Below are 56,152 nucleotides of genomic sequence, written 5' to 3' on the forward strand. Positions count from 1 at the left end.
TCGAACAGCAGCCTGGCCCTGAGGGTTCCAGTGGGGCTCCGGACGCGGTGGCCGCCGATGAGTCCGAGCTGATGGGCAACTACGCCCTGCTGGAGCTGACCGCGCGCGGTCGGCCCGTGGAGATCCCTCAGGACCTGAACGTCACCGTGGTCACCGAGGTCAAGGACACCAGCTTCATCGACGTGACTGGCCTGTGCACCCGCGTGGACATCACCGCCGAGGACTGGTCCACCTGGCCCACCGAGGCGGTCCTCTACACCCAGGAGGCCGAGCAGATCCCGGCCATCGGCTGCGCAGAGGATCTGGACGAGGCCGTCACGGCGGTGCGGAGCGTACTGACCGGGACGGTCACGGCCCAGCTCGCCGAGGACGGCACCACCATCACCCTCACCCAGGGCGAGCATCAGGCGGTGCTGGAACGGCGCTGACAGTGCTCCGGCCCAGTCCAGAACGGGGGGCCGGACCACTGTCCGCGGCGGAGCCCGTCTGCTTCAGTCGCGCTCGCCGCTGCGTGCGGCCAGCACGTCCTGCAGTGCGGCGCGCAGCTCGCGGGCCTTGACCGCTCGGACCTCTGGATCCACGGGATGGCGCAGCTGGCGGTAGAGCATGTCGTCCGGCTACCTCGGGAAGATGTGCAGGTGGTAGTGCCACACGTGCTGGTTGCCCGCCGGCTCGTTGTGCTGGCGGGTGGAGACGCCCTCGGGCGCCCAGGCAGCCTTCATCGCCACGGCCACGTGACGGGCCATCAGCGCGATCTTCTGCAGCACGGCGTCCGGCAGGTCGTAGAGCGTCTCATAGTGCCGGGCGGGGGAGATCATCGCGTGGCCCTCATGCGGCCCGAAGCCGTCGCAGGCCATGAAGACGATCACGTCCTCGTCCTGGTGGACCAGATCCGTCAGCTCACACCGGTTCCCGGGATCGGACACATCACCCTCCACCAGCCCGCAGAACGGGCACACATAGCCCTCGGGAGCGTGGGAGGGGAAGCTGGGGAAGGATGCTGACCCGTGGGGCACCTCAGCGGCCCTTCCGGCGTCCGGGAGCGCCGCCGTCGGGAATCTGGCCTGCCGGGTCCTCGTCCTCGCCGAAGGTCCACTCCAGCAGGTCCAGGGTGAACTCGCTGAAGGTGCCTCCCTCGTTGGTCCACTCACCCTCGTCCGCGTCCGCACCGGTGGAACGGCGCCAGACCAGGGGGTCGGGCAGGGAGGCGTCCGAGACGGGCAGTCCCCAGACGGTGGACTCCTTCGCGTCCTCCAGGAACATCAGGTAGCCGTCCCGGATCTCCAGCTCGTCCGCGTCCCAGAAGAAGTGCTCGTTCTCCAGCAGCTCCGGACAGCTGCCCAGGGCCAGGTGGAACTCGTACAGCGAGAGCGGAACCGGTGCGGTGCCGCCGTTCTCCTGTGCGGCGGGGGACTGGGCGAGCAGGGCGTCCAGCTCGTCGGCCGGGACGCCTTCTGCTGCGGTCCACGGGGTGTCCAGGTAGAGCGGGACCAGGTTCTGGAAGGACTCGAGGAACACGCGGGTGGGCTCAGCGGCGCCGGACCGGCGGGAGGTGCGAGGGGACATGCCCTCAGTCTAGGGAACTGACGTCCAGCGACCGTCCCCGGCTCTGCCGCTCCTGGGCCAGGGCCAGCCACAGGTGGACGCGGCCGGCGGTGACCGTGGGGTCGAACCCGGAGAGCTCGGCCACCTGCTGCAGCCGGTACCGCACCGTGTTGCGGTGGATCCCCAGCTGCCGGGCGACCTCCCCGGCCTGGCCATCCGACTCCAGGTAGACCGTGAGCGTGCGGATCAGGTCGGTGTGGTGGCGCCGGTCCGAGTCCTTTAGCGGATCCAGTGCCTCAGCTGCCAGGTCGGCCAGCGGGACATCCTGCGCGGACATCAGCAGCGAGGCCATGGTCAGCCGGCGTGACTGGGTGAACCCGGTGCCGTCATGCAGGGCCTCCAGGGCCTCGTAGTAGCTCCAGCGCAGCCCCTCCGGGCGGGGGTAGGAGGCACCGGCACCCGCACGGGCCCTGATGCCCGCCCGTTCCAGGTGATCCATCAGCAGCTCGCCGTCCCGTCCGCTCACCCCCTGAGAGGGGACCACCGCGATCAGCCGGTCCTCCACCAGGGCCGTGGCCGCACCGTGCAGCTGGACCGGCAGAGGCAGTGAGGCGAGCAGCCGGGCGGACGAGCTGCTCTGGGACTCCACCGCCACCACCACATGCCGCGCCGCCGCGTCCACGCCCAGGGCCGCCAGGCGCACAGCGGCCTCCTGGCCGTGCAGGCTGCCGTCCACCACGTCCTGCAGCACCTCGCCGGCCAGCCGGCGCGAGGCCTCCACCGTGCGGGCGTCGCTGCTCAGCCGCACGGCCAGCAGGTTCTGTGCCGAGGCGGCCAACTGGGTCAGCGGGTCATGGTCGGCCGCCTCGGGCTGGCCCTCCGCCTGCGTCCCGGGTGCATCCGGGGTCCACAGGTGGAGCCGGCAGCGGTCCGGCAGCCCGGTGGCCACAGGAACGGTCAACGTCCGTCCGCCCTCCAGCTCGACCACCAGGCCCGAGCCGCGATCCTCCACCGGAGGGACACCCTTGGCCGCAGCCCGGTGGACCACGGTCCCGTAGCGCTCCAGAGCCGCCCGGCCGCCCACCAGTCCGGCCAGGGTGTGCACGAACCCGGACACGCCCCGCCCGGAGAGCAGCGACTCGGCCAGCCGCTGATGGTGGTCCATCAGCTCGGTCAGCCGGGCCACGTGGTCGGTGACCTGCCGGTCTGCCACCAAGTGGCTCAGCGCGATGAACGGGGTCTCCAGGGGCACCTCCACCAGCGGCAGACCCAGCGCATCCGCGCACTGCACGACGGCGGCCGGCACCTTGCGATGCCCCAGTCCGGTCCCGTAGCCCAAGGCGGTGGCGCCGGCCTGGGCCACGGCGGTGGTGAAGTCACGCTGCTGGGCCGCGGAGCGCTGACGGACCCCGGTGGTCAGGACCAGCTCGCCGCCGGAGAGGAAGCGCCCGGGATCCAGCACCTCGGTGACCGCCACCCAGCGCACCACGGCTGCGGTGTCCGCCGGGACGGCGCCGACCTGACGCAGGTCCAGGCCGGGTGCGTGCATCAGGTCCGAGAGCGTGGTGGGCATGGTCGAATCCTACTCACCACGTGGTGTGCAGGCGCACCGTCTGTGAGGTGTGACGGTGTGCAGCTGCCCCTGACGGAGGGTGCCTGCGGGGACTACGCTCGGCATCAGTATGGACCGCTGTGCCCGCCGCAGCCGACACCGATGGAAGGATCCCCATGACCGTCAAGGACATGCAGTACCGCCTGGAGCAGAAGCGCCACGTCAAGACCGACATCCCCGGCCCCCGCTCCGCCGAGCTGGCCGCCCGCCGCTCCAAGGTCGTGGCCTCCGGCGTGGCCTCCTCCAACCCGTTCTTCGTGCAGGACGCGGACGGCGGTGTGCTGCTGGATGTGGACGGCAACTCCTTCATCGATCTGGGCACCGGCATCGCGGTGACCTCTGTCGGCGCGTCCGCACCGGCCGTCGTCGGGGCCGTGAAGGAGCAGGTGGAGCACTTCACCCACACCTGCTTCATGGTCTCCCCGTACGAGGGCTATGTGGAGGTCTGCGAGGCGCTGGCCGAGCTGGCCCCCGGTGACTTCGAGAAGAAGGCCGCCCTGTTCAACTCCGGCTCCGAGGCCGTGGAGAACGCGATCAAGATCGCTCGCATCGCCACCGGCCGCACCGCTGTGGTCGCCTTCGACCACGCCTACCACGGCCGCACCAACCTGACCATGGCGCTGACCGCCAAGGCCGCACCGTACAAGTCCGCCAACGGCAAGAGCTTCGGCCCGTTCGCCCCCGAGGTGTACCGGATGCCGCTGAGCTACCCGTTCCGCGAGGAGAACCCGAACATCACCGGCAAGGAGGCCGCCGAGCGCGCCATCCTGCAGATGGAGAAGCAGATCGGCGGGGAGTCGATCGCCGCCATGATCATTGAGCCGATCCAGGGCGAGGGCGGGTTCATCGTCCCAGCTGAGGGCTTCCTGCCGCGCCTGGCCGAGTACGCCCGTGAGAAGGGCATCGTGTTCATCGCCGACGAGGTCCAGGCCGGGTTCTGCCGCACCGGCGCCTGGTTCGCCTCCGAGCACGAGGGGATCGAGCCGGACCTGATCACCGTGGCCAAGGGGATCGCCGGCGGCATGCCGCTCTCCGGTGTGGTCGGCCGCGCCGAGCTGCTGGACGCCGTGCACGGCGGCGGTCTGGGAGGCACCTACGGCGGCAACCCGGTGGCCTGCGCCGCCGCACTGGGTGCGATCGAGACCATGCGCGAGCACGACCTCAACGGTGCCGCCCGCCGGATCGAGGAGCTGGTCCTGCCGCGCCTGGAGAAGCTGGCCCAGGAGACCGGCATCATCGGCGACGTGCGCGGCCGCGGCGCCATGCTGGCCATGGAGTTCGTGCAGAAGGGCTCGGCGGACTCGGTCAAGACCCCGGACGCCGACGTGGTGAAGAAGATCGCCGCAGACTGCCTGGCCGAGGGTGTCATCATCCTGACCACCGGCACCTATGGCAACGTCATCCGCCTGCTGCCCCCGCTGGTCATCTCCGAGGAGCTGCTGCTGGACGGCCTGGAGGTCCTGGAGGCAGCTGTGCGCAAGCACGCCTGACCGACAGCGCCACCCCCTCAAGCACAAAGTGACCGTACCCCCACCACAGTGACGGGGTACGGTCACTTTGTGCTTGAGGGGGGATCAGCTCTGCTGGCGACCCTTGGGGCGGGTGTGGCGGGTGTGGTGCAGGGTGTCCGCCGTGAGGATCACCAGGGCGATCCAGATCAGGATGAACCCGGTCCAGCGGCCCGCGGACATGTGCTCGTGGAAGACCAGCAGCCCCACCAGGAACTGCATCACCGGGGCCATGTACTGCATCAGTCCCAGCACGCTCAGCGGCAGACGCCCCGCTGCTGTGCCGAACAGGATCAGCGGCACCGCCGTCACCACGCCGGACGCGGCCAGGATCCAGAAGTGACCGGCCCCGTGGTCCAGGAGGGTCAGCATCCCGGCGGAGGAGAGCCAGACCATCCCGACGACGAAGACCGGGATCAGCACCACCGTCTCGGCGCCCAGGGAGGCCACCGGGTGCACGGTGGGACCGAGTCGGTTCTTCACCAGTCCGTAGACGCCGAACGTCACCGCCAGGGCCAGGGCGATCCACGGCACCTGACCGTGCCCCACCGCCAGCACGATCACGGCGACCGCGCTGAGGCCCACGGCGATCCACTGGGCCCGGCGCAGCCGCTCGCCCAGGAGCAGCACGCCCAGCAGGACCGAGACCAGCGGATTGATGAAGTACCCCAGTGCCGCCTCGAGGGTCTGCCCTGAGGTCACCGCGTAGGTGTAGACCGCCCAATTGGTCGCCACCAGGACCGCCGCCAGGGCGGTGATCCCCAGGCGCCGGGGGGAGATGAGCAGCCGGGCCAGGTCGGCGAATCGGCGCAGCACCGCCAGCAGCACCAGGCACACCACCAGGGTGAATCCGATCCGCACCACCACGATCTCCGCGGCCGGCGCCGGGGCGGTGACGGCGATGTACAGCGGCAGCAGCCCCCACCAGAGGTAGGCGGAGAGCCCGTAGGCCAGCCCCGAGCCGGTGACTGGCCGGGCACTCACCGGGAGGATCCTGCAGAAGCCGCCTGGCCGTCGTCGGGCCCTGCGGAGGCGCCTGCCTCGCCCTCGGGCTGCCAGAAGGTCTGGACCGTCATCAGGGGACGGCCGGTCATTAGCAGCTGGCCACGGCCCGGAGGCAGCTTCTTGGCGCGGACCCCGTTGATCAGGCTGCCCTCGCCGCGGTCGCCCGAGAGGATCAGGGAGGTGGTGCCGTTGTCCCGCAGGGTGGAGAAGAACGACTCGTACATCCCGCGTGAGGCGCCGCGCACCCGGCGGGTCAGGAAGAAGTGCATGTTCAGGTCCGCCGCCATGGGCACGAATGGCACCAGCGGGGCCAGCGGGGACTGTCCGCCGCCCACGGTCAAGATGTCATAGTCGTCGATCAGGGCGATCATCCGGGCCTTCCGCTGCGGGGTGTCGTTCTCCCCGGTGGGGTCCTGGCGCTTCTTGATCTCGGTCAGCACGGCGTTGGTCAGCTGTGCGCCGATCGCCGAGTTCGTGGCATAGCCGCCCAGGTAGTCCTCCGGAACGGCGTCGCCCAGCACGCGGCGGGGATCCCAGACCACGAAGAACAGCTCGTCGTCCGTGTGGGTGTCCGTGAACCGGCGCACCACATGGCGCAGCAGATTGGACTTGCCGGTCTCCTCGTCGCCCATGACGATGATGTTCCGGTCCTTGTTCTCCAGGTCCAGCCACTCCGGCTCCAGGTCCAGCTCGCGCAGACCGATGGGGAACAGGCCGTGCTGGGCCGGCGTGGGCACGGTGGAGGCCTCCACGATGCCCGGCAGCACCCGGACCTTCATGGCCGCGCCCTGGGTGAACCGGTCCACCTGGGCCACCAGGTCCTTCAGCCCGTCCGTGACCGTCTCCGGATCGTCCTGGCCGTCGATGCGCGGCAGGGCGATGTGGCCCTGGAGCTTCTGCGGGGACAGGGCCCGGCCCGGGGCCTCCGGGTTCACGTTCTCGGCCAGCTTTCGGTCCACCTGGGAGTCGCCCGGCTCGGTCAGATGCAACTCGATCCGGTGGGTGAAGAAGGACTGGTGGGTGACCCGGACCTCGTTGTTGCGGTTCACCGAGGTGACCACGTGGATCCCGTAGCCGCCGCCGCGGCTGATCAGCGTGACCATCTTGCTGGTGAGGTCCTCGAACTCCTCGGCGATCTGGCCGTAGCCGTCGATCACCAGGAAGATGTCCGCACTGGGCAGCTCCGGCAGGCGTCCCTCGGCGTGCATCCGGCGCATGGTGGGCAGGGAGTCGATGGCGTGCTTCTCGAAGATCCGCTCGCGGTGAGCGAGCATGCCCATCACCTCGTCCACCGTGCGAGTGATGACCTCGCGGTTGGTGCGGATGGCCACGCCGCCCACATGCGGCAGGTCCCCCAGGGGCAGCAGGTTCGCTCCGAGCAGGTCGATGCAGTACACGCCCACCTGCTGCGGGGAATGGGTCAGCGCCAGGGAGGCGACGATGGTGCGCAGCGTGGTGGACTTGCCCGACTGGGGCCCGCCGTGGACGATCAGGTTGCCCGAACCGGAGGCGAAGTCGATCTCCCACAGTCCCTGCCACTGCTTGGCCGGGTCGTCCAGGATGCCCACAGGGACGCGCAGACGGCCTCCCTCCGGCAGGCGCAGGCCGGTCTCGGTCCGCTGGGGCTCGCCGACCGTGGCGTCCAGGGTGGTGGTCGCGGGCAGCGGGGGCAGCCAGATCGGCTTGACCGAGCGGGGGAAGGTGCGCAGGGTGTCCATCATGGTGGACATCACCGTGGGCCCGGTGGTGCGCCGGGCCGGTCCGTCCTTCTTCGTCTCGGACGTCTCGCCCGGGCCACGCTCGAACGGGTCGTCCAGCACCAGGGCGTAGTCCGGGGCCTCCAGCACCGGGGGGATCTCCTCCTCCGGGTCCCGGCGCTGCTCCTCCTCGAACTGCTCGTCCTCCAGAGGCCCGGAGACGTAGCCGGACTTGAACCGGGAGTAGACCGTGGTGTCCACCTTCAGGTAGCCGTAGCCCGGCAGCGGGGGCAGGTGGAAGGCGTCCGGGGTGTCCAGCACGGTGCGGGACTCGGACTCGGAGAGGGTGCGCAGGCCCAGCCGGTAGGACAGGTAGGTCTCCAGGCCGCGCAGCTTGCCGGACTCGATCCGCTGGGAGCTCAGCAGCAGGTGCACGCCGATCGAGCGGCCGATGCGCCCGATGGACAGGAACAGGTCGATGAAGTCCGGCCGAGCGGTGAGCAGCTCACCGAACTCGTCGATGATCACCACCAGGTGCGGCAGCGGCTCGATCTCGTTGCCCTGGGCCAGCTGCTCATCCCGGTGGATCTGGTAGTCGGTGATGTTGGCGATGTTCCCGGCGGCCTTGAGCACCTCCTGGCGGCGCAGGATCTCCCCGTTGAGGGAGGCGTACACGCGCTCGATCAGGGTGAGGTCGTCCGAGAGGTTGGTGATGATGCCGGTGACCTGCGGGGCGCCTTCGAACGGTGCGAAGGTCGCGCCGCCCTTGAAGTCCACCAGGACCATGGCCAGCTGGTCCGGGGAGTGGGTGGCGAGCAGACCGAACACCAGCGAGCGCAGCATCTCGGACTTGCCCGAGCCCGTGGCGCCCACGCACAGTCCGTGGGGGCCCATGCCCAGCTGGGCGGCCTCCTTCAGGTCCAGCAGCACGGGCTTGCCCTTGTCATCCGGGCCGAGTGGGACGCGCAGGAAGTCCGCGTGGGGGCGGGGCTTCCAGAGCCGCTCCACATCGGCGCGGTCCAGGCGCTGGGAGAGCCCGAGCATCTGCAGGAAGGACAGGGCGGCGGCGTTCTCCGCGGCCGAGTGCTCCAGGGAGTCCAGGGAGAGCCTCAGCGGCGCCAGCTCCTGGGTCAGGCCGGTGGCGGTGGAGGAGTCGAACTCGTCCAGCCCGCCTTCGGTGCGCACGGGGTGGCCCTGGTCCTGGGTGCGGTCCTCGAGCAGGAAGCCCACCCGTCCGTCCTCCCGGGGGTGGGGGGTCTCGGAGATGCGGTAGGAGACCTCGGAGGGCTCGTGCAGCCGGTCGGCGCACAGGTGGACCAGGGTGATGCCGCGGGCCTGCAGGCTGAAGTGCGAGTCGCCCATGGTCAGGTCCTGCACCGGTGTGCCGTAGCCGTCCACCACCACGATCAGGCGGGAGAGCAGCGGGGATCCCTTCGTCACCTCGTGCCCGTACCGGGTGGTCTCACCGGCCACCTTGGAGCGGTACTGCAGGTCCTCGTCCAGCAGCTCCAGCAGCGCGCCGGTGTCCGGGGCGATCAGCTTCACCGCACCGGTGACATGCTGGGTGGAGGTGTCGTCCAGGTGGGGCAGCAGCTCCATCCAGTCCCAGTCCTCGCGGGACTCACGAGGGGCCACCAGGGCCAGGCGCACATCCTCGGGCGACTGCAGCGCGGCGGCTCCGGCCACCAGGGCACGGGCCACCCGCAGACCGAACTCGCGCGAGCCCACCACGGAGATGTTGCCCGCCGAGTCCAGCGGAACGGTCAGCGGCATGTCCGGGGCGGTCTCGAAGCGCTGCTTCAGGGCCTCGGCCTCGCGCAGCATGAACTCGTCCTGGACCTGGCTGGCCACCTCGGTCAGGGAGACGCTGATCTCCCGGGTGGGGCGGCGGCCAGAGCCGATCCGGGTGTGCAGGAAGTCCTCGTGGTAGCGGCGGCGCTCCCACAGCCGAGCCGGGTCCCGCACGATGTCGAACAGGGCGGCCGGCGGGGGACTGGAGGCCCGTGCCGCCAGCTGGGCCGCGGACTCCTCGTCCCGCAGCGTGCGGTGGGTGCGCTCCAGGTAGCGGTTGTAGGTGTCCCGCAGGGTCTTGCGCCGCCGCGTGGCCTTGCCGCGCTGCGAGGCGAACATGATCAGGGCGGCGATCAGCGAGACGATCATCGCGATGGCCCCGACCGCTGCGAACGGGCTCTGCCGGAACGTCATCATCACCATCATGGAGCCGCCCGCGGCCACCATCGGCAGGATCTGCATGATGTTCCCGCCGCCGCTCTCCTCGGCCGAGGGGTCCACCGGCTGGGGGCCCTGGATGGAGAAGGGACGGTAGAGCCGGGCCGGGGCAGAGGTCCGTGCCGGCCGGTGGATCACCTTCTGGGTCACTGTGCACGGCCTTCCCGACGACGTCCCGCGGCTTCGGCGGCCCCGGCACCTCCGCGCTGACGGTTGGCTTCGGCCAGGATCCCGGAGGCCAGCTCCGCGGTGGCGCGGCGGTTCTCCGGGCGGATCAGCGGCAGACGGATCCCCACGCCTCCGGCCAGGTGGCGGTCGTAGCGCAGCGCGCCGGCCATCACTCCCACCCGGGTGAGGGCGGCGGCCTGGGCCAGCGGGTCCAGGGCGGAGGCTCGGTCACTGGCGGTGACCACGGCGGCCACCGGGATGGCGGAGAGGAACGGGTCCTGCAGCCAGTGCCGCAGGTATCCGGCGGCCTCGTCCACGCCGGTGGCCGTGGCGGGCACGGCGAACACGGCTGCGTGGGCCTGGGTGAGCACCTGGGCGGTGTCCGGGTGGTCCAGCCCGGTGGGGCAGTCCACCACGGTGACCGGGAAGAATCGGGAGACGGTGGCCAGGGTGGAGGTCAGCCGGGCTCGGCCGAGAGGGCCGCCGGCCGTGCGCGGACCGGTGAGGTGCAGCTCATCCGGGGCCTGTCCCATGAGCGAGGTGACACCCTGCTGGTTCACCTGGGGAAGTCCCACCAGACCTGCGGCCAGCTGATCCACGCTCGGGACCGGGACGCCGGCGGTGGAGGGGTCGGAGAGCCGTAGCGCCAGGGCACCCACGCCGGGGTCCAGATCCAGGGCCGCCACCGGCTCCGGACGCAGTGAGGCGTAGGTCCGCCCGAGCAGGGCGGCCACGGTGGTCTTGCCGGCCCCGCCGCGCAGTGAGACCACGGCGATCCGTCGGCCGGTGGTGACCGGGGCCTGGACCCCGCGTGCGGCACTCTGCAGGCGCTCCGCGGTGGGATCGTGCCGGAACAGGTTCCCGGCCGAGCGCGCCGCCCGGGCCACCAGGGACAGTGCCGGTCGATCGCCCACCCGGCGGGAGAGGGCTCCGGAGACCGGTTCGAACCCGGTGCGGCGATCGTCTTGGGCACGGGCCAGCTCCTGGCGCATCTGGCCTCGTGAGCTCCAGTCCGCCTGCACGAAGCCCGGCACCTGCCGCGGCGCGGCAGCGGAACGGGACCGGCCGTCGTCGGGACCTGCCGGATCCGCCCAGGGATCACGCGAGGCGGGGGTGGTGCCCGGGGTCATCGAGCTCATCAGAAGATCTCCCAGAGGGTTGCGTAGATGCCGAAGTAGCCGATCAGCAGGGGGATCACCGCGAACAGGGCGAGCGCCTCCACGGTGTCGCCCAGGCGGCGCATGCGGGCCTGGGAATGCTCGGGCAGGTCCACGGACAGGCCGGAGCCCACCAGCAGGGCCAGGGCCAGCAGGACCGCCAGGAACACGCCGTCGAACTGAGGCTGGTAGGCGGTGGCCAGTCGGACCAGGGACAGCACCCCCACACCGGTGGCCAGGTAGAGCGGGATCCGTTCACTGGCCAGCGGGAAGGAGCGTGCACGCAGCCCCACGGCCAGGGTCAGAGCGGCCAGCAGGGGAACGGAGAAGGGGTGGTGTGAGGTGTCCTCGCCGATCAGCCACAGGGCCGCCGCCGCCGAGAGCGCACCCACCACGGTGCTGGTCACCAGTCCGCCGTGCGCGGCGTCGATCGCGGCATCGGCGTCCGTGCGCAGCAGCGACCGTCCCTGGGAATGGGAGTCGTCCAGGGAGGCCAGGCCGGAGGCGGACAGGGCGATCTTGGGCAGCATGCCCAGCACGAGCACGGTGATGATCCCAGCGATCCCGGCGCTGCCGACCAGCACCTCGGCGTCCCGGTCGCCGATGCTCCAGTCGGCGATGAGCGGCGCCAGAGTCCACACCAGCGTCAGGCCGCCGGTGATCGCCGCGGCCATGAACATCGCCAGGGGACGGCGGACCACGAACCCCAGCAGACCCATCCCGACGGCGGCCAGGGCCCCAGAGGCGGGCAGCAGCCACTCCTGCGGCAGGTCCAGGTTCCACAGGCCGGTGCCCGCGAACAGGACTCCGGTGCCGATCAGGGTCCCGGCCACCGCCCGCATCCGTCCCGGTGCCGCCACGGAGGCCCCGGCGATCAGCAGCACGGCTCCCAATCCCAGCTCGATCCAGGCCCGGGTGTCCTGGGCGTACAGGTCCAGCAGCCCGTGGACCGCGAACCAGGTGCCCAGGGCGGCGATCACGCCGCAGATCAGATAGCGGTAGAGCTCGGACCACCGGCCGCGCACCGACTCGGTGGCATCGGTGACGGCGTCGTTGAGGTCATAGACGATCGGTGCCGGGGGTGCCTCGGTCTGGGAGACCACACTCAGACGCTCCCCGTCCAGCACCTCGGCCTCGGCGAAGGTCTGCTCCGGGTCCACCGTCTCGCCGGAGGTGCGCACCAGCAGCTTGGTCCCCAGTCCCTCTTGGGGGCGGTCGTCCAGCAGGTCCAGGATCTGCGGCAGCAGGGCGCCGACCGGGGTGTCTGAGGGCAACAGGGCATCGGCGTTGCGCCGCTGCCCGATCAGGGACACGCGTGTGTAGGGGCTGGGCACGTCAGCACCTTTCCAGGGGGTCGGCGCTCGCCGTCAGCGTGGTGGCGGCGATCGGCAGTGCGGTGAGGGCGGACAGGTCGGTGGGGGCGGCAGGGTTCGCACTCAGGTGGGCGGCCGGCAGGCGGAGAGTCGGAGCTGAGCCCTGAGACTGGTCCTGACGCTGCTGCTCCTCCTGCTGGCGTCGTTCCTGGTCGCGCTGCTCCATCTCCTGCTGGCGCTCCTGCTGCTGGCGTTCACGCTCCTCGCGGTCGGAGAGCCAGTTGGTCAGGATCTGGACCACGAAGGAGATCGCCACGCACAGGGCGCAGATGACCGCGGTGGCGATCACGCCGTAGATGAGCAGGCGGGTGCGGTCCTTCCAGCGTCGCTCGGTGGGGTTGGCCCCATACAGCAGAGAGGCCGTCAGGCGGTTGCGACGGACCTCCACTGATTCGATCAGCTGGGAATCGAAGTCCATGGCCATGCTTGCCCCTCCTCTGCGTCCTCTGCCGGCACGGTGTCCACCGGGTGATCGACCGACCGATCACCGACGGCCGGCCGAGATCCATCATCCCAGGTTCTCCCCTGCATCATTCCAGCACCGGCCCTGAGATGATGCCAGGTGAGCGGCAGAGGAGCATGGGTAGTTCTCCCCATGCTCGGCAGTTGACCTGCTGCAGCGACTCCACGGAGGATGGAATCACTGGGCCGGAGAGCTGCGGGGGAGGCGACGAACACACCGTCCGACTGGCACCGACCCGGTCGTCAGAACTGAACATCAGGGGCCGTCACACCACGAACGGTCCGCATCCAGGAAACGGACCGGAGGGTCCTGACACAAGGGGAATCACATGGCTATCCAGCTTGAAATGACGGACATCAATGTCTTCCACAAGGCGATGCAGGACTCGGGCGACTCCGGCGAGCAGCTGCTGGCCGAGGTCGGCAACCTGGAGACCTCCGTCAAGGCTCTGCGTGACACCTTCAAGGGCGCCGGTGCTACGGCGTACGAGAACTTCATGGTCGAGGTCAACGAGTGCCAGAACATCCTGGTGGAGGCCCTGGGCATGATCAACACCGGTCAGGCCGAGGTGTACCAGTCCTACATCGAGGAGCAGGACACCATGGTCGCCGACGCCACCTCGTCCACCACCGAAGAGTTCCCGATGTCTCGGTGACGCCTCAGGCGCACCCGACCTCATCCACCACTCCACGCCAGAGCTTCAGGTCTGAGAAGACCGCCCGAAAGGACCCATCATGACCACCATCAAGTACGACGCCGGAGCAGCCGAGCAGTACGAGGCCGACGTTGCCGCGATCGCCGGACGCATCGAGGGCATCCTCGGTGACCGCGAGACCCAGAAGAACTACGTGGCCAGCAACTACCAGGCCACCGACAACGACGCCGAGTACGACACCGTCGAGAAGAAGTGGCTGGAGGCCGGTGACGCGGTCAAGCGCATCGTGGAGAAGGCCCGCAATCTGATGATCGAGAACGACGTCACCGCCAGCAACGCCCACAAGCGCGCCTCCGACGCCATCCTGGGCATGAACCGCGGCTGATCCCCGCCCCACGGGACGCCTCCGGGCAGCCCGTCCCAGCACCGCCCTCCCACGGCCTCGACCGTGCAGGAGGGCGGTGCTGTGTTGCCGGTAGACTGGAGGGTCGGTGCCCCGAGCCCCGGACTGTCCCGAGACCCCCACGCTGTGAAGGAACTCCTGTGAGCGCTGCCCCGTCCCGTCCCCTTCGTCTGGCCATCGTCGGCGCAGGACCGGCCGGCGTGTACACGGCAGACCTGCTGACCAAGGCGGAACGCGAATTCGAGGTCAGCATCGACCTCTTCGACCGCTATCCGGCACCCTATGGGCTGATCCGCTACGGCGTGGCGCCGGACCACCCGCGGATCAAGGGCATCGTCAAGGCCCTGCACAAGGTGATGGACCGCGGGGACATCCGTTTCCTGGGCGGCGTGGACTTCGGCACCGACCTGACCCTGGAGGATCTGCGCCGGCACTATGACGCCGTCGTCTTCTCCACCGGCGCCATCCTGGATGCACCCCTGGACATTCCCGGTGCGGACCTGGACGGGTCCTTCGGCGCCGCTGACTTCGTCTCCTGGTACGACGGTCACCCGGACGTGCCCCGCGAGTGGCCGCTGAACGCCCGCGAGATCGCGGTGATCGGCAACGGCAACGTGGCCCTGGACGTGGCACGGATGCTCTCCAAGCACGCCGATGACCTGCTGGTCACCGAGATCCCGGACAACGTCTACCAGGGGCTGAAGGCCTCCCCGGTGACCGACGTCCACGTCTTCGGTCGCCGTGGCCCGGCACAGGTGAAGTTCACCCCGCTGGAGCTGCGCGAGCTGGCCCACTCCCGCGACGTGGACATCGTGCTGTACCCGGAGGACTTCGAGTTCGACGCCGCCTCCGAGGAGGCCGCCTCCACGAACAACCAGATCAAGACCATGGTCAACACCCTGACCAACTGGCTGGTGGAGGAGCAGGACACCGGAGCCTCCCGCCGCCTGCACCTGCACTTCCTGCAGGCCCCCGTGGAGATCCTGCCCGGCGAGGGCGAGCAGTCCGGTGAGGTCGCCGGGCTGCGCATGGAGCGCATGGAGCTGGACGGCACCGGCGGCGTCACCGGCACCGGTGAGATGATCGACTACCCGGTCCAGGCCGTGTACCGGGCCATCGGCTACTTCGGCTCCCCGGTCCCCGGTGTGGCCTTCGACGAGCGCCGCGGCGTGATCGTCAACGAGGCCGGCCGCGTGCTGGACGAGTCCGGGCAGCATGTCCCCGGCCTGTACGCCTCCGGGTGGATCAAGCGCGGACCGGTGGGCCTGATCGGCCACACCAAGGGCGATGCCCTGGAGACCATCGGCTGCATGCTCGAGGACGAGCCGAACCTGTGGACCGCGCAGGTCCCGGACGAGCAGTCCGTGATCGACCTGCTCGAGCAGCGCGGCGTGGAGTACACCACCTGGGAGGGCTGGCTGGCGCTGGACGCCCATGAGCTCTCCCTGGGGCAGCAGGCCACGGCCGCCGGTCCGGTTGAGCGCGAGCGCGTCAAGGTGGTGCCCCGCGAGGAGATGACGCGGATCAGCCGCGAGGCCCACTCCGGCTGAGTGCGGCCCTGCGCCGCTGGTGCGGTGCTCGCGATCTAGGGTGGTGGCATGCATCGTCACCACAACGGCCTGAAGACCGCCCTGCTCTTCGCCGCCCTGTTCGGGATCCTGCTGGCCATCGGCGGGCTGATCGCCGCGGGCACCGGCAGCTCGACCTGGATCTGGATCTTCGCACTGATCGGCCTGGCCACCACGGCCTACAGCTATTGGAACAGTGACAAGATCGCCATCCGGTCGATGCGGGCCTACCCGGTCACCGAGCAGGAGCAGCCGGAGATGTTCCGGATCGTGCAGGAGCTCTCCGCGCAGGCCGGCCAGCCGATGCCGCGCCTGTATGTCGCACCGACGCCGTCCCCGAACGCCTTCGCCACCGGTCGGAATCCGCAGCACTCAGCGGTGTGCTGCACGGAGGGGATCCTGCGCATGCTCAATGCCCGGGAGCTGCGCGGAGTCCTGGGCCATGAGCTGATGCACGTCTACAACCGGGACATCCTGACCTCGTCCGTGGCCACCGCTGTGGCAGGACTGATCACCTCGGTGGCGCAGTTCCTGATGTTCTTCGGTGGCGGACGGGGCCAGCGCAACGTCAACCCATTGGCGATGATCGCCCTGGCCCTGCTGGCACCGCTGGCCGCCTCCCTGGTGCAGATGGCCATCTCCCGGACCCGGGAGTACGACGCGGACGAGGACGGGGCCCAGCTGACGGGTGACCCGCTGGCGCTGGCCTCGGCGCTGTACAAACTTGAGCACGGCGTGCAGGCGGCGCCGCTGCCGCAGGAGCAGCGGCTCGTCAACGCCTCCCACCTGATGATCGCCAACCCGTTCCGGAATCCGAAGGCGATGTTCTCCACCCATCCGCCGATGGCCGACCGGATCCAGCGGCTCGAGGGCATGGCCCGGGCGCTGGGCCAGCACTGACCGGACACCCCCAGCACGACGACGGCGCCTCACCTTCTGCAGGTGAGGCGCCGTGCGCTGTGGAGACAGGGATCAGGCGGCGTGGGACCCTGCCAAGGTGCCGCCCATGCGCTGCCAGGCTGCCACCAGGTGGTCCTTGACGTCTTCGTTCTTCAGCTTGTCCGCGGCCACCTCGGCCTCGTGGATGGCGTCGTCGGCGTCCTGCCGTGCCTTCTTCAACGCCGCGCGATCCTCGTCGCTCTGCCCGGACACCGGTCCCAGTGAGGCCAGCTGCTCCTCGACGCGCCGCTGCTCCTCGGCGATCCGGCGCAGCCGGGCCGGCTCCATCAGGGTCTCCACGAAGGCCGGGTGCACCATCAGGCCACGGCGGATGTCGATCCCGTGGCGCAGGGCCGCGGCCAGGACGTCCGAGGGCTGGATTCCCGCGGGTGCCGGCGTCCACGCCAGCCGGGCCGGGTCGCGACCGTCTCGGCGCTCCATGACCTTGATCGCGCCGAGATCGTGCGAGGTCATCAGGACGGTGGCGTCGGGTTCGATCAGGTACATCATGCCGGGGGTCCGGTCCTTCCGGGAGGGGACACCGGGGGTGGCCCGGTGAGGGGAGAGTGGGGCAGGGGTCAGCGGAAGTTGACGAACTGCAGGTCCGCGTCCTCGAAGTCCTTGAGCATGGCGATCACCGACTGCAGGTCGTCACGGGACTTGGAGGAGACGCGCAGCTCATCGCCCTGGATATTGGCCTTGACGGACTTGGGGCCCTCATCGCGGATCAGCTTGGTGATCTTCTTGGCGGTGGGCTGGTCGATGCCCTCCTTGATGGAGGCCTCCAGACGGAACTCCTTGCCGGAGGGGAAAGGCTCACCCAGATCCAGGGACTTCAGGGAGATTCCGCGCTTGACGAGCTTGGACTCGAAGACGTCCAGCACGGCCTTGACCCGTTCCTCGGAGTTGGCCTTCATCAGCACCTTCTCACCGCTGAAGTCGATCTCGGCGCCCACACCCTTGAAGTCGTAGCGCTGGGCGATCTCCTTCTGGGCCTGGTTCAGCGCGTTGCTGACCTCCTGCTTGTCCACCTTGCTGACGACGTCAAAGGTCGAATCGCTGGCCATGGTTCTCCTTCTCGGCTCGGTCGGGGCAGCCGGGCGCACCGGCTGGCATCGTTCTGCTGTCAGCCTACCGTCGCCGTCCCGGACGGGGGAGCCGACGGATTTCCAGATCGGGCTCAGCCTGCGCTACAGTAGGGAGTCGCTTGACGGGCGAGCGCGGGATGTCCCCTGGACGGAACGCGATCCCTGGAGAGTTCCCCGGCAGATTACCCGAGCGGCCAAAGGGGGCTGACTGTAAATCAGCTGGCATTGCCTACGGGGGTTCGAATCCCTCATCTGCCACACCGCCTGAAGAATGCGGGAGCCACACGGCTTCCGCATTCTTCGCATCTGGGCGGACTGTTCCCACCGATGATCCAGGAGTTCTGATGCGTCAGCTCACCGCACTCCAGCCGTTCGGCCTCGCCGCACGGCTGACGGGCGAGCGCTCGCACCTGGTCGAGCTGAAGGCCCAGCCTCAGCCTTCTCCGGCATGTCATCGGCAGGGAGCCGAGACCTGACTCAGGACATCTGTGCCTCGCAGGGGCATTGACCTGACAGAGCGTCTCGAACCCACCGGTTCGGGACGCTCAGCTGCTTCCAGGGAGGGAGACTCCCTGTCTCAGGCACCGCATCCCGGACCTTCACCGGTCCTCAGCACCAGCTGGGACCGCCTGCACCACCTGAAGGAAAGGACTCCACCGTTGTGGAACACATCAACCGGAGGCTCGTGAACTGGGCCTCCATCCTGGATGAGAAGACTCGCGACCAGGCGATCGCCACCTCGCAGCTGCCCTTCATCCACCCTCACCTGGCCCTGATGCCCGATGCCCACCTGGGCAAGGGCGCGACCGTCGGATCGGTCATCCCCACTCTGGGGACCATCATCCCGGCGGCGGTGGGCGTGGACATCGGCTGCGGCATGATCGCCGTGCGCACCCAGTTCGCCCGTGACGACCTGCCCTCAGAGCGCACCAGCGTGCGCGAGGCGATCGAGCGCGCCATCCCTCTCTCGGCCGGCGGCTACAACCGGAAGGTCGTGGCCACGGCCGCACCGCGGATCGCCGAGCTGGAGGCACTCGCCGAGCAGGCTGGCTTCGATCCCTCCTCCTACGCCGGGCACTGGCGCGTCCAGCTGGGATCGCTGGGCTCGGGGAACCACTTCATCGAGATCTCCCTGGACGAGCAGGACCGGGTCTGGACCTTCCTGCACTCAGGGTCGCGGGGAATCGGCAACAAGATCGCCCAGCACCACATCATGGTCGCGGCTGACGTGGCCCGGCGGTACTGGATCGATCTGCCGGACTCGGACCTGGCCTACCTGGTGGAGGGCACCCCGGAGTTCTCCCGGTACATCCGGGAGCTGCGGTGGGCCCAGCACTTCGCCCTGCTCAACCGCGAGGAGATGATGGACCGGGTGATCCGTCAGGTCTCCGAATGGGTGGGGACTCCGGTGCAGGAGCAGGAGCGGATCAACTGCCACCACAACTTCACCGAGTCCGAGAAGCACTTCGGCAAGCAGGTGTGGGTCTCCCGCAAGGGGGCCATCCGAGCCACCGAGGGGGAGATGGGACTGATCCCCGGCTCCATGGGCGACGCCTCCTACGTGGTGGAGGGCAAGGGCAACCCGGTGTCCCTGAACTCCTCACCCCACGGGGCCGGCCGGGCCTACTCCCGGTCTGCCGCGCGCAAGGCCTTCACCGTCGAGCAGCTGCGTGAGGCCATGGCGGGGATCGAGTACCGGGACACCGACGCGTTCCTGGACGAGATCCCGGCGGCCTACAAGCCGATCGACCAGGTGATGGCCGACGCCGCCGACCTGGTCACCGTCCGCCACACCCTGCGGCAGATCGTGAACGTCAAAGGGGATTGAGCGCCTGTGCCCCTGCCGGATCAGACCATGGCCGGCAGGGGCATCAGGTCCCACAGCGTGCACAGGGAGTCGTCCTCGGCCCCCATGATCAGCTGGTAGTAGGCCCAGGCCCAGGCGGTGGCCCCGTTGGTGTCCGGCGGGCAGGGCGGGCAGTCGTCCGGATGGAACCAGCGGCCACCCACGCAGATGAAGTCGATCTCCAGGGACGTGGTCGTCTCTCGGGGAGGCATCAGCGGCCGCTTCAGGTCCGCCGCCCGGGCGACCGCGTAGAGCTCGGTGGCCGAGCGGTCCATCACCAGCCCACAGTCCTCCTCGAAGGCCGCCACCCAGCCCATCGACTCCCGCAGGGCCTGGTCCTGATCCGATCCCGGGACCACCACCAGCACCGTGGCCCTCCGGCCCGGCATCATCCGCCCCGATCCCTGGGGCCCGTGGTGGTCGGTCATCGCCGTGCTGTCCATGGTCGTCTCCGTCCGATCGTCCGGCAGGCGACCTGATGTCCCCTGTCCATGGGATCGACGCTAAGAACGACTGGGGGCTCTCACCTGCGGCCAGAGCAGGATGTGGATCCTGGGGCTCAGCAGGTCCGCTGTGGAGGAGGTAACGCCGACGGTCGGAGCCGTCCCGTTCGCTGACTGTGGACACCCCTGACGACGCCCCGGGCGCACCGTTAGGGTGGACGCATGACTACCCGCGACATCACCGAAGCCGAGTTCGAGCAGGTCCTGACCGAGAACGAGATCGTGCTCGTGGACTTCTGGGCCGAATGGTGCGGACCGTGCAAGCGCTTCGCCCCCGTCTACGATCAGGTCTCCGCCGACCATGAGGACGTGGTGTTCGGCAAGGTGGACACCGAGGCACAGCCCGGACTGGCGGCCGCCGCCAACATCACCTCGATCCCCACCCTGATGGCCTTCCGGGACAAGATCCTGGTCTTCGCCCAGCCCGGCGCCATCAACGCCTCCCAGCTCGAGGACCTGGTCACTCAGGTCAAGGCGCTGGACATGGACGAGGTGCGCGAGAAGATCGCCCAGAACCAGAACGAAGGCTGACCTCGCCTTCCACGGCCTGCGCCCGACTGACGCAGGCTCCACACTGACGTATCCGGCCGGCCCCGCCGCCGCTGACCGCCCCACCGGGACGGGCTCAGCGGCCGCGGTGGTCGGCCGGAGTCAGTCGCGGCCCGAATCGGGCGGGCCGGAAGCCGGAGAGCCCGATCAGCCGCACCACCCGCTGACGGTGTCCGACCCAGGGCCGCAGCAGGGCCAGCATGCCGGCGTCATCGGTCCGGCGGCCGGTCAGGGCCTCTCCCACGTGGTGGGCCAGATGGTAGTCGCCCACCGCCACCAGGTCAGCGGACCCGTGCGTGCGCTGCAGCGCCTCGGCCACCGTCCACGCCCCGATGCCCGGCACCGCCTGCAGCACTCGACCCAGCTCCGCGGCGGCATCCACTCGGTGCGACCCTGCGGTGCGACCATGCCGGTCCAGGGTCTGAGCCCGCGCGGCCACCTGCACCATGGCCCTGGACTGGCCGGGCTGGACCCACCCGGCATGCCACTGCCAGCTCGGGATCAGCCGCACCGCCTCAGCGCGCGGGGCCATCAGCATCCCCGCGGGCGCCGGGTCCGGAGCAGGCTCGCCGAACGTCCGCACCAGCCACCGCCACCCGGCCCGGGCCTGATCGTGCGTGACCTTCTGCTCCAGCACCACCGTGAACAGCTGATCCACCAGCCGACCGGTCGCCGGCAGCCGCAGGCCCGGGTGGGTCCGGCGCACGCGCACCACGGAGGAGGGCAGCGCCCGTGACCACCCCGCACTCCCGTGCCGCTGCGAGGTGAGCAGGTCATCGAAAACCGGCCAGCCGTCGTCGGGAAGTCCCAGCAGTGCGGGCGCAGACCGGATGGCCGCGTCCGCGCCGGGACCCCATGCCATCACGTGGACCGGACCGGGGACCAGGGGAGAGGGCGCCGGGCGGACCAGGACGGTGACCGGCAGGGCCGGGGCGGTGGGATCGTCCGGATCCGGCTGGCGGTGGCAGAGCCAGACGCCGTCCGGCCGGGACTGGACGGTGGGATCAGCATGACCGCGTTGCAGGACGCCCAGGGTCAGGCGCACATCCACCGGGACGCCCGGCTCCAGCACCGCCTGGGCGTCCGGGGTCGGCAGCGCACCCAGGACAGTGGGGGAGGTGCCCGCAGGGTCGCCGGGTCGCTGGAGGCTGCTCACCGCATGATGGTCTCACGCGCGGCGGACAGGATTCCGCGCTGGGCGGACGAACGTGACCTGCTGTGGCCTCGGACTGCTGTGGTGTCCGGGGTCGCCGGTACCGTGGGGGCCATGACGAATGAGGCACCCCAGACACCCGCCGCCCAGCCCGGACCCGAGCAGCACCAGATGCAGTATGCCGAGAACGTGCTCGGGCTGATCGGGAACACCCCCCTGGTGCGGTTGAACCGGGTGACCGAGGGGATCCGTGCCACCGTGCTGGTCAAGCTGGAGTACCTGAACCCGGGAGGCTCCGTGAAGGACCGGATCGCCCTGAAGATGCTCGAGGAGGCTGAGGCGGACGGACGCCTGGCCCCCGGCGGCACCGTGGTGGAGCCGACCTCCGGCAACACCGGCGTGGGCCTGGCCATGGTGGCCCAGCTCAAGGGCTACCGTTCCGTGTTCGTCACGCCGGACAAGGTTGGTCAGGAGAAGCGGGACGTGCTGCGCGCCTACGGCGCCGAGGTGGTGGTGACCCAGACCTCCGTCCCGCCCGAGTCTGAGGACTCCTACTACGGGGTCTCCAACCGTCTGGAGCGGGAGATCCCCGGGGCGTATCAGCCCAACCAGTTCTTCAACCCCGCAGCGCCGGCCTCGCACTACGAGACCACCGGCCCGGAGATCTGGCGGGACACTGCCGGACGCATCACGCACTTTGTGGCCGGCGCAGGGACCGGCGGCACCGTCACCGGCACGGGCCGGTACCTCAAGGAGGTCTCCGCGGACCGCGCTGAGGGACCGGTGCGGATCGTGGTCGCAGACCCGGACGGCTCCATCTACTCCGGCGGCACCGGACGTCCGTACTTCGTGGAGGGCGTGGGCGAGGACATGTGGCCGGGCAACTATGACCAGTCCGTCCCAGACGAGGTCCATGCCGTCTCCGACGCCGAGTCCTTCGCCATGACCCGCCGGCTGGCCGCCGAGGAGGGCCTGCTGGTGGGCGGCTCCTCCGGCATGGCGGTAGTGGCCGGGCTGCGTGCGGCCCAGGACCTCACCGAGGAGGACGTCATGGTGATCCTGCTGCCCGACTCCGGCCGCGGCTACCTGGGCAAGATCTTCAGCGACACCTGGATGGACGAGCAGGGCTTCACCACGGTGACCGCCGAGTCCGTGCTGCCCGAGGGCGTGGTGGGGGACGGCGCTCGCCAGCCCCGCGCGGTGGTGGCTCCCGGCGCCACCTCCGAGCCCGGCGAGGGCGAGCAGAGGACTCCCGACGGCGGCCCCTCGCCCTGGCAGGCCACGGTCGCCGAGGTCCTGGGAGACAAGGACGCCTGGATGCCCGGATCCCTCCCGAAGGTGGTCACCGCCAGCCGGGACACCACGATCGCCGAGGCCATCTCCACCATGAACCGGTACGGCGTGGACGCGCTCCCGGTGGTCGGCGCCCCGCGGGATGATCTGCGCACCGGAGAGATCCACGGCACCGTGCAGGTCACCGGGCTGGCTGAACTGCTCGCCTCCGGACAGGCCGGTCCGCAGGAGCCTGTCGGTGAGCACGCCGGTCCGGCCCTGCCGCGCGTCAACGTCAGCTCCACCCTGATCGAGGCCAGGGAACGGCTCGAGGACACCGGTGCACCGGCTCTGCTGGCCATGCAGGACGGCGTGGTGGCCGGGATCGTTACCCTGCACGACCTGCTGGCCCACGTCACCCACTGATGTGACCTGACCTGATCTGGTCCGCCGGACCGCACCGGCGCCAGAGACCATCCACGCACACCGGACCACCGGAAGGAATCCGAGATGACAGACCAGACCGAGCAGAACCAGCACCAGCACGGCTTCTCCACCCGCGCCATCCACGAGGGCCAGGAGTTCGACCCCATCACCGGTGCCGTGGTGCCGCCCATCCACTTCTCCACCACCTACGCGCCGGAGAAGATCGGGCAGCTGCGCCGCGGTTACGACTACGGCCGGGGCACCAACCCCACCCGGGACTCCCTGCAGACCCAGCTCGCCGCGCTCGAGGCCGGCCCGGGCCAGCAGGCCCACGCCTTCACCTTCGGCTCCGGACTGGCCGCGGAGAACGCCCTGATCCACGCGATCGCCACGCCGGGCAGCCACATCGTGATGGGCAACGACGTCTACGGGGGCACCTACCGGCTGATCGACCGCGTCCTGGGCCCCTGGGGGATCGGCCACACCGTGGTGGACATGGGGGACGTCTCCGCCGTGGAGCGGGCGCTCGCCGAGGCGCAGGCGACGATCCTCTGGCTGGAGACCCCCTCCAACCCGATGATGAAGGTCTCGGACATCTCCGCCCTGGCCGAGGTCGCCCATGCGGCCGGCGCCCTGCTGGTGGTGGACAACACCTTCGCCACCCCGTACCTGCAGCTGCCGCTGACCTTGGGCGCGGACATCGTGGTCCACTCCACCACCAAGTACATCGGGGGCCACTCGGATGTGGTGGGCGGGGCCGTCGTCGTGAAGGACGCCGAGCTGGCCGAGAAGGTGCAGTTCCAGCAGTTCGCCGCCGGCGCCGTCAACGGACCCATGGACGCGTACCTGACCACGCGCGGACTCAAGACCCTGGGCGTGCGCATGGACCGCCACACCTCCAACGCCCAGCAGATCGCCGAGTGGCTGGTGGACCGTCCGGGCGTGGAGCGCGTGCTCTACCCGGGACTGCCGGACCACCCCGGTCATGAGCTGGCCGCCCGCCAGATGAGCGGCTTCGGCGGCATGGTCTCGGTGCAGTTCACCGGGGGCGCAGCGGCCGCCCGCCAGGTCGCCGAGACCACTCGGCTGTTCATCCTCGCCGAGTCCCTGGGCGGGATCGAGTCGCTGATGAACTACCCGGCCGAGATGACCCACGCCTCCGTGGCCGGCACCGAGCTGGCCGTGCCGGACAACCTGGTGCGCCTGTCCGTGGGCATCGAGGACGTGCAGGACCTGATCGAGGACCTGGACCGGGCCATCAGCTCCCTCTGATCGGCAGCTTGTAGGGTCGAAGGATGACCGTTGAGACCTCCATCACCACCGACCAGACCGACGCCTCCCGCACGCTGACGGCGATCGTCAACGCGCACATCGTGCCCATCAGCGCCGAGCCCTTCGACGGGACCATCGTGCTCGAGGACGGGCGGATCGCCGCGCTGGGCACCGAGGTGGAGGTCCCGGAGGGCGCTACGGTGGTGGACGCCGAGGGCGGTTGGGTGCTGCCGGGCTTCGTGGACGCCCACGTGCACCTGGGCATGCACCCCGAGGGCGAGGACGGCGGGATGACCGACGTCAACGAGATGACGAACCCGGTCATGGCCGGGGTCCGGGCCCTGGATGCCGTGGACCCCATGGACCCCGGCTTCGACGACGCCCTGGCCGGCGGTGTGACCACCGTGAACGTCAACCCCGGCTCGGGCAACCCGATCGGTGGCCAGGCCGTGGCCATCCACACGCATGGCCGGATGATCGACGAGATGGTGCTGCGTGAGCCCTCCGGTGTGAAGTCCGCCCTGGGGGAGAACCCCAAGCGGGTCTACAAGGAGAAGAAGCAGACACCCTCCACGCGGCTGGGCACGGCGTTGGTGATCCGCGAGGCGTTCATGAAGGCCCAGCACTACCTGCGCCGCCAGGAGGCCGCCCAGACCGAGGGCGCCGAGCCGATCGCCATGGACCCACATCTGGAGGCCCTGGTGAAGGTCCTGCGGCGCGAAATCCCCTGGCGCCAGCACTGCCACCGCACCGACGACGTCGCCACCGCCCTGCGTCTGGCTGAGGAGTTCGGCTACGAGTTGGTCCTGGACCACGGCACCGAGGCCCACCCCCTGGCCGATGTGCTGGCCGAACGTGGCGTCCCGGTGCTGATCGGTCCGCTGTTCACCACCAAGTCCAAGGTGGAGCTGCGCGGCCGGGACCTGGCCAACCCGGGCCGACTGGCCGCCCAGGGCGTGGAGATCTCCATCATCACCGACCACCCGGTGATCCCCATCCAGATGCTGGTCACCCAGGCCACCATGTCCGTCAAGGAGGGCCTGGACCGCGAGACCGCCCTGCGCGCCATCACCGTGAACCCGGCGAAGGTGCTGGGACTGGACGAGCGGATCGGCACCCTGGAGGTCGGCAAGGACGCCGACGTGGTGCTCTGGACCGGCGACCCGCTGGACGTGATGCAGCGGGCGTCCCGGGTCTGGATCGGGGGCCGTCAGGTGATGGAGTACGACCCCCAGACACGGCGCTCCGTGGTGGTGGACCGGCGAGCCCGCCTGGACTGAACCGAGGGGCAGGAGCCCCAGGCCGCTCCGGAACGTCACAGAGCACTAGCATGAAGGCCATGCCCACACTGACCCTGCGCCCGATCTCTGTCCCAGAGCACCGAGAGTTCCTGGCCACCCGGCCCGAGACCAGCTTCCTCCAGCAGCCGGAGTGGGCCCAGGTCAAGCCGGACTGGACCGCCGAGTCCCTCGGCTGGTTCGCCGGAGACGAGCTGGTCGGCGCAGCCCTGGTCTTGCATCGCGCGGCCCCGGTGGTGAAGAAGTCGCTGGCCTACATCCCCATGGGCCCGGTGATCGACTGGACCGCCTACTCCGTGGACGAGGTGATGGCCCCCCTGGCTGAACACCTGAAGACGCGGGGATCCTTCGCCGTGCGGATCGGCCCGCCGGTGGACGTGACCGAGTGGGGCGCGGCCCCCGTGCGCAAGGCACTGGGCTCGGACGAGCTCTCCACTCTGGAGGAGCTGCCGCCGGTGACCACCCATCCGGCCGGAGAACAGCTGGTGGAGGAGCTCCGGGCCGCCGGACTGCGTCCGCTCTCCGCGGGGATGGACTTCCACGCCGGTCAGCCCGAGTACGTGGGGCGGGTGCCCCTGGTGGGCCAGGACGGTTCCCCCAAGACCATCGACCAGGTGCTCAAGACCTTCTCCAGCAACACCCGCCGAGAGACCCGGAACACCGAGAAGGCCGATCTCCAGGTGGTCGAGGGCGGGCTCGAGGACCTGCACCGTTTCCAGGAGCTCTACCGGCAGACCGCCGGGCGCCAGGAGTTCACCGGGCGACCGCTGAGCTACTTCCAGACCCTGTACCGCACCCTGAACGAGGCCCGCCCGGGTGCCTGCCGCCTGTACTTCGCCGAGCACCAGGGCACCGATCTGGCCACGGCCATCATGGTCCAGTACGGCAACCAGGCCTGGTACCTCTACGGTGCCTCCGGCAGCGAGCACCGGGAGCTGAACGGGCCCAAGGCGCTGCAGCTGCGCATGCTCACCGACGCCCTGGCCGCCGGCTGCGTGGCGCTGGACCATGGCGGTGTCACCCCCACCCTGTCCCTGGAGGGCGACCACCACGGGGGACTGACCCGCTTCAAGGCCTCCGTGGGGGCGAACATCGTCCGCACGGCGGGGGAATGGGAGCTGGCCTTGAACCGTCCGCTCGCCTGGGCGTTCAACCGCTACATGGCCTGGCGCGCCCGTTAGGATCCAGAGCATGCCCGCCACCGTCACACCTGCACAGCCCTTCGTCCCCGTCCTGCTCGGCGGGGACCTGGGGACCTACTCCCTGGCGCGGGAGTTCCACCAGGCCTACGGGGTCACCTCCGTGGTGGTGCTCGGCCAGCCCAACGGACTGGTCCAGGACTCCTCGTTCATCGAGCTGCGCCCCTACCCGGCCGGCGCCGCCACCGAGGAGGCGATGGTGGACCACCTGGTCTCTCTGGGCGAGGATCTCGGGGCCGGTGGTCGACCGCTGCTGCTGCTGGGCTCGCTGGACGGCCACGTCAATCGGATCACCCAGCACCGGGACCGGCTCGAGGCTCACTTCACGGTGCCCTACCCCGCTGCGCAGACCGTGCAGCAGGTGGCTCTGAAGGACCACTTCTACGCCCTCTGCGAGCGGCTGGACATCCCGCATCCGCGCACCCGCACGGTGGTGGCCACCCAGGACGCCCTGGACCTGTCCGGCCTGGAGTTCCCGCTGATCGTCAAGCCCACGGACTCCGCCGCCTGGACCCGGATCAGCTTCCCTGGCAAGCAGAAGGTCCACACCGTACAGGACCAGTGCGAGCTCGACTCGCTGCTGGAACGGCTCCGAGCCGTGGACTACAGCTCGCCGATGGCCGTCCAGGAGTTCATCCCCGGCGGAGACGACCACATGCGCCTGTGCACCTTCTGGGCCGAGCGCGTGGACGGGAAGACCCGCGTGGTCGCCGCCGGCTACGGCGAGGTGGTGCTGGAGGACCACTCGCCCCAGATGCTGGGCAACTCCGTGGCCATCATCTCGGCTGGAGACCACCCCGTGGTGGAGGCCGGCGCACGGCTGCTGCGGGAGATCGGCTGGGAGGGCTTCGCCATGATCGACGCCAAGCTGGACCCCCGGGACGGCACGGTCAAGCTCTTCGAGATGAACCCGCGGCTGGGCCGCAACCACTTCTATCTCACCGCCGCCGGGTTCAACCCGGTCCGGATGTACGTAGAGCGCTGGATGGGCCTCACAGAGCTCGCTCCGGAGCAGCCGCTGCTGGACCCCCGGTCCTTCACGGCCTCACCGGAGGGCACCCAGGTGCTCCAGCCGGAGGTCCTGTACAACACCATCCCGGCGCCGCTGCTGCTGCGCCACACCACCGGGCAGGTCCGCACGCGCGTACGCGGACTGCTCACGGCACGGCGCACCGCCAACCCGCTCTACACCCGGGCGGAGCGCAGCCCGAAGAGGTGGGCGTACATCGCGGCGTCCATGGCCAACTACTGGCGCAAGTTCAACGCCTTCCCGCCGCCGCGTGACTGACACGCGCCGGCAGCACCCAGCGGCCAGGCGGCGGTTCAGCGCAGCTGGCGGCGCACCGGCGGCAGCCAGAGCAGCGCGGCGCCGACCAGCAGCAGCGCGCCCACCACGATCAGCAGCGGGGCCGAGCGGATCATCAGCGGCACGGCCACGATCACGGCCACCCCGGTGAGCATCCCCACGGCACTGCGACGCCTCCGCAGCAGCTGCACGGTCCCTGCCGCAGAGCCCAGTGCCACCACGCCGGCGGCGATCGCCAGCACGAACTGACCCGGGCTGCCGCTCAACGGCCCCTCGGTGCCCGGGGTGTCGTCCACTCCCGGCACGGCGATCGGTCCGGAGCCGGCCTGGATCTGCAGCCCGGAGAGCACGAACACGGTGGCCAGGACCGTGAACAGCAGGGTCACCGCCACCCACCACCACCGCGCCGTGCGCAGCAGCGTGGAGGCGGGACCGTTCTGGGCGGCCTCCCGTTCGGCCTGCCGCCGGGCCAGCTCACGCTGACGCTCGGCCTCGCGCTCGGCCTCGGCGTCCCGCTCTGCCTGGCGCTTGAGTTCTGCGCGCCGTTCGGCGTCCTGACGCGAGGAGTCCAGGAAAGCGCGAGCGGCCTTGCCGGCGGCGCGGGCGTAGCGGTGGTCCCGGGAGTCCTGTGGATCGCCGGGGCCGGGGCGCGTGGGTCCATTCTGCTGGGGCACACGCTGAGCCTACTCGGGCGCCCCGGCCGCGTGCCGTCGTCGTGGTGTGACCGATCTCCCGCCGTCCGGCCTGCGCCGATGCCGTAGACTCGGGGGACAATCCGGTCATTCCCCTGTGCACGCCGAACGTCGGCGTCATGATGTGTGGCCCGCCACCGAGAGTCTCGGCAGGCGCGGGCGGCCGGTCCCCCACCCTCTCCCAGAATCGTCCCGACGACGGCGCGCACCCTGCGCTGTCCGGTGCGGCTGGGTGCCACGAGGGAGGCGGGACTGCCAGGTGAGATGGAGCGGGCGTGAAGTTGGACCGCGCCCCGGGGAGCACCGGAGCCACCGATGCACAGCGGTGCCCAACCGGCCGCTGGACCCCACCGAAGGACACCACGTGACTGATCACGAGACCCCTCAGACCACCACCGAGCAGACCGAGAACCCCGAGATCTCCCAGACCACCGCAGCCGGCGGGGAACAGCAGCCAGCCGTGATCGTCGACACGATCGACGACCGCCCCGAGCAGGCTGAGCAGCCGGAACATGCTCAGCAGTCAGAGCGCGCAGACCGCGCAGATCGCACCCAGACCCGCGCTGAGGACTCCGATCTCCCCGCCGGTGAGGACGAGGGCCGCCCCGGCTTCGCGGACATGAACCTGGATCCCCGCGTCCTGCGGGCCGTGACCGATCTGGGCTACGAGACCCCCTCACCCATCCAGGCAGAGACCATCCCGCTGCTGCTCAACGGGCGCGACGTCGTCGGGCTGGCCCAGACCGGCACCGGCAAGACCGCCGCCTTCGCGGTGCCGGCCCTGTCCCGCCTGGCCGAGAACGCGGACCTGGACGGCCCGGCCTCCCAGCCGCAGATCCTGGTGCTGGCCCCCACCCGCGAGCTGGCGCTGCAGGTGGCCGAGGCGTTCACCTCCTACGCCAAGCACCTGCCCAACGTCTCCGTGCTGCCGGTCTACGGCGGCGCCCCGTACGGGCCGCAGCTCTCCGGCCTGCGCCGCGGCGCCCAGGTGGTGGTCGGCACCCCTGGCCGCGTGATCGACCACCTGGAGAAGGGCTCCCTGGACCTCTCCGAGCTGCGCTACATGGTGCTGGACGAGGCCGATGAGATGCTGCGCATGGGCTTCGCCGAGGAGGTGGACCGCATCCTGGCCTCCACGCCGCGGGAGAAGCAGACCGCGCTGTTCTCGGCCACCATGCCCAACGCCATCCGCCGGATCTCCAAGAAGTACCTCAACGACCCGGTGGAGGTGACGGTGGCGGCCAAGTCCTCCACCGCCATGAACATCCGCCAGCGCTTCGTGCAGGTCACCCACCAGTGGAAGCTGGAGGCGATGACCCGCATCCTGGAGACCGAGGAGCACGACGGCGTGATCGCCTTCGTCCGCACCCGCAACTCCACCGAGGAGCTCACCACCAAGCTCAACGCCCGTGGCTTCCGTGCCGCGGCGATCTCCGGTGACATCGCGCAGAACCAGCGGGAGAAGACCGTGGAGAACCTGCGTGCTGGCCGGATCGACATCCTGGTCGCCACCGATGTGGCCGCCCGTGGCCTGGACGTGGAGCGGATCAGCCACGTCATCAACTACGACATCCCGCATGACACCGAGTCCTACGTGCACCGGATCGGCCGCACCGGCCGCGCCGGACGCTCCGGCGATGCCGTGCTGTTCATGACCCCGCGCGAGAAGTACCTGCTGCGGGCGATCGAGAAGGCCACGCGCCAGCAGGTCGAGCAGATGCACATGCCCTCGGTCTCTGACGTGAACTCCTCCCGCCTGCAGCGCTTCAGCGACCAGATCACCCAGACCCTGGCCGAGCAGGAGACCCAGGTCTTCCGCGACCTGGTGGAGTCCTACGTGGCCGAGCACGGCGTGGCCCCCGAGGACGTGGCCGCCGCACTGGCGCACATGGCCCAGGGCGGCCGTCCGCTGCTGGTGGAGGAGCCGGACCTGCCCCAGCCCAAGTTCGGCCGCTACGACCGTGAACGTGAGGACGGCGGCCGTGAGCGCGGCAACCGGGACGGACGCGGCTCCCGTGGTCCGAACCGCGAGCCCGCCGAGGGCAACGCCACCTACCGCATCGCCCTGGGCCGCCAGGACCGCGTGATGCCCGGCAACATCGTGGGTGCGCTGGCCAACGAGGCCGGCCTGCGCTCGAACCAGATCGGCGGGATCGACATCCGCTCCAACCACTCGCTGGTGGAGCTGCCGGAGAACCTCTCCCCGGATCAGTGGGCCGCCCTGCGGGAGACCACCATCAACGGCCGTCCCATCCAGCTGCAGAAGGACACCGGCCGTCCGGTGCGCGCCGAGCGCGGCGGACGTGGGAATTCTCACGACGACGGCCACTCCGGTGGGCGCGATCGCTCGCGGGAGGATCGCGGCGGTTTCCGCTCCGGTGGATTCCGCAAGGACGGCCCCCGTGGCGGTCGCGACGGCGGCGGCTACCGCGGACAGGGCGGACGCCCGGAGCGCAATGACCGGTTCAACCGTGACGAGCGCCCTGACCGCGGGGAGCGCACCGATCGGTTCAACCGTGATGATCGGTTCAACCGGGACGACCGTCCCGCCCGGTACTCACGTGATGACCGCGCGGATCGCGGCGGAGACGCCCGTGAGGGCCGTGAGGATCGTGGTCCGCGCGGCTACCAGGGTGAGGGCGATCGCCGCGGCGGATCCGGCTTCCGCTCCGGTGGATCCAAGGGCGGTTTCGGCGGCTCTCAGGGCGGCAAGGGAGCCCGTGCAGGCAAGCCCCGCTGGAAGTCCTCCGGCCCCGGTGGCCGCAAGAAGTACTGACCCTCAGGTCGGTGACTGACGTGGGCTCAGCCCGATTTCGCACTCACGGAAATCGCTGGTAGAGTTTCACGTCGTTGCCCCGATAGCTCAGTGGTAGAGCGCCATCTTGGTAAGATGGAGGTCCCGGGATCGATTCCCGGTCGGGGCTCTGGAATGAGAAGCCCGTCGTCGCAGAACATCTGCGGCGCGGGCGCACTCATTTCTATGGCGGCGTAGCTCAGCTGGTTAGAGCGCACGACTCATAATCGTGAGGTCGGGGGATCGAGTCCCCCCGCCGCTACCACCCCAGGCCCGGAGGCTCCCAGAGACTCCGGGCCTGTTCCATATCCACCGCCAGCTCCGACACATCAGCGTGGAGCGCCCACCAGGAGGCCGCCGTGTCCATCACCCCGTGGGACAACGGATCCCGTCTCTACCGCACCCTGCTGCTCAGCGGCATGGCCTCGATCTTCTTGGGGATCGTGCTCTCCATCCTCGCCACCGCTCTGAGTGCCCAGTGGCTGTACTGGCCCGCCCTGATCTGCATCGGCGCCGGACTGGCCACCCATGTCTCCGCGCAGGTGATCCGCTTCCGAGACGCCCGGGCACGCCAGGCGGGCCGCCCCCGGGACTGACCCGGCCGTCGTCGGGAATCCCTGCTGCGTTCACCGGCTGACACCCCCTGTTCACCTCCGGGTGGATCGCGCGTCACATCCGCGCCGTTCGCAGGCGATGGACTGTCCAGGCTCGCATCCATCCCCCTCGGGCAGCCTGGACCGTCGATGAGGACGGCCCTGTGCTGTGCCCGCGCATCCGCGGAGGTATCCCTTGAACCGCAGCCCTCGTTCCCACCGGCTCTCCCGTGCCGTCGGCCTCGGCCTGACCGCCGCCCTGGCAGGCTCCCTGGCCGTTCCCGCTGTGGCGGCTCCCAGCGCCCAGGCCCCCACCGTCTCCCTCTCCGGGTCCGGCACCCCGGCCGCTGAGTCCACCGGCCCGGCCTTCCACCGTCTGGCGACCCTGCCGGCCTACGCGAACACCGACCGTGGCATCGAGACCGTTGCCGAGATCTCCACGGTCACTCCGGATGGGAGGACCGTGGTCTACACCGACGCTGAGGCCGGTGGCATCGGGTTCGTGGACGTCACCGATCCGTCCGCACCGCAGGCGGACGGATTCCTGGAGACGCCAGGGTCCCCGACCAGCGTGTACGCCACCGAGAAGTACCTGATGGTCGTGGTGGACACCTCGGAGTCCTTCACCCAGCCCACCGGCAGGGTGGTGTTCGTGGACCTGCAGACCCGCCAGACCCTGCACGAGCTCGAGCTGGGCGGCCAGCCGGACTCGATCGACGTCACCCCGGACGGCAAGACCGCCTTCATCGCCCTGGAGAACCAGCGCGATGAAGACCTCGGGGACGGCGGACTGCCGCAGCAGCCAGCCGGCACGCTGGCGATGATCCGCCTCAACGGGGCCATCCCCTCCCTCAAGGTCCGTCACATCGACCTGACCGGGCTGGACGGACTGGACACCCCGCAGGACCCGGAGCCGGAGTACGTCAAGACCTCTCCGGACGGGACCAAGGTGGCCCTGACCCTGCAGGAGAACAACGGCGTGGTCATCCTCAACGCCCGCAACGGCAAGGTCCTGAACCACTTCTCCGCCGGTTCCGTGGAGCTGACCGGCGTGGACGTGGCTGAGGACGGGAACCTGTCCGTGGACGGGTCCATGGCGCTGGCCCCGCGGGAGCCGGACGCCATCGGCTGGATCGACGACGACCACGTGGCCACCGCCAACGAGGGGGACTGGAAGGGCGGCACGCGCGGATGGACCGTGTTCGAGGCCGCCACCGGAGAGGTGGTGTGGGACGCGGGGACCAGCTTCGAGGACCTGGGCCATCGGTACGGCCAGTACCCGGAGCACCGCGCCGAGAACAAGGGCACCGAGCCGGAGGGGCTGACCGTGGCCACCTACGGAGACACCCGCTACGCCTTCGTGGGCTCCGAGCGCGGCAACTTCGTGGGCGTCTACGACGTCACCGACCCGGCGAAGCCGCAGTTCGCACAGTTCCTGCCCTCCACGAACGGCCCCGAGGGGCTGCTGGCCATCCCCGAACGGGACCTGATGGTGATCTCCTCCGAGACCGACGACGCCGAGAACGGGGTGCGTGCCTCCATCCAGGTCTTCCAGCTCGGAGAGGGCGCCGCCGCAGTCCCCACGCTGAAGTCCGCAGACGCCGCCGGCGGCCGGGCCGATGCCCCCATCACCTGGTCGGCACTCGGAGCCCTCTCTGCTGTGCCCGGCCAGGACGACCTGCTCTACGCCGCCCCGGACTCCTTCCTCTCCCCGTCCCGGATCTACACGGTGGACACCGCCACCCATGCCGACGGCGGCCCGGCCACCATCACCTCCGAGCTCACTCTGACCCAGGACGGGTCACCGGTGGGCTATGACATCGAGGGCTTGTGGGCCGACCAGGACGGCTCGTTCTGGCTGGCGGTGGAGGGCGCGAAGTCCGCGGATCCCGCCGTGGGGTCCGAGGGCAACCGCCTGGTGCACGTGGACGCCTCCGGTGCGGTCCTGTCCGAGGTGGAGATGCCCGCCGAGGTGGCCTCCGGTCTGGCCGGCCAGGGCTTCGAGGGCGTGACCGGTGTGGGCAGCGGCCAGGACGCCGTGCTCTACACCGCCGTCCAGCGTGCCTCCTCGCATGATCCGAAGAACGTGGCGCGGATCGGGAAGTACACCGTGGCCACCGGTGAGTGGGAGTGGTTCGGCTACGCGCTGGAGACCACGCAGACGGAGGGCGACTGGATCGGTCTGAGCGAGATCACCGCCGTGGACGAGGACACCTTCGCGGTGATCGAGCGGGACAAGCTCAACGGCCCGGATGCCGAGCTGAAGGCCGTGTACTCCTTCACCGTCCCCGCACAGGGGGCGGCCACCGGGGAGGAGCTGCCGATCCTGGAGAAGTCCCTCGCGGTGGACGTGCTGCCGCCCCTGGAGGGCCTCAACGGCTGGACTCAGGAGAAGCTCGAGGGCCTGACCATCGCCGGCAACGGCAGCGTCTACGCGGTGACCGACAACGACGGCGCCGAGGACGCAACGGGCGAAACCGTGTTCCTGGACTTGGGCGATGCCGCCGAGGTCTTCGCCCCGCAGGCCGACTGACACCCCCGGAGTCACCCGATCCATCCAGAGGTCAGTTCTCCGCCTGATGCGCCCTCCAGCGGGGCTATGAGGTGGAGAACTGACCTCTCGTTGTCAGGAGGAGGGGAGGAGGGACTGAGCTCTGCAGGACGAACCGGGGCCGGACGCGCTCTGCCGGTAGGCTGAACCGAGGTCATCAGCCCGCCACCCCAGCCACTTCAGGAGGTACCCGGTGAGTGTGAACCCGGACGTCCAGGGACGCAGCTACCCGCCCAGCCCGCCCTACCAGGTCAGCCGGGAGAAGATCCGGGAGTTCGCCGCCGCCGTGCAGGCCACACACCCGGCCCACACCGATCTCGCCGCCGCGCAGGCCCTGGGCCACCCCGATCTCGTGGCACCTCCCACCTTCGCCGTGGTCATCGCCCAAGGTGCCGAGGCCGTCGTCGTGAAGGACCCTGAGGCCAACATCGACTTCACCCGCGTGGTCCACGCGGACGAGCGCTTCACCCACCACCGGCCGATCGTGGCCGGGGACGAGCTGGCCGCCACCGTCACCGTGGAGTCGGTCAAGTCCCTGGGTGGGCACTCGATGATCACCACGCGCGCGGACATCGCCACCACGGCGGGGGAGCCGGTCAGCACCGTGCGCTCCACCCTGCTGGTCCGCGGAGAGGAGTCCTGATGAGCACGCACACCACCCCGGACATCGCCGCCCTGAGCAAGGGCGAGAGCATCGGCACCCGCACCGTGGAGTTCACGCGCGGCGGCCTGGTCCGCTACGCCGGCGCCTCCGGTGACTTCAACCCCATCCACTGGTCGCCGTCCATGGCACAGTCCGTGGGACTGCCCGGGGTGATCGCCCACGGCATGCTCACCATGGGGACCGCCGTGCAGCTGGTCACGGACTGGTGTGGTGATCCGGGCGCGGTGATCGACTATCAGACGCGCTTCACCGCCATGGTCCCCGTGGCCGACACCACCGCCGACGGCCCGGACGTCCCCGGCGCACGCCTGGAGGTGACCGGGAAGATCGGCGCACTCAACCTCGAGGACGGCACCGTCCGCGTGGACCTCACCGTCACCGACCCCGCCCAGGGCGGCGCGAAGATCCTGACCAAGGCCCAGGCCGTGGTCCGGCTGGCGCCTGGCACTGGCACTGGCGGAGACGCCCAGTGAGCCCCACCCCGCAGGACCGTCCCGACGGCGGCGCTCAGGTCACGCTGGCAGCGCACACCACCAGCCGGGTGGGGGGACCGGCCCGGAGGTGGGTGCGTGCCCAGAGCGAGCAGGCGGCGATCGAGGCCATCCGGGCCGCTGACGAGGCTGGCGAGCCGCTGCTCGTGCTGGGCGGCGGCTCGAACCTGCTGGTGGCTGACTCCGGCTTCCCCGGAACCGTGGTGCAGCTGGCCTGGTCCGGCGTGGAGCGGCTGGAGGACGCTGTGCCTGCAGGACCCCACGACCAGGGACACAGCACTGTCCTGGTCCGCATGGCCGCCGGACAGCACTGGGACGAGGCGGTGGCCCGGACCGTGGAGCACGGACTGTCCGGACTCGAGGCGCTCTCCGGGATCCCGGGCTGCGCCGGAGCCACCCCCGTGCAGAACGTGGGCGCTTACGGGGCGGACGTCTCCCAGACCCTGGTCTCGGTGCGCGCCTGGGACCGCCAGGCCGGGCAGGTCGTGGAGCTGAGCAACGCCGAGCTGGAGTTCGGCTACCGGGACTCGATCATCAAGCGATCCCTGCTGACCGAACTGGATCGGCTGGCCGCCGGAGAGCCCGGTGCCGGGGCGAGCCCGCGCTGGGTGGTGCTCTCCGTGGACTTCGCCCTGGGGGCACACCCGGTGGGCGAGGACGCCGAGGCGGGGGCCGCCGTCGCGCCCGTCCGATACGCCCAGCTGGCAGGTGCCCTGGGCGTGGAGGAGGGCACCCACGCCCCCCTGGACACCGTGCGTGAGCACGTGCTGGAGTTGCGTGCGGGCAAGGGGATGGTCCTGGACCCGGCCGATCAGGACACCTGGTCCACGGGTTCGTTCTTCACCAACCCGGTGGTGCCGGCCAGCCTGCGCGCCCGACTGCCCGAGGGTGCTCCCGCGTTCGGTGCCGGCGAGGACGCTGAAGGCGAGCCGCTGGTGAAGCTCTCGGCGGCCTGGCTGATCGACCATGCCGGCTACGCCAAGGGGTTCGGCCTGCCGCAGGGCCCGGAGAACGGCCGCGGTGCGGACGGTGCCGGGATCGCGGGGGGACGGGCGAGCCTGTCCACCAAGCACACTCTGGCACTGACGAACCGGGGCAGTGCGCGCACCGAGGACCTGCTGGCGGTGGCCCGCGTGGTGCGGGACGGCGTGGAGCAGGCCTGGGGGATCACCCTGCACCCCGAACCGGTCCTGGTGGGCTGCTCCCTCTGACCGTTCCTCACCCCGAGACCGGAAACGCACCGCCCTGAGGGACGGTGCGTTTCCGGTTCGAGGGTGCGGAATCTGCGGGTCAGAGGTTGCCGGTGGCGATCATCAGCATGCGGCGCACCGGCTCGGCGGCACCCCACAGCAGCTGGTCGCCCACAGTGAACGCGGAGAGGTACTCCGGGCCCATCTCCAGCTTGCGCAGCCGGCCCACGGGGATGGTCATGGACCCGGTGACGGCGATCGGGGTGAGGTCCCGCATGGAGTCCTCCTTGGTGTTGGGCACCACGGAGACCCATTCGTTGTCCGCCGCGATGATCTGCTCGATCTCCTCCAGCGGCACGTCCTGGGTCAGCTTCAGGGTCAGTGCCTGGGAGTGGCTGCGCAGGGTGCCGATGCGCACGCACAGCGAGTCGAACGGGATCCGCTGCTGCGTGCGCAGGATCTTGTTGGTCTCGGCCCCGGCCTTCCACTCCTCCTTGGACATGCCGTTCTCCAGATCCTTGTCGATCCACGGGATCAGGGACCCGGCCAGGGGCACGCCGAACTGGGTGGCGTCCAGGGAGCCGTCGCGCTGGGCCTGCAGGATCTTGCGGTCGATCTCCAGGATGGCCGAGCCGGGATCGGCCAGTTCAGTGCCCACGGAGCCGGCCAGCACGCCGAACTGGTTGAGCAGCTCACGCATATGGCGGGCGCCGCCGCCGGAGGCCGCCTGGTAGGTCATGGCGGTTCCCCACTCCACCAGTCCGGCCTTGAACAGTCCGCCCAGGCCCATCAGCATGCAGGACACCGTGCAGTTGCCGCCCACGAACTCCTTGACCCCGGCGGCCAGGCCGGCGTCGATCACGTTCCGGTTCACCGGGTCCAGCACGATGATCGAGGAGTCCTCCATGCGCAGGGTGGAGGCGGCATCGATCCAGATCCCGTCCCAGCCGGCGGCCCGCAGCTTCGGGTACACCTCGGAGGTGTAGTCCCCGCCCTGGGTGGTCACGATCACCGGCAGCTGGGCCAGGGTCTCGATGTCGTAGGCGTCCTGCAGTGTGCCCGGCTCGGCGTCCATGCCGGCGTACACGGGAGCGTCCCCACCGGCGTTGGAGGTGGAGAAGAACACGGGGTTGACCTTGGCGAAGTCGCCCTCCTCGGTCATCCGCTGCATCAGCACGGACCCGACCATGCCGCGCCAGCCGATCAGCCCCACGGTGGGGACGGCGGCGGTGTCGGCGAAGCCTGCGGCCTGAGGGGCGTCGGAGGGCACGGCAGGGGCGGTCTGATCCACGGAAGTCATGCGGGCCAGTCTAGTTCTCCGGCCTGTCCGCAGTCTGGGCCGGGCGTCACACTCCGGTCAGTTCCTTACCGACGTGGTGCTGCGCCGCCGGTGCCCCGTGGCAGGAGAGCGTCAGGGGACTGAGTTGCACACATCGGCGACCTGACGTTCTGAGTTGCACAGTTCGCTGGTTTCCGGCCGGAATCCGGACAAGGTGCGCAACTCATCAGCGCCTCACGTCAAGGGATGCAACCGATCCGAGCGAGCCGACGAACACCGCATCAGGGAACGGCCGTCACTGCCCTCACCGGCGCGGAGCTGCCCCGCCATCGCTCGCGCCCGGGGCAGTCCCGCCCAGCAGCTTCCTGCGCTGGGCGTAGGCCCACAGCCCCAGCACCACGAACACCTGGGTGAGCACCACCAGGAACACGACGCCGGCCACCACCTTGTCCTGCAGCACCAGCACCAGCCCCATCACCGCGGTCACCAGTCCCAGCACGGGGGCGAGGATGAACGCGATGAAGGTCAGGGTCTGGCGGTTCAGGAACCCGCCGGTGTCCTCGGCGCCGGGGCCAGGCTGTGCGGAGGGTCCGGGGATGTTCGGGGTGCTCATGGGCGTTCCCACCTCTCGAATCGGTAGCGGACTCCGGTGCGGGACTCGTGCCAGCCGGTGTCCGGTTCCACGGCGGTTCGCTGCCAGGAGCCGTCCAGCACGGGGGCGAAGGTGTCTCCCTCCGCGTCCACGTCCAGCACGGTGACCTCGGCCAGGGTGGCCACGTCCAGGGCCTGGTCGAACAGGGTGGACCCGCCGATCACCCAGATCAGGTCCAGTCCGTCGGACTCCAGGGCGGCGTCCAGTCCCTCGCGGAACCCGGGGACCACGGCGGCCCCGGCCTCACGCATCTGCTCGGCGGAGGTCTGCCGGCGCGAGACCACGATGTTCGTCCGCCCGGGCAGAGGGCGGTACTGGGCCGGGAGGGACTCCCAGGTCTTGCGCCCCATCACCACCGGGTGGCCGAGGGTGAGCTCCTTGAAGTGGGCGAGGTCCTCAGGAACGTTCCAGGGCATGCCGCCGTCCAGGCCGATCACCCCGTCCTGGGTCTGAGTCCAGATCATGCCGATCCGTGGCGTGGACGCCGACCGGCCGTCGTCGTGCTGGCCTGCCGAGGCAGGTCGCGAGGTGGAGGTGCGGGGGCGGGGACTGTCAGACGGCAATGGGGGCCTTGATCGTCGGGTGGTGCTGGTAGTCGACCAGCTCGAAGTCCTCCAGCTCGTAGCTGAAGATGTCCTGCGGGGTGCGGCGCAGCACCAGCTGCGGGTACGGGTGCGGCTCACGGCTGAGCTGCTCGCGCACCTGGTCTTCGTGGTTGGAGTAGATGTGGCAGTCCCCGCCGGTCCAGACGAACTCGCCCGGCTCCAGCCCGGTCTGCTGGGCCACCATCAGGGTCAGCAGCGCGTAGGAGGCGATGTTGAACGGCACCCCCAGGAACAGGTCCGCCGAGCGCTGGTAGAGCTGGCAGGAGAGCTTCCCATCCGCCACGTAGAACTGGAACATGGCGTGGCACGGGGGCAGGGCCATCTGGTCCACCTCGGCCGGGTTCCAGGCGGTCACGATGTGCCGGCGCGAGTCCGGGCTGGTCTTCAGCGACTCCACCACGCGCGCGATCTGATCGATCTGTCCGCCGTCCGGAGTGGGCCAGGAACGCCACTGCACGCCGTACACCGGCCCCAGCTCGCCGTCCTCGTCCGCCCATTCATCCCAGATCTTCACCCCGCGCTCCTGCAGCCAGCGCACATTGGAGTCTCCACGCAGGAACCACAGCAGCTCCAGCGCCACGGACTTGAAGTGCACGCGCTTGGTGGTGATCAGCGGGAACGACTCGCTCAGGTCGTACCGCAGCTGGCGGCCGAACACGCTGCGCGTCCCGGTGCCGGTGCGGTCACCCTTCTGGGCGCCCTCGGCCATCACCTCGGCCAGGAGGTCTTCATACGGGGTGGGGATGGTCACGGCGTCCATCCTACCGGCGTGGAGCGTCTCCGGTTCCGGGTCCGGCCGGTGCGGGGGGACCTTCAAGGAGTTCCCGACGACGGCCCAGCAGTCCCAGCAGATCCTCCCATCCGAGCCCTGCGGCGCGGGCGCGGGTGAGCAGCTGGTCGGCGGCCTCGTCCACCTCGGTGGGGGTGGGCGTGGGCGGGGCGCCGGAGACGGTGGTGCCGTGGCGGCGGCGGGACTCCACGAACCCGGCGGACTCCAGTTCCCGGTAGGCCCGGGCCACGGTCCCCACCGCGATGCCCAGGTCCGCAGCCAGGGCCCGCACAGTGGGCAGCCGGCTGCCAGGGGCCAGGGCGCCCGTGGCGATCAGCTCGGTGACCTGGGAGCGGATCTGCTCGAACGGCGGGACCGCCGAGCCCAGGTCCACGGACAGGTCCGGGGGAGGGGAGGTCCCTGGTGAGACCGAGCTCATGGCCGCAGGTCCTGGCCGACCGGTTCGACCGCCGGCTCGGTGTCCGGTTCGATGCTCCAGGGCGGCGTGGGGCCGGGCCAGAAGGCGCTCAGAGCCGCCGCCAGGATCAGGGCGGAGGAGATGACGAGCGCTGTGCCCTCGGCGGGTTCGGAGGTCACCAACGAGTCGTAGGGAACCACTCCGCGGGCGAAGAGCGCATCCCAGATCGGGGCCGCCCCGTGGATGGCGGCTGCCGTGACAGCGAAGACACCGCCCGTTCCGATGCCCAGGAGACGGTCGGCGCCAGCGGTGCGCAGGTGCTGATCCCAGGCGGAGCTGGCGCGGCCCAGAGCCGGCCTCCGCAGTGCGATCCGGGTCGCCAGGACGGTGAGTGCTGTCATCACCGCTGCCACCAGGACCAGTGAGAGGGCCAGTCCCGGTTGAGCCAGGGGGCCGACCAGACTGAGGATGGCCAGGAGGACGGCCATGCCGCAGGAGACTCCCAGGACGATCCACCGCCAGCGAGGCGCCGTGCCGGTGACCACGGGGTGCTCGGCCGAGGCGCGTGGTGTGTGGCCCCGGCGGATGCCGAACTCCATCACCAGCATCAGCAACACCGCCACCGCAAAGGGGGCGACTGTCCCGGCCATCTGCATCCAGCGATCGCCGTCGGACAGCCCCTGGAAGGTCCTGCCGAGGGGCAGCAGGGCTGCAAGCGCGACCGCTCCTCCGATCAGCACCGCCAGCCGCCGCCCGTCGCTGCGCAGACGCCGAACCGCCTCCGGTGTGCCGGGCAGCGCCCTGGACGAATGCCGATCAGTGCCCGAGCCCAGTTCGCTCACCGCCGGTGACCGCCAGAGGAGCATCAGCAGCATCAGCACGAGGCCGATGCCCGGGGCTGCGGTGTCGATCCACCGGGCAGGATCCGGGACGGAGGCCATCCACGCCTCGGAGTACAGGTCGACCCCGTCGTCGAGCCAGTTCGACGGGTGGGGGCGGGCCTGGCGCAGGGCCTGCTCCTGCACTCCGCGCGCCCAGGCCTGGGCCGAGTGCACCAGGAACCCGATGCCGACCAGGGCTGCCGTCCGCAGGGCGCGGTTGGTGGCGATGCGCCGGGTGGCGTCGTCATCGGCCGTGCTCAGACCGGACAGTGGCGGCCGGCGGGCGATCACCAGGATGGTCAGCACGGTGGCCAGCACCAGCACCAGCAGCCCGATCATCAGCCAGGGGGCAAACTCGGCGCCCGGGCGGAAGCCGGTCTGCGTCCAGTCATTGTAGGAGTAGCCGTACTCCAGGGACCCGTCCACCTGCTGGAGGTGGATCGCCGGGGTTCCCGGTGTGGTCCAGGCCAGGGCCACGGCGGCCCCGGCGGCCAGCACGATGGCCCCTGCCACCCAGGTCAAGGTGCGGGGCAGGAAGTGTCCCGCCTCTCGGGGGGCCAGCCGGGCCGTGCGCACCTGGCCGGCAGGGCGGGGCCAGGTGTACTGGGCCACCCAGTAGATCAGCAGCAGCCAGACTGCCGGTCCGATCACCGTCCAGAGCGCATCCGTGGGACTGAGGGACAGCGCCGGCAGTTCGGTCACTGCACTCTCGGGCATCTCGTCGGGGTTGACGCCGATCCCGCTCGAGGCGGCCTGGTCCTGTCCCCGTTCGTACAGGGTGGCCAGTCCGGCGGTTCCTGTGGCGAACAGGGCAATCAGGGCGGTGACCATCCCGTGCATCCGAGCAGAGGCCACGGGTGATCCGCCGCCCGGTGTCCAGGCGCTGAACCGCAGGATCACGTAGATCAGGGCCACTCCGAGCGCGAGTCCGATGCCGGTGGCGGCGATGCTGGTGACCACCCAGAGATCCATAGTCGGCCCCTCCCTCACGGGACACCGATGGCATCCCTGGTGTGGATCAATGTATCAACTCATTGACACAACGGGAAGGGGTCCGTCTGCGAGGACGGAGATCGGCTGCTCCTCAGAGCTCGTGCACCATCTCCTGGTACTCCGGATAGCGCTGCAGATAGTCCTCCACATAGGAGCACTCCGGCGAGATCGAGTCTCCCTCGGCCTTCAGCCGGTCCAGCACCATGGTGACCAGTGCGCGGGCATAGCCGCGGCGGCCGAACTTCTCGTCGATGATCGTGTGCTGCAGCCGGACCACACTCTCCCGCAGGCCGTCGGCACCGGTGGTCTCATCCACGGTGTAGCCCAGGAAGCCGATGTACTGGTCGTCCTGCCACAGCTCGTAGCGTCCACGGTCGGGGTCGCGCAGCACGCGCAGTCCGTCGTGGACGATCTTCGGGGTGTCGGAGGCCTGGGAAGCAGTCATGCATAGACCCTAGTGGGGCGGACAGCCGGTGTCAGCAGTGCGCCAGCAGAAGTCAGTCGTCCCAGACGTCGTAGTGCTCCAGCGAGACGATCTTCCCGCCTCGGTCCAGCGCCTGGTGGGCCACGATCACCGCGCCGGGCTTCAGGTAGGGATCCTTGGTGGGCAGGGCCGCCAGGATCGCCTCGGTGTCCCGCCCGGCCACCGTCTCGGTCAGCTCCTCCAGGACCAGGGGCAGCACCGGACGGTGGGTGCACAGCAGGGTGGAGCGGTGCCGGTCCAGCAGGGCACGGGTCTCGCGGCGCGTCTTCTTGGGTTTGGCCTTGGCGGACTTCTCGGTGAAGGCGGCGATCGTCTTCAGGCTCTTGCGGGCGTGCTGCACATAGGGAGTGACCGTCTCCACGCACCGCAGCCACGGGGAGGAGATCGGCTTCTCCGGCGACCACACGCGCAGCAGCTTCTCCACCGCCAGCGCCTGACGGCGACCGGTGGCCGCCAGGGGGCGTTCCCCCTCGGCGCGGGACCAGGACGAGCGGGGCTTGGCCTTGGCATGACGCAGCACCAGGAACGGCGCGGTGCGCAGGATCCGGCGCTCGTACGCGGTGACCAGTGCTTCGAGGGGCTCCCGGTCGGTGGGGTTGGTCAACCGCTGGCGGGCCTCCTCCGGGGTGACCCAGGCCGTGCGGTCCACCTCTCCGCCGTCCGGGGTGGGCTCCCGGCGGCCGGCCTCAGCCGCCCAGTACCAGACCTCCTTCGAGGTCCCGCTGTTCAAGGTGTAGTGGATGGAGGGCAGTGGCAGTCCCAGGGTGACCGGCAGTCCGATCTCCTCCAGGGTCTCGCGCACGGCGCACTCGGGCAGGGTCTCTCCCTCATCCAGTTTCCCCTTGGGCCAGGACCAGTCGTCATACCGGGGGCGGTGGATGATCAGCAGCTCCAGTCCGCGACCGTTCTCCCGCCAGGGCAGCACGCCGGCCGCCAGCACGGCGGAGTCGGGGTGGGTGTCATGCAGTCCGGCGGCGGATCGTGCGGCGGTGTAGGGCATGGAGACCATTTCTGTACGGCGGATGATCTGGTGGCGGGAACCCTGCACCCGGGCAGGCGAGCGTGCAGGCAGAACTCTAGTGGTTCAACCCCGCACGTACATCACATCGGTGTCCCAGCGAGTGAAGCCCAGTGCCCGGTAGAGGCTGACGGCAGGGGTGTTGTCCGCGTCCACGTAGAGCATCACCGCGTCGACCCCCTGCCGCTGCAGGTGTCGGATGCCGGCCACGGTGAGCAGTCGGCCCAGTCCGCGGCCCTGCGCCTCCGGGACGACCCCCACCACATACACCTCGCCCAGGGGAGCGTGCCCGTCCTGGGCCGGGTGGATCTTCGTCCAGTGGAAACCCAGCACGGTGGGTTCGGGCCCCGTGGTGTCCTCGGCGATCAGGAAGCCGTCGGCGTCGAACCACGGCTCGGCCTGGCGCGCTCGCAGATCCTCCACGGTCATCGAGCCCTGTTCGGGGTGATCGGCGAAGGCAGCGGCGTTGGCCGTGACCCAGGCGGCATCGTCCACGCCGGGCTGGAAGGGACGGATGCGCACGCCCTCGGGAACGGTCTCATCCCACACGCGCGGGGTTTCCTCGGAGCCCGAAGACTCTGCGGACGTGTCGGTGCGGTGAGTCAGGCGCAGGCGGTACAGCTCGCGTCCGGCCTCAGCGCCGAAGCGCTCGGCCAGCCGGGCGGCGGCGGCGTGGTTGCCGTGGGCCCAGGCCTGGAGCCGTCCGGTCCCGGCATGGTCCAGGGCGGCCTGCGCCAGCGCGGTGCCCACGCCACGGCCTCGGCAGTTCGGATGGACCACCAGTTCCATGGTCGCCGCACCGTCCGCGTCTCCCGCAGCGGGAGAGACCACGACGACGGCCCCGGCCAGTTCTCCGTCCCGTCCGGCCTGGTGATCCAGCCAGGCCAGCACGGTGCGCACCCGGTCCGGGTCATCGGTGGTGCGCAGCTCCACCCAGGTCTGATCGGAGAGCGGAGGATTGCCGTCTGAGCGCTCGGCGGCGTCCACCAGGGCGGTGACATCGCGCAGGAGTCGCTGCTCCAGTCGTCCGGCCCGGGTGTCCAGGTTCGGTGCGTCCGCAGAGTCGCGGCGGGGGGAACGGTCTGCAGTGGCGGGGCTGTCCATGGACCAACCCTACCGGCCGGGATCAGGAGGCGGCAGGGGCGGCGGGGTCGGGGGTGTCCTGGTGGTCACGCGGCACGAACCGGTACCCCACATTGCGCACGGTGCCGATCAGCTGCTCACGGTCTGGGCCGAGCTTGGCCCGCAGCCGCCGCACGTGCACATCCACCGTCCGGGTGCCGCCGAAGTAGTCGTAGCCCCAGACCTCGTGCAGCAGCTGCTCACGCGTGAACACCCGTCCGGGATGCTGCGTGAGGTGCTTGAGCAGCTCGAACTCCTTGTACGTCAGGTTCATCGGCTCACCATGGACCTTGGCGGTGTAGCTGGCCTCGTCGATCACCACACCGGAGGAGCGGATCGGCGCGGGGGCAGCGGAGGACTCCTTCTGCTCCGTGGACCGGGCCAGGGTCAGGCGCAGGCGTGCCGCCAGCTCGGCCGGCCCGGCAGTGTCCAGGATCAGATCGTCCATGCCCCAGGACGAGGACAGGGCTGCCAGCCCGCCCTCGGTGAACACGGCCAGGATCGGCATCTGCGCATCGGCGGCGCGCAGGGCCCGGCACAGCGAACGCGCTGCCGCGAGATCGCGGCGTGCATCGACGATGACCAGATCGGTGTCCTGATGGCGCAGCAGCGAGCTCGGAGTGGGCGGTGCCACCTGCACCCGGTGCTCCAGGAACTCCAGGGACGCCACGACGGCCGACGGGGCGCCGGGCTGGGCGGTGAGCAGCAGCAGCCGGGCCATGTGATCCTCCGGGTCGACGACGGTCTACGGTGGTCGAGCGTCCACCAGGGCATGCGGCTCTCCCCATGGACGTGTCGAGTATAGAGAGTGGACCACGCCCGGCGGCGCCGATGGCGAGGCCGTGACGCGCCCGGTGGCAGACTGGTCGGCGTGAGACATCCCCTGACTGCCCTCGTGGCCTGTGCCGCTGCCGTGGTGCTCGGGGCCTGCAGTGCTGTGGGCACGGTGGCCACTGCGGCCGGCGTGAGCCTGGTGATCCTGATCGCCGCGCTGGGCTGGCCTCAGCTGCTGGGCGCCCCGGCGCGCACGTCCCTGACGATCGTGTTGGCGGCCACCGGCCTGCTGGCCACCTGGGCCGTGGTCATCTGGCCTCTGGAGGACGGCGGGCGTCCGGTCCTGCTCGAGCCGATCGCCGTCTGCATCGCGCTGGGGGCGATGGCCGCCTTCATGGTCCAGTTGATCCGCGGTCACGGTCGGCCCCAGCGCCTGGAGTCCACGGCGGGGACCATCACCGGAGTGGCGGGGATCGCCTCGGCGGCCGGATGGACCGCCCTGGCCCGCTGGCAGGAGCTGACCGACGGTGCCGCCGGCGCCCTCCAGCTCTCCTTGGCAGCGTCACTGGGTCTGGCCGCACTCTGCGCCCTGCTGCCCGGCGCCCGTCTGCTCGGTCGAGTCCTGGGGCTGCTGCTGGCCGCCGCTGCGCCGTTCGTCCTGGTCCAGCTCCTCCCCGACTTTCCGCTGTGGTCTGCCGTCGTCGGCGGCACCCTGGCCGGCCTGGTGACCGTGCTGACCGGCTCCCTCGTCTCCAGCGAGACCCGCCGGCCGGCCGGACTGCGCGCCTCGCTGGCCCTGGGAGTGGCGCCGGTGGCCCTGACGGGACTGCTCGCGTACGTTGTCCTGAGGATCATGACGGTCTGACCGTCACCGAACGAACGGAGACCTCCGATGAGTGATCAGCCAGTCCAGCCCGGCCAGCAGATGGCCGATGACGTCTTCAACGCCGAGCTCGAAGAGGGCGGGGAATCGGCCCTGGAGCGGGCCGGCCGCTTCGCCACCGGTGTCCTGACCTCCGCGCTGGGAGGCTCCGGGGCTGCTGTGGTCGGCGCCGCCGTGGTGGTGCGCCGTCGCGCGGACGAGGAGGAGGTGCTGCGGATCGATGTGCCGGACGCCGAGTCCGGGGACCAGATCCTGCAGGCCATGCGCGAGGATCTGCGCACCTACCCGGCCGAGGAGTTCGTCACCGCCTGGGTGGAGCGGGACAGCACCCGTCATGGACGTCACTCAGCGGGCGGCGCCGATCACGGCACCCGGCTGGAGTAGGATCGAGACATGTCGATTCTTGCGCTTGAGATCTTCTTCATCGCCCTGCTCGTGCTCGCCGGACTGGCCATGGCCGGGTTCGCCGCGCTCGTGATCTCCGGACTGTACAAGGGCCAGAAGTAAGCAGCTGTGCCCACTGAACTCCCGTACGACCTCACTCCCGAGCTCGCACCCCTCTCCTGGCTGATCGGTGCCTGGGAGGGACAGGGCCGTCTGGGCTCCGGTGAGGACGACAGCGAGATCTTCTACCAGCGGGTGGACTTCACCGAGCACGGGCTGCCGTTCCTGGAGTACCGCGCCGAGTCCTGGCTGTGCGAGGCCGATGGCACCTTCCTGCGTCCGCTGACCGTGGAGAGCGGCTTCTGGGCGCTGGACCGTGACCGTCGAGACGGCGACCTGGGGCCGGGCATGCGCCCAGCCGATGTGGTCCCGGCCTTCCGCTCCGCCGAGGACGTGGAGCAGCTGCGCCGGGAGGACAACTCCTTCCCCATCACCGCCACGATCACCCACCCGGGCTCCATCTCCGAGCTCTACTACGGTGTGATCCGTGGACCCCAGGGCCAGCTGGTGACCGACTCCGTGCTCAAGGGCTCCGCCGCCGGGCCCTATGAGACCGCTCAGCGGATCTTCGGCATGGTCAACACCCAGCTGTTCTGGCGCTGGGACGTCACCGTGGGCGGAGAGGAGTCCCCGCACGCCTCCGCCATCCTGGACCGCATGCCCGATCCCTCCCAAGGTCGGCTGGCACCGGGGGCACCCCGGGAGCCCGGCCGTGGCTGAGCCCGGCCAGACCGAGCCCACGCCGCGCCGGTCCCCGCTGTTGAGCGGTCCCGATTCGATCCACGGAGCCGTGGCTGGCGGGGGACCCGACGCCGGGGTGGCCGCCCACTATGGACAGCCCGCCGCCGAGCAGCGTGCCCTGGACGAGGGCCGGGCGATCGTGGACCTCTCCCACCGTGCCGTGCTCTCGGTGTCCGGGCCGGACCGGCTGAGCTGGCTGGACACCCTCAGCTCCCAGCGCCTGGCTGACGCCCCTGCAGGCACCAGCACCCAGACCCTGTTCCTGGACGTGCAGGGACGCATCGAGTTCGACGTCCAGGTGCTTGAGGACGGTGCGGCCACCTGGCTGATCACCGAGGGAGAGCGGGGCCCGGCCCTGGTGGACTGGCTGGTCTCCATGCGCTTCGCCCACCAGGTCACCCTGCGCGACCACACCGGCACCGTGGCCGTGGTGGGCGCCACCGCCGCCGTGCCCGGCTGGGAGGACCGCACGGTCTGGATCGACCCCTGGCCGCACATCGCCGAAGGCGGCTACCCCTACTCAGCTGAGGCCGACCCGTCCCGCCACCCGGCGGCTGACTGGACCTGGCGGGAGTACCTGGTCACCCTGACCGACCTGCAGCAGACCGCCGCCCGGCTCGGCGCCGGGGAGCTCGCCGAGTGGCGGCTCGCCGGGACCATGGCCAGCGAGGCACTGCGGATCGCCGCCGCTCGCCCTCGTCAGGGCCGGGAGATGGATGACCGCACCATCCCGCATGAGCTGGATCTGCTGCGCACCGCCGTCCACCTGACCAAGGGCTGCTACCGCGGCCAGGAGACGGTGGCCCGCGTGCACAACTTGGGGCGTCCGCCCCGCCGGCTGGTGCTGCTGCACCTGGACGGTTCTGGGCACACCCTGCCTCAGCCCGGCTCCGACCTGATCCTGCGCCCGTCCGGTCAGTCTGATGCGCCGGAGTTGGAGAAGGCCCGCCCGGTCGGTCGCCTGACCTCGGTGGCCCTGCACCACGAGATGGGCCCGATCGCCCTGGGCGTGCTCAAGCGCAACGTGGACCCCACAGCCGAGCTGCTGGTGCGGGACACCGCCACCGGCGAGCGCACCGAGTACACGGCAGCAGCCCAGGAGGTGGTGGTCTCCCCGGACTCCGGGCAGGTGGTCGGCCGTCCCGCCGGACTGCTGCGCGGTCCCCGCTGAGCCTGCCCCGTACGCGCAGAGCGCACCTGCGGGTCCTACGGCTCGAAGACCACCGTGGTCTGGGACCCGGCCAGCTCGAAGCCCAGCGTGTCCGCCAGATGCTGTGAGGCCCGGTGTCCCATCCGCGCTCGCCACTGGGGGATCAGCCCCTCGGTGAACGCCTCCTCCATCGCCACGCCGGCCGCATAGGCGCCCAGGCCCAGGCGGCGCACATCCGGACGGACCAGCACGCTCACCTGCCCGATCAGCCCCTGCCACTCCTCGTATCCTGACCCGGCCACCGGGTCAGCCGAGCCCTGCAGGTCATCCTGTGCGCCGTCGTCGGGAACGAGGGTGAAGGTGGAGTCCAGGCCGCTCAGGCCCGCCTCAGCCACATCATCGGCCGGGCACAGCGACTCCAACTGCGCAGCGTGGTCCGTCTCATAGGACACCGCCAGGGTCTCCGAGCGGTCCATCTGCGGGACGCCGTCCGCGTAGTACAGCGCGGCCTCGCCCAGCGAGCGGACCCGGTGGGAGGCGCCCAGCCGGATGAAGGTGGACTCCAGCGCCAGCACCTCGTCGTCCACGTCCCGCGCGGCGTCCAGCAGCCACCGCGGCCCGTAGAGGACCGAGGCGCCGTAGAGCCGGACGAAGGTGGCCACCTGCTCGTCCTCGCGTCCGGCCCGGCGGGCCTCGCCCTCCGCAGGGCGTCCCGACGGCGGCCCCTCACCATCCGTGGGCACCTCCAGGCGCGCTGGGCGCGAGGACCCGGCGGAGGAGCCGGCGGCACCGATCAGGCCGGTCAGGGAGTCGTCGGGCAGACCGAGGATGCGTGACCAGGCCAGGGCGACGATCTGGCGGGTGTGGGAGTCCAGGGGCATGCCGGTCAGCGCCCGAAGAGGACTTTGGCCTCGTCGTAGCGGTGCTGGGGGACCTCCTTGAGCCCGTCCAGCGCCTGGGCCAGGTCCACCTGGACGATCTCGGTGCCGTCCAGGGCCACCATCTGGCCCCACTTGGACTGATGCACCAGGTCCATGGCGCCCATGCCGAAGCGGGTGGCCAGCACCCGGTCGAAGCCGGTGGGCGCGCCACCGCGCTGGATGTGGCCCAGCACGGTGTTGCGGGTCTCGATCCCGGTCATCTGCTCGATCTGCTGGGTGACCCACTCGCCGATCCCGCCCAGGCGTGGCCGTCCGGACTCCTCCACGCCGGCGTCGGCCAGCGGATCGTCCAGGCCCTCGGGGATGAAGCCCTCGGCCACCACCACCAGGGGAGAGCGGCCACGGTCATGCACCTGGCGCACCCAGTCGCAGACCTCCTCCATGGAGGTGCGCTGCTCGGGGATCAGGATGGCGTGGGCGCCGGCGGCGATCCCCGAGTGCAGGGCGATCCAGCCCACGTGCCGACCCATCACCTCGGCCACCATGCAGCGGTGGTGGGAGTCACCGGTGGTGCGCAGCCGGTCCATGGCATCGGTGGCGATGGACACGGCGGTGTCGAAGCCGAAGGTGTAGTCCGTGGCCTTGAGGTCGTTGTCGATGGTCTTGGGCACGCCCACGATCGGCAGGCCGTCGTCCGCCAGGCGCTTGGCCCCGGCCAGTGTGCCCTCGCCGCCGATCGCCACCACGGCGTCCAGACCGATCTTCTCGATCATCCCGGCGATGTTCTCCGGGCCGCCCTGCGGGTGGTTGTACGGGTGGGTCCGGGAGGTGCCCAGGATGGTGCCGCCCGTGCGGGCCAGACCCCGGACCACCTGGCGGGGCAGCTCCTGCCAGTCGCCCTCGATCAGTCCCCTCCAGCCGTCCCGGATGCCGACCATCTCGTCGTCGTAGGTCTTGATGCCGTGCAGGACGGCGGAGCGGATGACGGCGTTCAGGCCGGGGCAGTCTCCGCCGCTGGTGAGCAGACCGACGCGCATGAGGGGACTCCTTTCGCAGGGGATGCGGCCGGAGAGCTCCGACCGCTCCCTGCCAGGCTATCGGTTCTCTCAGACGCGGTAGGAGCCGGGCTGTCCCGGACCTCCGCGGCGGCCGCCGTTCAGGGCGCGCTCGAGCGGAATGGACCCGTCCTGCCAGGGCAGCAGCAGCCAGGCGACCAGGTAGGTGGCCAGCCCGATGAACGGGAACAGGAAGCTGATCAGCACGGCGATGCGCACCACCAACGGATCCCAGCCGAACTTGGCTGCCAGCCCGGCGCAGATGCCGCCGACCCAGCGCTTCGGGCCGCGGCGGAAGGGGATGGAACGCAGGCTGCGGTAGATGTTCTCCATGGTCTCTCTCCTGGGGTGTTCGAGGGTGGGGTGGGTGAGTTCGGGGGATGTCAGTCCCGCTGGCGGGCCGCCCCGGCGATCCCGCCGCCGATCAGGGCGATGCCCACCAGGCCGGCCAGGCCGATGCCCATCAGCACCGGGTCCGGGGTCCAGTCCAGCAGGACCGTGGACAGCGACCACAGCGCGACGAGCAGGGCGATCAGTCCCCAGATCAGGGTGCCGAGGCGCACTCCGGAGCGGGGCGGGGTGGCCGCGTAGAGGGAATCGTCGGTCGAGGAGTCAGGGGTGGTGTGGCTCATGGTGCGCACGCTCAGTTCTGTTCGGTGGGCGTCGAGGAGGTCGGGACCTGCGAGACCTGGACGTCCACGGTGGCGAAGGCCAGATCGGTGTCCAGGTGCAGGACGGTGTCCCCGGGGGCGTCCGCGATCAGCTGGCGGTCCAGGTCATGGTTGGCGTTCTCGTAGGTCATGTCTGACCCGGGGGTCGGGTGGGTGATGGTGCTGAAGCCCTGGTCGGTGCTCAGCAGCACGTCCACATCGTCCGGCACCAGGATGGTCACGGTGGAGAAGTCCACCTCGATCGGCACGGTGAGCTCACCGCCGGGCGGCAGCTCCAGGTCCGTCAGATCGCTCAGGTCGATCAGTCCCGTGCTGAACCGCATCTCATAGCCGGACTCGGAGCTGCCCTGCAGCGTTCTGAGCTCGGGATCGAAATGGATCAGGTTGCCGGTGGTCGAGGCGATCACCGGCAGGGTCAGGATCGCGGTGGCCACGGTCAGCCCGCCGCCGGTCCTCCCGCGCAGGGCGGCGAACAGCACGCCCAGGGCCATCACGCCCAGGGCGGTGGCGGAGGCGGTGACCCAGACCAGGCTCCAGGGCACCTCGTAGACCCCCAGGTACTTGAGGAGCCCGACGACGGCCGCGGCCACCAGCGCCAGGCCCACCACGGCGGCCTGCAGGGATCCCGGCAGAGCGCGAGCCGGGGGCTTCCGCGCCGGGCCCACCGGTGCGGACGGTCGGGAGTGGCCCGCCTCGCCATAGGGGTCGGGCACCGTGGGGGGAGCGACGGTCTGCTGGCTCATGGGGTCCTCTGTCTCATGGAGTGCCGAGGGAACGGCAGGATCGGTCTCGGCATGCCCGGCAGGTCGCTGTGCCGCCGTGGAGCCGGAACCGGACGGGGCCGTCGTCGTGTCCGCGCTGCCGTACCAGTCGGTACGGCTGGGGGCCAGGTGGACGGTGGGTGCCGGAGCTGCCGGCGGGGTGCGCGGCGCAGGACCGGCAGATCCGGAGGGAAGCTGACGGGGGCGGTCGCGGCGGGCGATCACCATCCAGATGAACAGGCCGATCAGCACGGCCCCAGCCACCGAGCCCGGTCCGCGCCAGGCCCCGCGGTCACTGGTGGCGAAGAGCAGGTCCTGGGCGCCCAGCACGGTGAGGATCACCGCACCGGTCATCCCGGCGGTCCAGCGGCCGGCGCCGGCCTCGCGCAGGTGGATGCGGCCGTCCGGCTCGGGCAGCAGCAGCCAGCACAGGCCGTAGAACAGCACGGCCACCCCGATCGTCAGGAAGCAGGCGACCACGAACACGGCACGGGCCAGCGTCCGGTCGATCTCCAGACGGTCGGCGATCCCGGACACCACGCCGCCGAACCAGCGCTCAGGGGACCGGACGGTCTGCAGGGAGCGGATCCAGCCGTAGAAGCCGGGGTCGGGGGAGCGGTGCTCGAGGTTCGAGGTCATGGCTCCAGCCTTCCGGACCGGAGGCCCAGGCGGTATCCGGATTGACCCGGAGGCGACCCTGAGTGGTCCCGGAGCCAGCCCGGGATCACTCCGGATCCGCACCCAGACGGCACAGCACTGGGGCAGGATGGACCCATGACCGCCCCGCTGACCCGCGCTGTGCACGGCCGTGCTGTGGCCGGAGTCTGCGCCGGACTGGCTGGGCACCTGAGCCTGCCCGTGACCTGGGTGCGCGTGGGCCTGGTGGTGCTGAGCCTGATGGGCGGGGCCGGGCTGGTCTTCTACGCCTGGCTGTGGATCTTCCTGCCCTCCGAGCATGAGGACGCCGTGGTGACCGCGGAACGGGTCCGCGGTGCCGCCGTGCCGCTGCCGCCCTCTGAGCCTGGTGGTCCGTCCTCACCCGGCCTCACCGGGGAGGTGAGCGTGGGCGCCGAGGATGCGCTGCGTCGTCGGGCCCTGTGGAATGGCTGGCAGGTGATCGTGGGTGTGGTGGTCCTGGCGATCGCCGTGGTGCTGGGCCTGCAGACGGCCGGCATCCCGGTGTCCTGGGGGATCGTGGGCCCGGGCGGCGTGGTGCTGTTGGGCATGGCCGTGGCCTGGCTCCAGCTGGACTCGCTGCGGGGGGCCTCACGGCGGGGAAGGGTGGTCTCCGTGCTCCAGGTGGTCCTGGGGCTGCTGCTGGTGCTCGGCGGTGTCCTGGCGCTGGCCTCCGGATTCGTGGGGATGGAGGAGCTCTGGCTGGGACTGTTCGTGGCCGTGGCGGTGCTCGTGGGGCTGCTGCTGGTGGCCGCACCCTGGGCACTGAAGGCCTGGCGAGACCACATGGCGGAGCGCACCGCCCTGGCCGCCCAGACCGAGCGTGCGGAGATGGCGGCCCATCTGCACGACTCCGTGCTGCAGAGCCTGGCCCTGATCCAGAAGAACGCCGAGGACCCCGCCCGCGTGGCCCGCTACGCCCGCGCCCAGGAGCGGGAGCTGCGGCAGTACCTCTACCAGGACCCGAGCCGACCCACCGGGACCCTGGGAGATCGCCTCGAAGAGCTCGCCGAGACCCTGGAGGAGCGCCACGGCCACTCGATCGAGGTGGTCACCGTGGGCACCGCCCAGGGCGCCTGGCTGGACCCGCTGCTGCAGGCCGCCCAGGAGGCCATGCGCAATGGGGTCCGTCACGCGGGGCCCGTGCGTGTCTACGCCGAGGCCGGACCGGACGGCGCCGAGGTGTTCGTGCGTGACCGCGGCACCGGGTTCGACCTGGACGCCGTGCCCGCCGACCGGCTGGGGGTGAGAGAGTCGATCATCGGGCGGATGCAGCGCTCCGGTGGCACCGCCCAGCTGCGCACCGGGCCGGACGGCACCGAGGTCCGACTCCACCAGCCGCGCCCGGCCCAGCAGTCCCACCCCACTGAACAGGACAGGACCTGATGAACCAGACCCCGCCCGTCACCGTCGTCGTGGTGGACGACCACGCCATCTTCCGCACCGGTCTGAAGGCAGACCTGGACGCGGACCGCATCCAGGTGCTCGGGGAGGCCGCCGACGTGGACTCCGCGATCGCCGCCATCCGGCAGCACCGCCCCGCCGTGGTGCTGCTGGACGTCCACCTGCCCGGCGGCCGTGGGGGAGGAGGCGCCGAGGTGGCCGCGGCCTGCCACGACCTCGCGCCGGAGGTGCGCTTCCTGGCCATCTCGGTGTCAGACGCCGCCGAGGACGTGGTCGGGGTGATCCGGGCCGGCGCTCGCGGGTACCTGACCAAGACCGCCTCCGGAGCGGAGGTCAGCGACGCTGTGCAGCGTGTGGCGGCGGGGGACGCGGTGTTCTCGCCTCGACTGGCCGGCTTCGTGCTGGACGCGTTCGGCACCGCCGCGGTGGCCGTGCAGGACGACGAGCTGGACCTGCTCTCCGAACGTGAGCTCGAGGTGATGCGGCTGATCGCGCGCGGGTACACCTACAAGGAGGCCGCCAAGCAGCTGTTCATCTCGGTGCGCACCGTGGAGACCCACGTCTCCCACGTGCTGCGCAAGCTCCAGCTCTCCAACCGGCACGAGCTCAGCCGCTGGGCGGGCGAACGCGGACTGCTCTGAGCCTGCGCTCGCCGCGCGGGTCTGCGGCCTACTGCGCGAGCAGGCGCTGGATGCGCTGCACGCCTTCGGCGAGGTCGTCGTCGCCCAGGGCATAGGACAGGCGGAGGTAGCCGGACGGGCCGAAGGCCTCTCCAGGCACGACGGCGACCTCGGCCTTCTCCAGGATCAGCCCTGCCAGCTCGGCTGAGGTCTGGGGGGTCTGCCCTGCGATCTCCCGACCCAGCGCCTCGCGGACGTCCACATACGCGTAGAAGGCGCCCTCCGGCGTCGGGCAGCTGAACCCGGGGACCGCGTTCAGGCCCTCCACCATGGCACGGCGGCGCCGATCGAAGGCGGTCTTCATCTGCTCCACGGCATCCAGCGGTCCGGACACGGCCGCCAGAGCGGCGCGCTGGGAGACGTTGGAGACGTTGGAGGTGGCGTGGGACTGCAGGTTCGTGGCGGCCTGGATGACGTCCTTGGGCCCGATCATCCAGCCCACGCGCCAGCCGGTCATGGCGTAGGTCTTGGCCACCCCGTTGAGGATGACGACCTGGTCTGAGAGCTCCGGCACCGCGCGGGCGATCGAGGTGAACGGCATGCCGTCATAGGTGAGGTGCTCGTAGATCTCGTCGGTCACCACCCACAGCCCGTGCTCGGCCG

54 protein-coding genes, 3 tRNA genes and 1 pseudogene (2 of these 58 running past the window's edge) are annotated in these 56,152 nt (G+C 70.4%); 29 read left to right on the plus strand and 29 right to left on the minus strand.

All coding sequences use genetic code 11. From position 1 onward, the window contains the following. A protein-coding gene (locus tag BM355_RS00260; RefSeq protein WP_143109360.1) for a hypothetical protein crosses the window boundary here: on the plus strand, positions 1-428 show its 3' portion. The gene continues 124 nt to the left of window position 1, outside the view; 428 of the gene's 552 nt are visible here — the last part of the coding sequence; the start codon falls outside the window, past its left edge; its stop codon occupies positions 426-428. Between the two features lie 63 nt (positions 429-491). Here the strand turns inward: BM355_RS00260 and BM355_RS00265 are convergent. From BM355_RS00265 to BM355_RS00275, 3 genes and pseudogenes are all read right to left on the minus strand, one after another. Next, positions 492-1,016, minus strand: a pseudogene (locus tag BM355_RS00265) (HIT family protein). A 1-nt stretch (position 1,017) separates the two neighbouring features. Continuing rightward, positions 1,018-1,566, minus strand: a complete 549-nt coding sequence (locus tag BM355_RS00270; protein ID WP_091692698.1) for a hypothetical protein — start codon at positions 1,564-1,566, stop codon at positions 1,018-1,020. Positions 1,567-1,570: 4 nt separating this feature from the next. Next, entirely contained in the window at positions 1,571-3,118 is a 1,548-nt protein-coding gene (locus BM355_RS00275; RefSeq protein WP_091692701.1) for a PucR family transcriptional regulator, read from the minus strand. 155 nt (positions 3,119-3,273) lie between these two features. Here BM355_RS00275 and gabT point away from each other — a divergent pair, with 155 nt between their 5' ends. Next, positions 3,274-4,647 carry a 4-aminobutyrate--2-oxoglutarate transaminase gene (gene gabT, locus BM355_RS00280; protein WP_091692703.1) on the plus strand — a complete coding sequence of 458 codons (1,374 nt, stop codon included), beginning with the start codon at positions 3,274-3,276 and terminating at the stop codon, positions 4,645-4,647. Positions 4,648-4,731: 84 nt separating this feature from the next. Here the strand turns inward: gabT and rarD are convergent, their stop codons facing one another. From rarD to BM355_RS00305, 5 genes are read right to left on the minus strand one after another with little or no spacing between them, the layout of a single operon-like run. After that, positions 4,732-5,649 carry an EamA family transporter RarD gene (gene rarD, locus BM355_RS00285; RefSeq protein WP_245760493.1) on the minus strand — a complete coding sequence of 306 codons (918 nt, stop codon included), beginning with the start codon at positions 5,647-5,649 and terminating at the stop codon, positions 4,732-4,734. Beyond that, on the minus strand, positions 5,646-9,746 hold the full coding sequence (gene eccCa / locus BM355_RS00290) for a type VII secretion protein EccCa (protein ID WP_091692707.1): 4,101 nt from the start codon (positions 9,744-9,746) through the stop codon (positions 5,646-5,648). The genes rarD and eccCa overlap by 4 nt, the downstream gene beginning before the upstream one ends. Beyond that, entirely contained in the window at positions 9,743-10,903 is a 1,161-nt protein-coding gene (locus BM355_RS00295) for a nucleotide-binding protein (RefSeq protein WP_143109361.1), read from the minus strand. Before BM355_RS00295 ends, eccCa begins: the two co-directional genes overlap by 4 nt. After that, positions 10,903-12,255 carry a type VII secretion integral membrane protein EccD gene (gene eccD, locus BM355_RS00300; RefSeq protein WP_091692712.1) on the minus strand — a complete coding sequence of 451 codons (1,353 nt, stop codon included), beginning with the start codon at positions 12,253-12,255 and terminating at the stop codon, positions 10,903-10,905. Before eccD ends, BM355_RS00295 begins: the two co-directional genes overlap by 1 nt. A gap of 1 nt (position 12,256) precedes the next feature. Then, complete coding sequence (locus tag BM355_RS00305) at positions 12,257-12,718, minus strand: hypothetical protein (RefSeq protein ID WP_091692715.1); 462 nt, start codon at positions 12,716-12,718, stop codon at positions 12,257-12,259. Between the two features lie 367 nt (positions 12,719-13,085). Here BM355_RS00305 and BM355_RS00310 point away from each other — a divergent pair, with 367 nt between their 5' ends. The 4 genes from BM355_RS00310 to htpX all read left to right on the plus strand — a co-directional run bounded on the left by BM355_RS00310 (position 13,086) and on the right by htpX (position 16,283). After that, positions 13,086-13,412, plus strand: coding sequence for a hypothetical protein (locus tag BM355_RS00310; RefSeq protein ID WP_143109362.1), 327 nt, complete (start codon positions 13,086-13,088; stop codon positions 13,410-13,412). Positions 13,413-13,491: 79 nt separating this feature from the next. Further along, the gene (locus BM355_RS00315; protein WP_091692719.1) at positions 13,492-13,797 is read left to right on the plus strand and encodes a hypothetical protein; all 306 of its coding nucleotides are present in this window, start codon (positions 13,492-13,494) and stop codon (positions 13,795-13,797) included. A 158-nt stretch (positions 13,798-13,955) separates the two neighbouring features. Then, positions 13,956-15,365: an FAD-dependent oxidoreductase gene (locus BM355_RS00320; protein ID WP_091692722.1), complete on the plus strand. Its 1,410-nt coding sequence runs from the start codon at positions 13,956-13,958 to the stop codon at positions 15,363-15,365. A 48-nt stretch (positions 15,366-15,413) separates the two neighbouring features. Further along, positions 15,414-16,283 carry a zinc metalloprotease HtpX gene (gene htpX, locus BM355_RS00325; protein ID WP_091692724.1) on the plus strand — a complete coding sequence of 290 codons (870 nt, stop codon included), beginning with the start codon at positions 15,414-15,416 and terminating at the stop codon, positions 16,281-16,283. Between the two features lie 72 nt (positions 16,284-16,355). Here the strand turns inward: htpX and BM355_RS00330 are convergent, their stop codons facing one another. Together BM355_RS00330 and BM355_RS00335 are read right to left on the minus strand one after the other, a co-directional pair. After that, a complete protein-coding gene (locus tag BM355_RS00330; RefSeq protein WP_091692726.1) occupies positions 16,356-16,832 on the minus strand; it encodes a hypothetical protein in 477 nt (158 codons plus the stop codon). A 68-nt stretch (positions 16,833-16,900) separates the two neighbouring features. Continuing rightward, entirely contained in the window at positions 16,901-17,389 is a 489-nt protein-coding gene (locus BM355_RS00335) for a YajQ family cyclic di-GMP-binding protein (RefSeq protein WP_091692729.1), read from the minus strand. Positions 17,390-17,586: 197 nt separating this feature from the next. Here BM355_RS00335 and BM355_RS00340 point away from each other — a divergent pair. The 3 genes from BM355_RS00340 to BM355_RS00345 all read left to right on the plus strand — a co-directional run bounded on the left by BM355_RS00340 (position 17,587) and on the right by BM355_RS00345 (position 19,238). Beyond that, positions 17,587-17,668, plus strand: a tRNA-Tyr gene (locus BM355_RS00340). An 86-nt stretch (positions 17,669-17,754) separates the two neighbouring features. After that, entirely contained in the window at positions 17,755-17,886 is a 132-nt protein-coding gene (locus BM355_RS14750) for a hypothetical protein (RefSeq protein WP_260060550.1), read from the plus strand. Between the two features lie 185 nt (positions 17,887-18,071). Then, the gene (locus tag BM355_RS00345) at positions 18,072-19,238 is read left to right on the plus strand and encodes an RtcB family protein (RefSeq protein WP_091692732.1); all 1,167 of its coding nucleotides are present in this window, start codon (positions 18,072-18,074) and stop codon (positions 19,236-19,238) included. Positions 19,239-19,258: 20 nt separating this feature from the next. Here BM355_RS00345 and BM355_RS00350 read toward each other — a convergent pair whose 3' ends face one another. Next, positions 19,259-19,699 (minus strand): hypothetical protein, encoded by a 441-nt coding sequence (locus BM355_RS00350; protein ID WP_091692735.1) that lies wholly within the window; start codon positions 19,697-19,699, stop codon positions 19,259-19,261. A 222-nt stretch (positions 19,700-19,921) separates the two neighbouring features. On the opposite strand from BM355_RS00350, the gene trxA reads away from it, so the two are divergent. Beyond that, a complete protein-coding gene (gene trxA / locus BM355_RS00355) occupies positions 19,922-20,290 on the plus strand; it encodes a thioredoxin (protein WP_091692737.1) in 369 nt (122 codons plus the stop codon). A gap of 94 nt (positions 20,291-20,384) precedes the next feature. Here trxA and BM355_RS00360 read toward each other — a convergent pair whose 3' ends face one another. Beyond that, on the minus strand, positions 20,385-21,464 hold the full coding sequence (locus BM355_RS00360; protein WP_245760494.1) for a DNA-3-methyladenine glycosylase family protein: 1,080 nt from the start codon (positions 21,462-21,464) through the stop codon (positions 20,385-20,387). Positions 21,465-21,632: 168 nt separating this feature from the next. Here BM355_RS00360 and BM355_RS00365 point away from each other — a divergent pair, with 168 nt between their 5' ends. The 5 genes from BM355_RS00365 to BM355_RS00385 all read left to right on the plus strand — a co-directional run bounded on the left by BM355_RS00365 (position 21,633) and on the right by BM355_RS00385 (position 28,216). Further along, complete coding sequence (locus BM355_RS00365; RefSeq protein WP_091693753.1) at positions 21,633-23,159, plus strand: pyridoxal-phosphate dependent enzyme; 1,527 nt, start codon at positions 21,633-21,635, stop codon at positions 23,157-23,159. A gap of 84 nt (positions 23,160-23,243) precedes the next feature. Beyond that, complete coding sequence (locus BM355_RS00370) at positions 23,244-24,431, plus strand: cystathionine gamma-synthase (RefSeq protein ID WP_091692739.1); 1,188 nt, start codon at positions 23,244-23,246, stop codon at positions 24,429-24,431. A gap of 23 nt (positions 24,432-24,454) precedes the next feature. Continuing rightward, entirely contained in the window at positions 24,455-25,711 is a 1,257-nt protein-coding gene (locus BM355_RS00375; protein ID WP_091692742.1) for an amidohydrolase, read from the plus strand. Positions 25,712-25,770: 59 nt separating this feature from the next. After that, positions 25,771-26,910 carry a lipid II:glycine glycyltransferase FemX gene (locus tag BM355_RS00380; protein ID WP_091692744.1) on the plus strand — a complete coding sequence of 380 codons (1,140 nt, stop codon included), beginning with the start codon at positions 25,771-25,773 and terminating at the stop codon, positions 26,908-26,910. Positions 26,911-26,920: 10 nt separating this feature from the next. Then, positions 26,921-28,216: a carboxylate--amine ligase gene (locus tag BM355_RS00385; protein WP_091692747.1), complete on the plus strand. Its 1,296-nt coding sequence runs from the start codon at positions 26,921-26,923 to the stop codon at positions 28,214-28,216. Between the two features lie 35 nt (positions 28,217-28,251). On the opposite strand, the gene BM355_RS00390 is transcribed toward BM355_RS00385, so the two are convergent. Next, a complete protein-coding gene (locus tag BM355_RS00390; protein ID WP_091692750.1) occupies positions 28,252-28,908 on the minus strand; it encodes a hypothetical protein in 657 nt (218 codons plus the stop codon). 382 nt (positions 28,909-29,290) lie between these two features. Here BM355_RS00390 and BM355_RS00395 point away from each other — a divergent pair, with 382 nt between their 5' ends. The 8 genes from BM355_RS00395 to BM355_RS00430 all read left to right on the plus strand — a co-directional run bounded on the left by BM355_RS00395 (position 29,291) and on the right by BM355_RS00430 (position 37,230). Then, positions 29,291-31,702, plus strand: a complete 2,412-nt coding sequence (locus tag BM355_RS00395; RefSeq protein WP_245760495.1) for a DEAD/DEAH box helicase — start codon at positions 29,291-29,293, stop codon at positions 31,700-31,702. A gap of 76 nt (positions 31,703-31,778) precedes the next feature. After that, a tRNA-Thr gene (locus BM355_RS00400) sits at positions 31,779-31,850 on the plus strand. A 58-nt stretch (positions 31,851-31,908) separates the two neighbouring features. Beyond that, a tRNA-Met gene (locus tag BM355_RS00405) sits at positions 31,909-31,985 on the plus strand. 94 nt (positions 31,986-32,079) lie between these two features. Further along, positions 32,080-32,316 carry a hypothetical protein gene (locus BM355_RS00410; protein ID WP_091692752.1) on the plus strand — a complete coding sequence of 79 codons (237 nt, stop codon included), beginning with the start codon at positions 32,080-32,082 and terminating at the stop codon, positions 32,314-32,316. A 193-nt stretch (positions 32,317-32,509) separates the two neighbouring features. Next, positions 32,510-34,846 carry an esterase-like activity of phytase family protein gene (locus BM355_RS00415; RefSeq protein WP_091692754.1) on the plus strand — a complete coding sequence of 779 codons (2,337 nt, stop codon included), beginning with the start codon at positions 32,510-32,512 and terminating at the stop codon, positions 34,844-34,846. A 211-nt stretch (positions 34,847-35,057) separates the two neighbouring features. After that, positions 35,058-35,507, plus strand: coding sequence for an FAS1-like dehydratase domain-containing protein (locus BM355_RS00420; RefSeq protein ID WP_091692757.1), 450 nt, complete (start codon positions 35,058-35,060; stop codon positions 35,505-35,507). Continuing rightward, a complete protein-coding gene (locus tag BM355_RS00425; protein WP_091692759.1) occupies positions 35,507-36,001 on the plus strand; it encodes a MaoC/PaaZ C-terminal domain-containing protein in 495 nt (164 codons plus the stop codon). Before BM355_RS00420 ends, BM355_RS00425 begins: the two co-directional genes overlap by 1 nt. After that, the gene (locus BM355_RS00430) at positions 35,998-37,230 is read left to right on the plus strand and encodes a UDP-N-acetylmuramate dehydrogenase (protein WP_245760496.1); all 1,233 of its coding nucleotides are present in this window, start codon (positions 35,998-36,000) and stop codon (positions 37,228-37,230) included. Before BM355_RS00425 ends, BM355_RS00430 begins: the two co-directional genes overlap by 4 nt. A gap of 79 nt (positions 37,231-37,309) precedes the next feature. On the opposite strand, the gene asd is transcribed toward BM355_RS00430, so the two are convergent. From asd to BM355_RS00480, 10 genes are all read right to left on the minus strand, one after another. Next, entirely contained in the window at positions 37,310-38,509 is a 1,200-nt protein-coding gene (gene asd / locus BM355_RS00435) for an aspartate-semialdehyde dehydrogenase (RefSeq protein ID WP_091692762.1), read from the minus strand. Positions 38,510-38,792: 283 nt separating this feature from the next. Continuing rightward, positions 38,793-39,101, minus strand: a complete 309-nt coding sequence (locus tag BM355_RS00440; RefSeq protein WP_218154291.1) for an NF038396 family protein — start codon at positions 39,099-39,101, stop codon at positions 38,793-38,795. Then, positions 39,098-39,604 (minus strand): dihydrofolate reductase, encoded by a 507-nt coding sequence (locus BM355_RS00445; protein WP_091692765.1) that lies wholly within the window; start codon positions 39,602-39,604, stop codon positions 39,098-39,100. The genes BM355_RS00440 and BM355_RS00445 overlap by 4 nt, the downstream gene beginning before the upstream one ends. 88 nt (positions 39,605-39,692) lie before the next feature. After that, positions 39,693-40,496: a thymidylate synthase gene (locus BM355_RS00450; protein ID WP_091693769.1), complete on the minus strand. Its 804-nt coding sequence runs from the start codon at positions 40,494-40,496 to the stop codon at positions 39,693-39,695. A gap of 10 nt (positions 40,497-40,506) precedes the next feature. Continuing rightward, complete coding sequence (locus BM355_RS00455) at positions 40,507-40,953, minus strand: GntR family transcriptional regulator (RefSeq protein ID WP_091692768.1); 447 nt, start codon at positions 40,951-40,953, stop codon at positions 40,507-40,509. Beyond that, positions 40,950-42,785 carry a hypothetical protein gene (locus BM355_RS00460; RefSeq protein ID WP_091692771.1) on the minus strand — a complete coding sequence of 612 codons (1,836 nt, stop codon included), beginning with the start codon at positions 42,783-42,785 and terminating at the stop codon, positions 40,950-40,952. The genes BM355_RS00455 and BM355_RS00460 overlap by 4 nt, the downstream gene beginning before the upstream one ends. Before the next feature lie 112 nt (positions 42,786-42,897). Continuing rightward, positions 42,898-43,251, minus strand: a complete 354-nt coding sequence (locus BM355_RS00465) for a GNAT family N-acetyltransferase (protein WP_091692773.1) — start codon at positions 43,249-43,251, stop codon at positions 42,898-42,900. Between the two features lie 52 nt (positions 43,252-43,303). Next, positions 43,304-44,290 carry an NUDIX hydrolase gene (locus BM355_RS00470; RefSeq protein ID WP_091692775.1) on the minus strand — a complete coding sequence of 329 codons (987 nt, stop codon included), beginning with the start codon at positions 44,288-44,290 and terminating at the stop codon, positions 43,304-43,306. A gap of 84 nt (positions 44,291-44,374) precedes the next feature. Further along, positions 44,375-45,412: a mycothiol synthase gene (gene mshD / locus BM355_RS00475; protein ID WP_091692778.1), complete on the minus strand. Its 1,038-nt coding sequence runs from the start codon at positions 45,410-45,412 to the stop codon at positions 44,375-44,377. Positions 45,413-45,434: 22 nt separating this feature from the next. Beyond that, on the minus strand, positions 45,435-46,151 hold the full coding sequence (locus BM355_RS00480; protein WP_091692781.1) for a winged helix-turn-helix transcriptional regulator: 717 nt from the start codon (positions 46,149-46,151) through the stop codon (positions 45,435-45,437). A 150-nt stretch (positions 46,152-46,301) separates the two neighbouring features. Here BM355_RS00480 and BM355_RS00485 point away from each other — a divergent pair, with 150 nt between their 5' ends. The 4 genes from BM355_RS00485 (at position 46,302) to ygfZ (ending at position 49,443) form a co-directional block, all read left to right on the plus strand. Continuing rightward, a complete protein-coding gene (locus tag BM355_RS00485; RefSeq protein WP_143109363.1) occupies positions 46,302-47,069 on the plus strand; it encodes a hypothetical protein in 768 nt (255 codons plus the stop codon). Between the two features lie 27 nt (positions 47,070-47,096). Next, positions 47,097-47,471 carry a hypothetical protein gene (locus BM355_RS00490; RefSeq protein ID WP_091692787.1) on the plus strand — a complete coding sequence of 125 codons (375 nt, stop codon included), beginning with the start codon at positions 47,097-47,099 and terminating at the stop codon, positions 47,469-47,471. A 129-nt stretch (positions 47,472-47,600) separates the two neighbouring features. After that, complete coding sequence (locus BM355_RS00495; protein WP_091692789.1) at positions 47,601-48,251, plus strand: nitrobindin family protein; 651 nt, start codon at positions 47,601-47,603, stop codon at positions 48,249-48,251. Next, positions 48,244-49,443, plus strand: coding sequence for a CAF17-like 4Fe-4S cluster assembly/insertion protein YgfZ (gene ygfZ, locus BM355_RS00500; protein ID WP_177227778.1), 1,200 nt, complete (start codon positions 48,244-48,246; stop codon positions 49,441-49,443). The genes BM355_RS00495 and ygfZ overlap by 8 nt, the downstream gene beginning before the upstream one ends. Before the next feature lie 35 nt (positions 49,444-49,478). Here the strand turns inward: ygfZ and BM355_RS00505 are convergent, their stop codons facing one another. The 5 genes from BM355_RS00505 to BM355_RS00525 form a co-directional block, all read right to left on the minus strand. Next, on the minus strand, positions 49,479-50,303 hold the full coding sequence (locus BM355_RS00505) for a GNAT family N-acetyltransferase (protein WP_091692792.1): 825 nt from the start codon (positions 50,301-50,303) through the stop codon (positions 49,479-49,481). A gap of 5 nt (positions 50,304-50,308) precedes the next feature. Then, positions 50,309-51,340: a 6-phosphofructokinase gene (locus tag BM355_RS00510; RefSeq protein ID WP_091692794.1), complete on the minus strand. Its 1,032-nt coding sequence runs from the start codon at positions 51,338-51,340 to the stop codon at positions 50,309-50,311. A 69-nt stretch (positions 51,341-51,409) separates the two neighbouring features. Next, complete coding sequence (locus tag BM355_RS00515; protein ID WP_091692797.1) at positions 51,410-51,691, minus strand: PspC domain-containing protein; 282 nt, start codon at positions 51,689-51,691, stop codon at positions 51,410-51,412. A gap of 50 nt (positions 51,692-51,741) precedes the next feature. Continuing rightward, positions 51,742-51,990: a hypothetical protein gene (locus tag BM355_RS00520; protein WP_143109364.1), complete on the minus strand. Its 249-nt coding sequence runs from the start codon at positions 51,988-51,990 to the stop codon at positions 51,742-51,744. 11 nt (positions 51,991-52,001) lie between these two features. Continuing rightward, positions 52,002-53,429, minus strand: a complete 1,428-nt coding sequence (locus tag BM355_RS00525; protein WP_091692802.1) for a PspC domain-containing protein — start codon at positions 53,427-53,429, stop codon at positions 52,002-52,004. A 135-nt stretch (positions 53,430-53,564) separates the two neighbouring features. On the opposite strand from BM355_RS00525, the gene BM355_RS00530 reads away from it, so the two are divergent. Together BM355_RS00530 and BM355_RS00535 are read left to right on the plus strand one after the other, a co-directional pair. Continuing rightward, positions 53,565-54,851 (plus strand): ATP-binding protein, encoded by a 1,287-nt coding sequence (locus BM355_RS00530; RefSeq protein WP_091692804.1) that lies wholly within the window; start codon positions 53,565-53,567, stop codon positions 54,849-54,851. Continuing rightward, positions 54,851-55,510, plus strand: coding sequence for a LuxR C-terminal-related transcriptional regulator (locus BM355_RS00535; protein ID WP_091692806.1), 660 nt, complete (start codon positions 54,851-54,853; stop codon positions 55,508-55,510). Before BM355_RS00530 ends, BM355_RS00535 begins: the two co-directional genes overlap by 1 nt. A 28-nt stretch (positions 55,511-55,538) precedes the next feature. Here BM355_RS00535 and BM355_RS00540 read toward each other — a convergent pair whose 3' ends face one another. Then, positions 55,539-56,152 carry the 3' portion of a pyridoxal phosphate-dependent aminotransferase gene (locus BM355_RS00540; protein WP_091692808.1) on the minus strand. 595 nt of this gene lie beyond the right edge of the window, so only the last 614 of its 1,209 coding nucleotides appear in the window; the start codon falls outside the window, past its right edge — the gene reads right to left on this strand; the stop codon is at positions 55,539-55,541.

The organism is Micrococcus terreus (genome assembly GCF_900116905.1).
GTDB lineage: Bacteria > Actinomycetota > Actinomycetes > Actinomycetales > Micrococcaceae > Citricoccus > Citricoccus terreus.

Excerpts from the sequence above, each read along its gene's own strand:
- BM355_RS00270 (WP_091692698.1), bottom strand. The coding sequence starts at position 1,566 with ATGTCCCCTCGCACCTCCCGCCGGTCCGGCGCCGCTGAGCCCACCCGC.
- BM355_RS00275 (WP_091692701.1), bottom strand. The coding sequence starts at position 3,118 with ATGCCCACCACGCTCTCGGACCTGATGCACGCACCCGGCCTGGACCTG.
- gabT (WP_091692703.1), top strand. The coding sequence starts at position 3,274 with ATGACCGTCAAGGACATGCAGTACCGCCTGGAGCAGAAGCGCCACGTC.
- BM355_RS00295 (WP_143109361.1), bottom strand. The coding sequence starts at position 10,903 with ATGAGCTCGATGACCCCGGGCACCACCCCCGCCTCGCGTGATCCCTGG.
- BM355_RS00305 (WP_091692715.1), bottom strand. The coding sequence starts at position 12,718 with ATGGCCATGGACTTCGATTCCCAGCTGATCGAATCAGTGGAGGTCCGT.
- BM355_RS00310 (WP_143109362.1), top strand. The coding sequence starts at position 13,086 with ATGGCTATCCAGCTTGAAATGACGGACATCAATGTCTTCCACAAGGCG.
- BM355_RS00315 (WP_091692719.1), top strand. The coding sequence starts at position 13,492 with ATGACCACCATCAAGTACGACGCCGGAGCAGCCGAGCAGTACGAGGCC.
- htpX (WP_091692724.1), top strand. The coding sequence starts at position 15,414 with ATGCATCGTCACCACAACGGCCTGAAGACCGCCCTGCTCTTCGCCGCC.
- BM355_RS00330 (WP_091692726.1), bottom strand. The coding sequence starts at position 16,832 with ATGATGTACCTGATCGAACCCGACGCCACCGTCCTGATGACCTCGCAC.
- BM355_RS00335 (WP_091692729.1), bottom strand. The coding sequence starts at position 17,389 with ATGGCCAGCGATTCGACCTTTGACGTCGTCAGCAAGGTGGACAAGCAG.
- BM355_RS14750 (WP_260060550.1), top strand. The coding sequence starts at position 17,755 with ATGCGTCAGCTCACCGCACTCCAGCCGTTCGGCCTCGCCGCACGGCTG.
- BM355_RS00350 (WP_091692735.1), bottom strand. The coding sequence starts at position 19,699 with ATGGACAGCACGGCGATGACCGACCACCACGGGCCCCAGGGATCGGGG.
- trxA (WP_091692737.1), top strand. The coding sequence starts at position 19,922 with ATGACTACCCGCGACATCACCGAAGCCGAGTTCGAGCAGGTCCTGACC.
- BM355_RS00365 (WP_091693753.1), top strand. The coding sequence starts at position 21,633 with ATGCAGTATGCCGAGAACGTGCTCGGGCTGATCGGGAACACCCCCCTG.
- BM355_RS00370 (WP_091692739.1), top strand. The coding sequence starts at position 23,244 with ATGACAGACCAGACCGAGCAGAACCAGCACCAGCACGGCTTCTCCACC.
- BM355_RS00375 (WP_091692742.1), top strand. The coding sequence starts at position 24,455 with ATGACCGTTGAGACCTCCATCACCACCGACCAGACCGACGCCTCCCGC.
- BM355_RS00380 (WP_091692744.1), top strand. The coding sequence starts at position 25,771 with ATGCCCACACTGACCCTGCGCCCGATCTCTGTCCCAGAGCACCGAGAG.
- BM355_RS00385 (WP_091692747.1), top strand. The coding sequence starts at position 26,921 with ATGCCCGCCACCGTCACACCTGCACAGCCCTTCGTCCCCGTCCTGCTC.
- BM355_RS00425 (WP_091692759.1), top strand. The coding sequence starts at position 35,507 with ATGAGCACGCACACCACCCCGGACATCGCCGCCCTGAGCAAGGGCGAG.
- asd (WP_091692762.1), bottom strand. The coding sequence starts at position 38,509 with ATGACTTCCGTGGATCAGACCGCCCCTGCCGTGCCCTCCGACGCCCCT.
- BM355_RS00440 (WP_218154291.1), bottom strand. The coding sequence starts at position 39,101 with ATGAGCACCCCGAACATCCCCGGACCCTCCGCACAGCCTGGCCCCGGC.
- BM355_RS00445 (WP_091692765.1), bottom strand. The coding sequence starts at position 39,604 with ATGATCTGGACTCAGACCCAGGACGGGGTGATCGGCCTGGACGGCGGC.
- BM355_RS00455 (WP_091692768.1), bottom strand. The coding sequence starts at position 40,953 with ATGAGCTCGGTCTCACCAGGGACCTCCCCTCCCCCGGACCTGTCCGTG.
- BM355_RS00460 (WP_091692771.1), bottom strand. The coding sequence starts at position 42,785 with ATGGATCTCTGGGTGGTCACCAGCATCGCCGCCACCGGCATCGGACTC.
- BM355_RS00465 (WP_091692773.1), bottom strand. The coding sequence starts at position 43,251 with ATGACTGCTTCCCAGGCCTCCGACACCCCGAAGATCGTCCACGACGGA.
- BM355_RS00470 (WP_091692775.1), bottom strand. The coding sequence starts at position 44,290 with ATGCCCTACACCGCCGCACGATCCGCCGCCGGACTGCATGACACCCAC.
- mshD (WP_091692778.1), bottom strand. The coding sequence starts at position 45,412 with ATGGACAGCCCCGCCACTGCAGACCGTTCCCCCCGCCGCGACTCTGCG.
- BM355_RS00480 (WP_091692781.1), bottom strand. The coding sequence starts at position 46,151 with ATGGCCCGGCTGCTGCTGCTCACCGCCCAGCCCGGCGCCCCGTCGGCC.
- BM355_RS00490 (WP_091692787.1), top strand. The coding sequence starts at position 47,097 with ATGAGTGATCAGCCAGTCCAGCCCGGCCAGCAGATGGCCGATGACGTC.
- BM355_RS00505 (WP_091692792.1), bottom strand. The coding sequence starts at position 50,303 with ATGCCCCTGGACTCCCACACCCGCCAGATCGTCGCCCTGGCCTGGTCA.
- BM355_RS00510 (WP_091692794.1), bottom strand. The coding sequence starts at position 51,340 with ATGCGCGTCGGTCTGCTCACCAGCGGCGGAGACTGCCCCGGCCTGAAC.
- BM355_RS00515 (WP_091692797.1), bottom strand. The coding sequence starts at position 51,691 with ATGGAGAACATCTACCGCAGCCTGCGTTCCATCCCCTTCCGCCGCGGC.
- BM355_RS00520 (WP_143109364.1), bottom strand. The coding sequence starts at position 51,990 with ATGAGCCACACCACCCCTGACTCCTCGACCGACGATTCCCTCTACGCG.
- BM355_RS00525 (WP_091692802.1), bottom strand. The coding sequence starts at position 53,429 with ATGACCTCGAACCTCGAGCACCGCTCCCCCGACCCCGGCTTCTACGGC.
- BM355_RS00530 (WP_091692804.1), top strand. The coding sequence starts at position 53,565 with ATGACCGCCCCGCTGACCCGCGCTGTGCACGGCCGTGCTGTGGCCGGA.
- BM355_RS00535 (WP_091692806.1), top strand. The coding sequence starts at position 54,851 with ATGAACCAGACCCCGCCCGTCACCGTCGTCGTGGTGGACGACCACGCC.